This is a genomic window from Pseudoalteromonas sp. SR44-5 (assembly GCF_014163675.1).
Classification (GTDB): domain Bacteria; phylum Pseudomonadota; class Gammaproteobacteria; order Enterobacterales; family Alteromonadaceae; genus Pseudoalteromonas; species Pseudoalteromonas rhizosphaerae.
In genome coordinates, this window is the sequence record NZ_JACJDT010000006.1 from 1 (window position 1) to 57,671 (window position 57,671).

A 57,671-nucleotide genomic window follows, 5' to 3' on the forward strand; every position below is an offset into this window, starting at 1 on the left:
CGCTCGCTTTGCATCGGGAAGGTGCCGTGAGATTAAGGGTGGGTCTTCATCCCCATATAATTAAATTAACAAGCGCGGCATAAACCGCGCTTTGAATTTATTCTGTTAAAGAAGGCTCAGTATTTGCTTGAACATCGCGTGCAGGAGCTTCGTCACTTAACAAGTACTTATCCAGCCATTGCTCTTGCTCCCAAAGCACATGCAGTAAACTCTTGCGAGCACGGTAGCCGTGAGCTTCATAAGGTAACATCACTAAACGCGCTTCTTTCCCTAAGCCTTTGAGCGCAGCGTACATACGCTCGCTTTGCATCGGGAAGGTGCCAGAATTCGGGTCTTCTTGGCCGTGGATCATTAACATCGGCTCGTTAATTTTTTCAGCATGAAAAAACGGTGACATATTGGCGTATACATCCTGTGCTTGCCAAAAATCACGTTCTTCTCCTTGAAACCCAAACGGTGTCAAGGTCCTATTATAGGCACCACTGCGGGCAATACCAGTTTTGAATAAATCACTGTGGGCTAATAAGTTTGCTACCATAAAGGCGCCATATGAGTGGCCTGCAATGGCGATTTTATCTTTATCTGCAATGCCTTTTTCGACCAGCACATCTACCGCAGCTTTGGCACTTGCAACTAACTGCTTTCTAAATAAATCATTTGGCTCTTTACCATCAACACCGACGATTGGCATCTTCGGATCATCAAAAACAGCAATACCTTTTGCGAGGTAAGGCATTGGCCCCCAATAACCTATGTAGGTAAATTCGTACGGCGATTGACGTACTTGCGATGCAACTGCTTTATCTTTATATTCCAGTGGGTATGCCCACATTAATACAGGTAATGGACCTTGCGTTTTATCGTAACCTGGAGGTAAATATAGCGTACCAGAGAGTTCAACACCGTCATCACGTTGGTAACGCACAAGTTCTTTAGTCACCCCTTTAAACGCCGGGTATGGATGCTCAAAGGTAGTGAGCTGAGTCAGAGTGTCGGCATCTAAATCGCGAATAAAGAAGTTAGGTTGTTCGGCCTTAGATTCACGAATAGTAATTAATCGCTCACCTTCATCATCAAGCATGGCACGAACTCGCTCGTAATATGGCGCTTTTGATTGCCATAAACGCTTGGTTGTATTGGTCTTAATGTCGTACTGATCTAAAAATGGCACATTCCCTTGCTCTGACGCACCATCACCGCGCAAAAATATATAACGTCCACCAACCACTTTAATAACGTTTACACCAAGATCATTTCGCTCATAAATAGCGTCGCCCGGATCTTTATAAGCATCGTTATAGCTGCGCTGTGAAAACAATACGCGGTTATTATCCGCATCGCGTGGTTGGATCACATAGGTACGTAACTGGCGATCACTAAAACGCCACTCGGTTAAAAACGCAACGTTTTCATTCGCCCACTCAATACCTGAAAAACGTCGTTCTAGTTTAGCAAATAGTTTTGGTTCACGTTTAAAAGGTGAGCGTAAACTATATAGATGATCATGATACGGCACATCGGTTTTCATATCGCCGCCATCTTGCGCCTGCGCCCAAATGATCTCAGCACCTTGGTCATCACGCCACTGAAAATCACGACGACCCGTTCGCACACTGTCATAACCTTGTGGAATGTTGTCGGCCAGTGGCTGTTTAGACAATTGCGCTAACGTATAACCACGCATGCCAAGCACCTGCCACGTTGTCGCAAAGCGGCTATAGGGTACTTGATACGAAAATGGTTCGTCGATAGTGGCGACTAAAATATTGGTTGAATCAGGCGAGATCGAAAATGATTTAAATAATGCTGGTTTGCCAATCGATAACGCAACACCGCTCAGGGGAATATAAGTTAATTGACCTTGGCCGTAAAACTTAAACTGCAACTCATCAAACGGGCTGGTTAATAAATTTTGGTAAGTCCGTGCTGGCGCTTTTTGACCGCTACTTTGCTGAATAACCGGCACAACGCTATTTGCATCACTAACTAATTTTGGCTTGCCAAGGTTAACCGCTTGGTTAGCAACAATTGCCGTGCTATCTGGTAACCATTGATAAGGGGTAGCTGTTAGCACTGAATTAAGAGCCACTGTTGACAACTGACGTGCTTGTTTAGTTTCGGCGTTATACACCCACAATTGCGCCTGAGTTGGTTGCTCAACAATAAACGCTAAATATTCGCTATTACTTGACCATTTAGGTGAGCGGATCACCCCTTGAGGTAAATTATTAACGGTAATCACAGCCCCAGTCGCAATATGTTTAACTTGTAACGCACTAAATTTAGTGCGAGGACGTGAGCGTGAAAAGTTTGCCGGGTTTAACTTTATACCCGCCAATTTCAATTCTTCTTTTGCTAAATCATCTAATGTTTCAACACGTTTACGCTCAAACAGCGCTAACCATTGACCATCAGCCGATAGGTAGCTACTCGGTGCTAATTTAGCATCAACCAGCGCGGCTAAATCACTTGAAGGGGTTTGATAGCCTTGTGCAGCAAGTACCGAGCCTGAAACACTTACGCTCAGCACTAACGCTAATAACAGCCTGATGCCTTTCATGGTGTATCCTTGATTTTTTATTATTAATAGCTGTATCTAAACATGTTTTGCAACATTCATAAAGTTTTTGCGATTCTAGCTTCAATAACGCCGATAGATGACTTATTAGCTGAAACTACGTTAAACTGGCGCCTTCGTTCAAGCAATTGCTGACGCATACATTAAAATGAAAACAAAAACCGATAAAATAACTATTTTTGACGTTGCCAGAGAAGCTCAAGTTTCTAAGTCAACGGTGTCGTTAGTGCTTACAAACAGTGACAAAGTCAGTGATAAAAGCAAAGAAAAAGTATTGCATGCCATTGATAAGCTTGGCTATGTATATAATAGAGATGCGGCAGCACTGAGAAGTCGCCGCTCTAACTTAGTGGCGTTAGTTATTAATGACTTAACTAACCCTTACTCTGCGCAAATAGCGGTAGGACTTGAAAACCATATTCATGCCCTTGGTATGCTGCCGATGTTAGTGAACACCGCCGAAAATGTTGAGCGCCAAACACAAGTTGTTAAAACACTCAAAGAATATAATGTTGCCGCATTTATCATGTGTCCTGCCCCGGGAACTACCCAGCAGTGGGTTGATGAACTTATCAATAGTGGTTTCCCGGTCATTCACATTATGCGCGAAGTGGCTTTTTGTGCCGCCCCGACAATATTGCCGGACAATAAAAAAGGCACTCATCTAGCCACTAGCCATATTTTACAACAAGGTATTGAGGATATCGCTTTTATAGGTGGAACTGATGATATTTCTGATCATCATGAACGTTTAAGTGGTTTTCACAGTGCCTTAAAGCAGTTTAATATCCATCAACACAAACCAACGATCACCGCCGCCACGAACCGTCAAGGCGGGCGCGATGCCTTTGCTACGTTGTATGCGCAATACCCTGCGACTAAAGCGATTATTTGTTTTAATGATGTTATTGCATACGGTGTCATAGAAGCCATTCGCCAACATGGTTTGATACCCGGTAAGGATATAAAAGTAGTCGGTTTTGATGATTTAGCTGATTCATGTTTAATGTCTCCCTCGTTAAGCAGTGTCACCATCAATGCGGACGATATTGGTAAGCATACTTGCCAAGTACTGCAAGAATTACTTAATCAAGGCACTCCTGCGGTGCGTACCTTAGTCGATGTTCATCTGCAAGTAAGAGATTCAAGTCAATGAAAAAAGTCTTAGTAATTGGCTATGTATGGCCAGAACCAAATTCATCAGCGGCCGGCACTCATATGATGTCGCTATTAAAAGCGTTTAAAAATGAAAATTGGGCGGTTGAATTTGCCAGTCCCGCTCAGAAAACCGAGCATATGGTTAATCTGGATGACTACGGGATCAGCAGCGCAACTATTGCCCTTAATTGTGCAAGTTTTGATGAATATGTTATCAACTACGCCCCTGATATCGTCATGTTTGACCGTTTTATGATGGAAGAACAATTTGGCTGGCGAGTAGATAAACATTGCCCTAACGCAGTAAAAATCCTTGATACTGAAGATTTACAATGCTTACGCAATGCCCGCCATGAAGCGCATAAAGGCAACCGAGCATTTAACCATAGTGATTTACACTCTGACCTCGCCAAACGAGAAATAGCCGCTATTTTACGCTGTGATTTAAGTTTAATTATCTCAAGTTTTGAAATGCAATTACTTGCTGATGTATTTAAAGTCGACAGTAACTTATTGCATCATCTGCCTTTTATGGTCGATTTAAGCTCACTCCCTGAGCAAACTAAATCGTTTGAGCAACGCCAACACTTTATGACCATAGGTAATTTTCGCCACGCCCCAAACTGGGATGCCGTACTCTATTTACAACAAATCTGGCCGCTCATTCGTAAACAACTACCCCAGGCTGAGTTACATATTTATGGCTCTTACCCACCGCCAAAGGCCACCGCGCTTAATAACCCCAAAACTGGCTTTTTAATAAAAGGTTGGGCGCATGATGCCTATCAAGTAATGGAAAGTGCGCGTGTGTGCATCTCACCACTTCGTTTTGGTGCTGGCATTAAAGGAAAGCTGTTAGAGGCGATGATCATGCAAACACCCAGTGTTACAACGACAATTGGTAGTGAGGGTATGCACCATGATTTACCTTGGAGTGGTGTGGTTGAAAATGAGCCGCAGCAATTTGCCGATGCCGCTGTGGCTCTGTATCAAAATAAAAGTTTATTTACGCAGGCACAAACAGCCGGTAATACGATATTAAAAACGCACTACGACAAACAGCTTTTATCTAATAATTTAATCATTAAAATTCAATTGATTAAAGAGAAATTACAAGCTCACCGCGAAGCAAATTTTACAGGCCAAATGCTCAAACACCACACAATGCGTAGCACTCAATATATGGCGCAGTGGATTGAGGCTAAAAACAAATAAAAAAAACTAGACAGGCGGTGATTAGTGTTTAAAATTCCCGCCAAACTAGCTAGGCAAATTTAGATGTATTGTCTATATTTTTTAACTGAATAATTTAAATTTTGGCTCAATACAAATTTGAAAACCGCAACGTTCACAGAAAAGCGCAAATTTATCGTTAAACTGGGTAAGATGCTTCATAAGTATGGCACCCCAGCTTATCGACTCGAAGCTCACTTAATGGAAGTGGCTACTTACCTTGATCTTAAATCTTCATTTGTCATGTCACCCACTTCCGTTACTTTTGTAATTTGGACCGATGGCCATGAAGATGAATATACTCACGTTGCCCGTGTTGATCCTGGCGATCACGATTTAGGGTCGTTAGCCGATACCGATGATCTGGTTAATAAAATGCTCAATGGCGAACTCACGCTACAAGAAGTTGACGTTCAACTCGACGCCATTTTTATTATGCCAAATCCGTATAATCGCTTTACCACAGGGGTTGCCTTTGCCACCTCAGGCGGCGCATTTGCAATGCTGATGGGCACCAGCTGGAATGACGTATTTTGGTCAGCGCTACTTACCTCTGTCGTTTACTTATTTGTACTGTGGTCAGCGCGTTCAAAACGCGTGGGCCATATGTTAGAGCCATTAGTGGCGATAGTCTCGGCTATTTTGGCCTGCGCTGTAAGCGTGCATTTAGACGTCGGGATTAATATTCGTTTAGTGGTATTGTCTGCGATTATTGTGTTTATACCCGGGCTTGCATTAGCACTGGGCCTAGCAGAACTTGCAGCGCGGCATTTAGTTTCTGGTACAGCGCGTGTGATGGATGCTTTTATGCTGTTGTTTAAACTGTATTTTGGTGCCTTCATCGGCATTGCGATTGGTTTTGCACTATTCGGCCAAGCCGATTTCGTACAACCTGACCCTTTACCTAAATGGACGGCTTGGTTGGCAATCTTTTTACTCTGTAGCAGCTTAATCGTTATTTTTAGAACCAAACTAAAACATGCTACATGGTCTATCGCCTCTGGCTTTATCGCTTATGGCAGCAGTATTGGCTCTGCGATGTATTTAGATTACACCTTAGGAACATTTGTAGGTGCATTTGCGGTGGGTGTATTTAGTAACCTATTTAACCGCGTAGCAAACGCTCCTGCCTCAATTGTTGCCATGCAAGGCTTGATTGTATTAGTTCCAGGTAGCAAAACTTACATAGGTCTAAACTCATTAATTGAAGGGCAAGACTTTGTGTATGCGGAGCACATCGGCCAACAAACCTTCCTAATATTTATGTCATTGGTGGCTGGATTAATCTTTGCCAACGTTGCACTCCCACCGAAAAAGAGTTTATAAAGCAATTAAGTGCGGTAGTTACTATCGCGCTTAAACCTTATCACTTTAATCTCTTCATTAAACGCCTACTTGTGCGTATTAATCGCATATTTTAGCATTTAAGGTACACCTTGTTATAATCCTTCGATAATTAAAACATGCGAAGGAAAATTCATGATAAAAACTAGCCTAGCACTGGCTCTTGGACTCTCAAGCTCACTGGCATTTGCAGCCACATCGCTTACTGTAGAAGATATCCCTAAAATTCAGTCAGTTATTCAAACCAGCATTAGTCCAAATGGTGACAATGTTGCATTTACCCGCTCAGTGCCACGTGAATTATACGTCGACGAGAATGGTGCCAATTATAGCGAACTCTATGTCGTCGATGATGAAGGTGTCGAGCGTCCTTTCATTACCGGCTCTGTAAGTATCAAGAGTATTCAATGGTCAAACGATAGCAAAACGATCTACTTTTTAGCAAAACTTAAAGACGACAAGTTTACCGCGTTATATCAAATTCCAGTGGATGGTGGTCAAGCGCAAAAAGTACTATCGCTTAAAGACACATCAATTTCTAGCTATCAGTTAAGCCCGAATAACAAACAACTCGCTATTTTAGCTATGCCAGCGGCTGATAAATCTGAAAAAGAGCTGAAAAAATTAGGCTTTATGGCTGAGGTGTACGAGCTAGGCTTAAAAGATAAACAACTATTTATTGTCGATTTAGCCAAAACAGATAAACCTCTTACACCAACAGCGCTTAACGTTGCAAACTATGTAAGTGATGTAAACTGGGCCGCAAAAGGCGATAAGTTATTAGTAAAAACCCAGCCTACAGCGCTAATTGACGACAAATACACTAAATCACAATGGCACTTATTTGATATTGCGACTAATCAAGTGACGATGTCGTTTGCTACTGAAGGTAAATTAGACGGTGCTGAACTGTCTCATGATGGTCGTTACATCGCAATTCTAGGTGCCGAAGATAAGCATGATCCAGCCGCTGGTCGTTTATTTTTAGCTGACACAAAAACAGGTGAAGTAAGTGATTGGTTACCTAATTTCATGGGTCATATCGTTGATTTTGAATGGTCACATAAACGCAACACGCTTAATTTTATTGCCAATGTAGGTACGCAAAGTTTTGTCGCGGGCATTAAAACCGGCTCTAATAAATACAAAAAAATTATTAATGAAGGCCAATTTATTGCATCAAATCTGAGTATTTCTGATTCAGATAAAACCTTAGCGCTACGTGCAAACACTGCAAAGCACCCAAATGAAGTATTCATTATTCGTGGTTCTAAAGCACAACGTTTAACGGATTCAAACAACTGGTTGAATGACAAACGTTTTGCTAAGCAAGAAACTATTTCACTTAAGGCTCGCGACGGTGTTGAGATTGATGGCGTATTAGTCTACCCATTAGATTATGAAAAAGGCACGCGCTATCCATTGATCATGTCAGTGCACGGTGGCCCTGAAAGCCATGACAAAGACGGTTGGGTAACAAACTACTCGCGTCCAGGTCAAATGGGAGCAGCACGTGGTTATGCAGTATTTTACCCAAATTACCGTGGCTCTACAGGTAAAGGCGTTGATTATTCAAAGCTTGGTCAAAACGACTATGCAGGTAAAGAGTTTGACGATTTAATTGACTTTAAACAGCATCTTGTTGAAATGGGCTTAGTTGATACTAAACGTGTTGGTATTACGGGTGGCTCTTATGGTGGTTATGCATCAGCATGGGCCGCAACAAAATTGACTGAACACTTTGCTGCGAGCGTGATGTTTGTAGGTGTTACCAACCAACTATCTAAATTTGGAACTACTGATATTTCTAACGAAATGAATCTTGTGCATGCACGTTCATACCCATGGGATAAATGGCAGTGGTATTTAGAGCGCAGCCCTATTTACTGGGCAGGCCAGTCTAAAACACCATTACTGATCATGCATGGTAAAGATGATCCTCGCGTACACCCTGCACAATCAATGGAACTGTACCGTTATATGAAAGTACAAGGCAAAGATGTACGCCTTGTATACTATCCTGGCGAAGGTCATGGTAACCGTAAAGTAGCCGCGCAATATGATTACAGTTTACGTTTAATGCGTTGGATGGATAACTATTTAATTGACGGCAAAAAAGACATGCCAGCATTCGAGATTGACCATGCAGGCAAGTTAAAAGCGGTAAAAGACGCCAATAAATAATCCTATTATTTTGTGTTAAATACGCTTTTAGGCCAACATTCGTGTTGGCCTTTTTGCTTTTAAATAACAATGAATATGGATGTAATATAAAGACCTAACTCGGTAATTTTTACAAGAAAACACCTTAACAAGCTCAAATATAAAAAATTAAATCAATATATTACAACAACTTAAAAGTTGGCTTCTGTCTTGCAATATTCATTGTAATTAATGAGTAAAGCAAGGAAAACCCATGAATATTTTTGAAGCACTTCGTAATGATCACGACAAACAACGTTCGCTTGTCGATGCGCTGATAAAAACCCAGGGGGAGTCACCGAATAGACAGTCTCTTATGGATAATTTAAAACATGAGTTAGTAGAACATGCTAAATTTGAAGAGCGTTATTTCTATAATCCTTTGATGTTTGATGATTTAACCCATGAAAAAGCCCGTCATAGTATTGCAGAGCATCATGAACTTGATGAATTGATTGAGCAACTTGAAGAAACTGATATGAGCTCACCAGTGTGGCTTGTGACCGCTAAAAAATTACATCATCTTGTACATCATCATCTGGCTGAAGAAGAGCATGAAGTATTTCAACTAGCCGGTAAAGCGCTAACCGAAAGTCAAAAAGAAAGTCTAGCCGAAAAGTATAATAATGCGATGAGTTAACTGCTATATGTGCCCGCTTTAATTTATAAAGCTCTCTAAATAGCAACAACTCTATACCATTTGCATTTATTAGGCACCTCTAACACGGTCAATACTTGGCTAAGCAAACACTCTTAAATTAACTAAGCCCGGCATCAAACGCTGGGTTTTTTAATGCTCATGCTCCATCCCCACCTTTATTTAATATGAAAATCATTCATTGAATGTAAATATTTCGCAATTGAACATACAACTGATAATTGTTATCATACCTACCTTGGTTGCTTATTAGATTAATAATCTTTATTCTTGTCATGAAGGAAGTACAATGAAATCCCGCCCGCTTTATCTGGCCTCACTGATCAGTGCATTATTAACATCAACAACACTTATTGCTGATGATGACACAGCTGAAAATATGGAAGTGATGGTTGTCACCGCTTCTGGTTATGAGCAAAAATTAATAGATGCACCTGCAAGTGTCTCGGTTGTCTCTCGCGAAGATCTACAAAATAAGCCATTTACTAGCCTTGCTGATGCGCTTCGTGATATCGAAGGTATCGATGTTGGTGCCGGACAAGATAAAAACGGTAATATTAGTATTACCATGCGTGGTTTACCCGCAAGCTATACTCTAGTGCTTATTGATGGCCGCCGTCAAAGTGATGTAGGTAATATAGGCCCAAACAACTTTGGTAACAGCCAATTTATGTATATGCCGCCACTTGAGGCTATCGAGCGAATTGAAGTCGTTCGTGGCCCAATGTCCACTTTATATGGCGCTGATGCAATCGGTGGTGTAATCAATATTATCACTCGTAAAAATCTTGATAGCACCCATGGTAGCGTCACGGTAAGCAGTAATATCCAACAAGACGATCAATACGGTAACGATAATAAAGTCGATATATATTTGACCGGCCCAAGCGGCGTTGAGGGATTAACTTACGGGATCCGTGGTAGTTTTTATGACCGTCAAGAAAGTGAGCCAACTTACAGCGAAAGTTTACCACTTCCAGATGGCAGCATGTGGGTTGATGATGGTAGCTTTGGCGATAAAAAAATCGTTGCAGCACGTAACTGGAATGCCGGCGCAACAATAAACTACCTGATCAATAATCAGAATGAAATTACCTTTGAGTACGACATAGCCAAACAGCGTTACGATAACACCGAAGGTCAAACGGGTACGTTAGATAGCCCAGTCAGTTTATGGCGTGTTAGCAAAGGCATTGTACAGCCACGCGTTGGTTATACTCCATATCAACGTGTTGAACGTGAGCAATTTGTATTTGCACATGTTGGTCGATACGATGTTGGTACGCTTACCAGCAGCATTACCCAAAGCAGCAGTGAAAACTTTGGTCGCTCATTACCTCTTAATGTACAAGAGCGTTTAGGTGTGCAGGCCATTTGGGACCAAGCAGTACAGGATCAAGGCATCGACAAGCCAGAACTAACGGATGCAATTTACGCTCAACTTGATGAGACTTTTTTACCACGCCCAATGCGTACACTAAAACTTGATAACTTAATTATTGATACTAAGTTTGAATCAAATATAGATAACCACTATTTTGTAGTAGGCGCACAATATTTTGATGCCGAAATGGAAGATGGTGTATTTGGTATGTACGGGGATGGCTTCCGTGAAGGTACGACTCAAGATCATCGTCAAACAGCTGTATTTGCTGAAGATAACTGGGAAATTACCACAAATCTAACTGCAACTTTCGGCGCTCGTTATGATCATCATAATATCTTTGGCTCACAAGTTAGTCCTCGCGCTTATTTAGCCTACTCTCCTGCTGATGAATGGACTTTCAAAGGTGGTATCAGCACAGGATATAAAACCCCAGAGCCAAACCAACTATTCTCTGGTATTACAGGTTTTGGTGGCCAAGGTACTAAACCTTTTGTTGGCACGCCAGACTTACAACCTGAAACCAGTGTAAACTACGAAATGGCTGCTTACTTTAATGGCAGTGATAGTTTTAGTGGTAACGTAACGGTGTTTTACAATAATTTTAAAGACAAAATCATTAACCAAGATAACTTACCAAACTGTGAAGTGGCCATAGCTGATGAACCTTGTGTTGAAATTGGCGCAGGTTGGGCAGGCATCGGTAGCACCACCTTTACGCAAGCTGCTAACGTAGATAAATCAGCTACTCGTGGTGTTGAAATTGCTGCTAATTGGCAGATTATTGAACAGTTGTCACTACGTGGTAACTTTACTTACACCGATAGTGAAGTGAAAAGTGGCCGTGATGAAGGACTACCTTTAGTTAATACACCTAAAAATATGTATAACTTAACGCTTGCATGGCAACCATTGGATGATTTGAGTATTTCACTTATTTCTGAAATCCGCAGCGATCGTTACCGTGGTACGGCAAATGTGTCTGGTCCACAGGGCCCTGAAACACAAAAGCTCTACTACAAAGCCTATGATTTATATCATTTAGCAGCAAGTTATAAAATTAATGATAGCCTAGCATTAAATGCCCGTATTAATAATCTGTTAGATGACGACTTATCAAGCCGTACTTGCTTATTAGCAACCTCAGAGGAAGAGTACGAATGTACATCTGATTACAATACCACCCAAAAAGCACGCAGCTTGTGGGTATCAATGAGTTACAGTTTCTAGAATAAAAAGCTATAAAAATAAAGCCCAGCAATAATGCTGGGCTTTTTATTATTACGATTTAACCGTGCCTTTTATACTTCATCACCCAACACAGATCCGTGGCCGAAGCAGATTAAAGCGTATACTCAATAAGGGTTCCCGATGCATAAGCAAAGGAAGCCTTAACTTATAGAATTAAATTTTAGAGTTTATTCGCTTAGTATGTAAAGATATGTTCTGAAAGATTTAATTTAAATCATTGAGGGATCTTATGTATAGAATATGGCTATTAAGTTTATGCTTTGTCTTCGGTGTTGCAAATGCACAAACGCCGCAACCACTGAGTTATGACGCATTATTAAGCAACTATAATTACGATTTTGACGTTAACTATTTTAACCTTGACTCACAAGGGCTGTCGTTAAAAATGGCGTATATTTACTTACCAGCAAAGGCTGGTAAACCCGTTGTGACTTTAATGCACGGTAAAAACTTTAACGCTCATTACTGGACTGAAACTGCACTATTGCTACAAAAACTCGGTTATGGCGTGCTGATACCTGACCAAATTGGTTTTGGAAAATCATCTAAACCACGAGATTATCAATTCTCTTTTGCAGCCTTAGCTAGTCACACCCATGCTTTAATGAGCCAACTTAATATAAATAAATCAATTGTATTGGGTCATTCTATGGGCGGTATGCTGGCAAGTCGCTTTGCGCTTATGTATCCACAAACAACCCAACAATTAATTTTACTCAACCCTATTGGCCTTGAAAATTACCTGCAATATGTTGATTATAAAGACACTAACTTTTTTTATAAAAATGAGTTAGCTAAAACACCTGCCGGGGTAAAAGCATACCAGCAAAAAAATTACTACGACGGAAAATGGAATAACCAATTTGCCGCTCTGACGAATTTTATCACCGGGCAAATTCAAGGCCCAGATAAAGAGCTAGTAGCGTGGGTTAACGCAAAAACATACGACATGATTTTTACTCAACCCGTTATCACCGAGTTTAAAAACTTCACCATGCCTGTTTCACTAATTATAGGTACAAGAGACAGAACAGGGCCTGGCCGTAACTGGAAAAAACAAGGGGTAGATTATGAACTTGGCCGCTACGATCAATTAGGTAAATCAGCCGCGGTATTAATTCCTCACAGCCAACTATTTGAACTGGCTGATTTAGGTCATTTACCCCATATTGAAGATTTTAAGCGCTTTAAAGCTGTATTGTTAAAAGCCTTAGAAGCAGGCTCAAAGCCACTAGAGTAATATTTAGGCAGATCAGCGGTTAAAGTTATTAACAGCTGATTTGATTACTCAACGCTGACCTTTGAAAACCAATTAATAAACATAAATGCCTACTATTAGATACCTTTTAGCGATAACAGAAAAATATTGTTAATTAGCATGTGGATTCACTTTTAATATTTTGATGGCACTAAAAAATAACAACTCACTGATATAATTAGACTAAAACCCTATCTCCATTAATATATTGCTATTCTGAAGTTATTTAAAAATTAAATAACTTTTCAGTTTAAAACTAAAAAAGCAGGTAATGTAAACTTAAAGTTAAAAAAATAAGCAGTCTGTTGTTGACCAAATTACAACCTTAGCTTACTCTATGTAAGCGCTTACAACACACACACTGATAAATGTAAGCGCTTACAACTTCGTTCGTAGACACAATAACAACCACAACGAAGTACTTTTAAATTTTTGTCGATACTGGGGTTCAACTAATGAACATGACAACAACCAAAGTAAGCCGCCTTGTTGCGGCAATATCCATGACCATGCTATTTGGCTGTGGTGGAAGTGCTGAGACAAAATCTGACTTCACAAAAGTCGATCCACAAAAGCCGGTTTCTGATTGGCAAATGGTTTGGAGTGACGAATTTGATGGCGCAAGTATTGATTCTAACAAATGGAATTTTGAATTAAGTTGTGCCGGTGGTGGTAACAACGAAAAACAATGTTACACCGATAACGAGCAAAATGCGTTTATCAAAGATGGCATATTAAATTTAGTTGCTTTACCGGCCGACGAAGGTGCCGAAAAGCCTTATACATCGGCACGTTTAAACACCCGCTACAACGCTGATTTTACTTATGGTCGTTTTGAAATGCGTGCAAAGTTGCCTTCAGGGCAAGGTAGCTGGCCTGCATTTTGGATGATGCCAACCGATGAAGAATATGGTACTTGGCCGCGCTCTGGCGAAATTGATATTTTAGAAGCGGTAAATTTAAAAACAGTTGCTGAAGATGGCACCGTTGAAGCAAATATTCATGGCACACTTCACTATGGTCGTGAATGGCCTAACAACTCGAACTCTGGTAAAGCGTACACATTTGCAGAGGGGATGAACCCTGCTGACGATTTTCATACTTACGCTATTGAATGGCAAGAGGGCGAAATTCGTTGGTACGTTGATGGTTACTTATATGCCACACAACGTCGTTCTGAAGTTCGTTATAACTCAAAAGACGAAGCTGTTGGCCTAAAACATAAAGGTTGGTTTGCTGAATACTTTGAACAAGGTAATGGCGAGCTTACAACACATTGGGATAATGCCCCCTTTGATAAAGACTTTTACCTTATTTTAAATAATGCCGTTGGCGGTGATTGGCCGGAAAACGTAAATAACTTAGGCGTTGACGCTGCAGCATTTGCAGAGGGTCAAAGCTTTGAGATTGATTACGTACGCGTTTATCAATGTGCAGCTAATACTGACACAGGTAAAGGCTGTGAGACAGTGCGCCCAGGTTACGACAACTTAGAAGATGCACTTGTTGAAGGTAAAGCGCCTGTACCTACTCCACCAAGTGATGGTGTTGCAAAAAACCTTGATATTTTTAATGGTAGCTTAGACGCAAACTGGATCGCTTGGGATTGTTGTGGCGGAACCACACCAGAAACCATTACCGACGCTGACAAAGGCGACGTGGTTAAATTTAATATCAACGATAATAACGGTACAGTATTAGGTTTTTCAACCCGTGGCGGTCACTTCCCTGATGGCTTTGCAGGGTCATCGTCTCCATTTGATGCTTCTTTACTGCTTGATTTAAATGGTCGTGTATCATTTGATATGAAAGTAGTGACTCCTCCAACATCTTCAACTACTTGGTTATTAAAGGCTGAAGCCGGTGATGGCGGTCCTAATACCGGCGATGTCCCACTTAGCGATAGTAATGAAGGCGTAACACCGGTTACAGGCCAATGGCAAACCTATACATTCCCACTTTCTTTACTACAAGAAAGAGGCCTCGATATAAGTGCCATTGATGTATTAATGGTATTTCCTACATGGCAAACAGGTGGCGGTGCCGAGTACTTAATTACCAATGTAGCTATTGAAGGTGACTTACCAAAAGTCGATCTTTTCAGTGATGAACAAAACCTAGATTGGCCAATGTGGGATTGTTGTGGTGGTTCAAAACCGGTTGAAGTAATGGATGATGAAGAACACGGTTTAACGGCTGAGTTTACTATTGGCGCAACAGCAACAGTAATGGGCTTTAATAGCCGCACAGCTGCAGGCGGAAGCGGTGAAGCTTTCGATGCTACTTCGATATTAGAAAACGGTGTAATAGCGTTTGAGTTAAAGGTGATCTCAAAACCAAATAATCTTGATTCAGTTTGGAGTTTCAAAGTTGAGTCTGATAACGGTAGCTCTGCTGTCGAAATTCCATTAACTGACAGCGTCGAAGGTGTAGAACCTACTATTGGTGAATGGCAAACATATACCTTTACCCTTGCTGATTTAGCGGGTGCAGGTTTAGATGTTAGTGCATTAGATGTGGTGATGATTTATCCAACTTGGGACACAGGTGAAGGCGCTGTTTATCGTGTAGATAACGCATTCATTGGCATTCCATAACTAAGAATCACTTTATGGTAGGTGCGTATAAGCACCTACTTACCGTAAAAAATTTAGTAAAAAGCAGAGCAATTATGAACACAAATAAGTTTAAAAAAAGCCAAATAGCGGCTTCTGTGTCACTTATCATCGCTGCAAGCACATTTAACTTCGCTAACGCTGCGCAAGAAAGTACTGCCGAACCTGAAATCGAAGTAATACAAATTAAAGGTATACGTGGTTCACTGATCCGCTCTATGGACATGAAACGCGATGCATCTGGAGTAGTCGATGCAATTTCTGCCGAAGAAATGGGTAAATTCCCAGATACCAACTTAGCTGAATCACTACAACGCATTACGGGTGTATCGGTGAGCCGTGCAAACGGCGAAGGTAGCCAAATTACAGTCCGTGGTTTTGGCCCTTCATTTAATTTGGTAACACTTAACGGTCGCCAAATGCCTGGAACGGGTAACTCTCGTTCGTATAATCTTGAAAACATCGCCTCAGAAGGTGTAAGTGCCTTAGAAGTATTTAAAACTGCCCGTGCTGATGTGCCTAGCGGTGGTTTAGGTGCGACAGTTAATATTTCAACATCGCGCCCTCTGCAAAGACCTGGGCAGCACTTTTCAGCAACAGCAAAAGCAATTCATGACTCATCAAATGAAGTTGGTAGCGATGTAACACCTGAAATATCAGCTATTTACAGCAATACCTTTAATGATGAAATGTTTGGTATTGGCTTTTCATTCTCGCATCAACAGCGCGACTTTCAAAAACAAAGCGCTAATATTCAAGGTTGGCAAGCTAATGTAGATTTACCGACTCTTTCAGAAGATAAATTTATTGATGCTCGCCCAGTTGATGCAGACGGTAATCGCGTAGGTAATCACTTTTTTGCAAAAGACATGAACTACGCTATTGAAGATTTACAACGTGAGCGTACCAATGGGCAAGTAACACTGCAATTTGCACCCACTGATAATTTTGTGGCCACCCTTGATTACACAGCAAGTGAGGCTACAACAGGGTCAAAAACTCTCGGCTGGGGTATTTGGAACGACTTTGGCAGTAATATTAACGGTTACGAGCTAGATGAAAATGGCACCGCTATTTATGCCGATATTAGCGGTAACGATGCGTCATTTACCTCGAGTAAAAACACCACTGAAGTAAAAGCTCGTTCTATCGGTTTAAATTTAGATTGGCAAATTAATGATACATGGCAAATTGAGCTTGACTACCATGATTCTAAAAACGAAACCGACAATGGCGCAGACAAAGGTCTAGGTAGTGATGGGCAAGTTATTTTAGGTTCTGATCAGCTTGTTAATAAAATTTATGATTACCGCACTGGCGAAGTTCCGCATACGCAAGTTAATTGGAAAAACGGCACGAATGTATTAAGCCCAGGTGAGATTGATTCAAACTTTAGTCAGTTTATTCATTCACCGGGGGAATCAAATATTGAACAACTTCAACTACATGCAAGTTGGATAAATGAAAGTTTTGACATTGGTTTAATTGAAGTTAAGTTTGGTGGTTCGCGCACAGAGCAAAACACCGGTGGTTATGAGGCATGGAGTGGCTTAGTTGGTGGCCCTGGTTTTAATCCTTCTTACACTGAAATTTTCCCAGATGGTATGTTTACACTTCATGATACCTCAGGATTATTAGATCAATTTGCCGGTGGCGGTAGCAATTTACAACCAAACTATTACTACAGCTATGATTTTGACGAAGCCGTAGCAAGACAAATGGCATACTTAACCGCTGATGTAACAGGCGGCGATGCTTATGCACCTAATGCCTATCTTGATGGCATTGACAGTCAAAGCTCGGTTGAGGAAATTACCAACAGTATTTATGTTCAATCACGTTGGGAGTTTGACGTTAGTAATTACTACGTTAAAGTAAACGCAGGTCTTCGCTACGAAGAAACCGATGTAACCAGCTCTGTTCGTCAGCGTGTTGAACAACAAGTTAATTGGATCAGCGCTTCAGAGTGGATCACTCAATATTCAGCAGGTGGCGATGATAACTTCTTAGTGCAAGAAGGCAGTTATGATATTTTACTGCCATCAATTGACTTAAGTGTTGACCTAACTGATGACGTGGTTGCTCGCGTATCATGGGGCAAAACAATGTCGCGTGCACCTTTAGGCGATTTAGCTGGCGGTCGTTCACTAACAGGCAGTCCAAAACCGGGATCACGCGTAGGTAGTCAAGGTAACACGGGGCTATTACCGTTTGAATCAACAAATCTTGATTTATCTTTGGAGTATTACTACGCAGAAGGCAGTTATGCATCTGTAGGTTACTTTAAAAAGGACGTTGATAACTTTATTCAAACCACCATTACCCCAACCACCATTGAAGGCTTATATGATATTTTAAATGGCCCGCGCTATTTACAAGCTGTGAGTGATATTGAGGCACGTGGTGAGCAAGCAACAACCGATGCCATTTTTGCACAAATGCTTGCTAATGGTGATGGTAATGCCAATGGTCAAATTGAACCAAATAGTAACGATCCACTTATTACTTGGAACATTAGCCAACCACAAAATACCGATAGCAAATCAGTCGATGGTTTTGAAGTGGCAGTACAACACTTAATTGGCGAAACAGGCTTTGGTGTCGGTGTTAATGCTACATTTGTCGACGGCGATGTTGAATTTGATACAGACAGCTTAGACCAACAAGCTCCGTTAACGGGCTTAAGTGATTCAGCTAACTTCCAAGCGTTTTACGAAAAAGATGGCTTATCAGTAAAACTGACTTACGCATGGCGCGATTCATACCTTATTGGTGTAGGCCAAGCACAAGGTTCTGCTGATGCACCACCACAATATGCGAAAACATATGGCCAGTGGGATATGAGCGTAAATTATGACGTTAACGAGAATGTGACGGTATTCTTTGAAGGTATAAATCTCAATAATGAAACCGAGCAAGGCTATGGCCGTTACGAAGAGCAGTTCTTATTTGCTCGCCAGTATGGTCCACGCTACGCAGTTGGTGCACGCTATACCTTTTAATAAACCTAAGTAATTAAACAGTCCAGCCGCTCACTGAGCGGCTTTTTTTATAGCTGTTTAATTTTTTCTAATAGCTTATCGGTTGTCCAATCAATAGCGTTATAGGCAATATCGGGCTTATAGTAATCGCCCTTTGCTCTTGCTCTATCAACATACACTTTATTAGGGATAATAACTTTACCTAACCCTGAGGGTAACTCGGCGAGTCGAACATCCATATACAATGAATCAGCACTGCTTGGCGCGCCAAATAACTGAGTGTTTGAAAACTGCTTAAATACATCAATGGCATCAAGACACGCACTTGCACACTGTGGCGGCACAATAACAAAAACCTGTGTTTTAAAGTCACTTACTGGCACTGTAATTTCGCTTTGGTTTGATTTACTTTGCGGCTCTTCGATGTAAAATAGCTTATTGTTTTCAAGTGACTGCGCCATACCTGCAGCTATTTCTTTAAATTCTTTTTGTGCTTTAGGTTGATCTTTCAACACTTCAATTAATGATTTAACATGGTTAGTATTATCTTTTGACGCTCACCACCAAACCCGGCTATTTTGTGAGTAGTTATCCATTTTTTGTTCAACAACTTGCTCACCCCACAACGCTTTTGCAAGCTTTAAGCTCCAATACGACGAGCCACCTTGGTTGTGACGAAGATCTAAAACCACCGTTTTTGCACTGAGTAACTTAGAACGTTGATCAGTCACTTTTTTATACAGGTTATTGTAATCATGAGTTTGCTTATCGTTATTTGCAAAACTGGGCATAGCAATCCACGCTATGTTTTGCGTAGGCCAAGTTAAATCGGTTGTAAGCTCATCCCCATTATAGGCATGTGTTAAATGCTTACTTACACTCTTTGGCCGAACAGACCAATCAAGGGTTTTACTGTAAGTTTGCCCATTGGCTTTTATTACTCTGCTATTGAGCGGCGCAGCTTTCGCTGAAGATAACTGTTATTTAACAGCTATTGTAAACAATGTATCAACCCCTTTATTACAAGGTGTTGCATCAGACATAAGACTAGTAAAAGGGGTTAACCAATTTGAATTAGTATGTACACTAAGTAAAAGTGGTGTATTCACTTTTACTCGCCCTGCACTTAAGAGCTTTTCGTGGCAACAAGATGGCGCATTAAAAGCTCCCTTAAAAACGAATCATGCAGTACAAAATTATTAGCTAATGCTAGGTGAGTTTGATAAGTATGAGCTAGCAAACATGGCTAACTCAGCTATATTAATCCTTTTTAAATAACACCTGTGGATTAACCATTGTTTTCATTTCTAATACATTACCGTTTGGATCTTCAATAAAAAACGTCTCTTGTTCAAATTCATTGCCAACAAAACGACGGTATGGCTTATCTAAATATTCAAGACCTGCGTCTGCAATACGCTTTTTTAATGCTTGAAATTGATCTTCTGATAAGTGAATGCCAAAGTGAGGGACTGCCACCGCGCCCATATCAACATCATGACGTACCGTTGGTAAGCGCTCAACACTTTGATGAAGCGTTAACTCGTTACCCCAAAAATCAATGTCTACCCATCGCCCTGCTTCACTATTGCCCGTTTTACAGCCAAGTACGTCACAATAAAATGTTTTCGCTTTTTCGAGATCACCGGCAGGAATTGCTAGGTGCAAACAGTTGGACATAAATTACCTTTATTAATAACTTTTAACATATGAAATATGCTGCATTATACATAAACTGCAATTTATATAACATTAACAGCATTACTTTTAGTAATTAATTGCATACCACCAAATCTAAAACTAATACTTTATGATGTGTGTGCTATGCCTAAATCCATCTCCTTGAAGTTCATCGCTTTTGTAAACGCGTACAACATTGGCATTATCTATTGTTGTGTCTGCGGCTTTAACTGGCCTCATTGGTTCATTCCATATCCTGCAGATTATAAAAAACATTCTTATGCATCTATTTATACACGTAGTTTTGCCAGTATGTGTTTCACCGTTTTAATTAGCAACTACTGGAAAATTGCTATTATTTCTGCAACTGGCGCTGCGCTCACAACCGCTAAATAAAAGCATTCTAATAAAGAGTAATCCGTTCGCTCTTTGTCGTTTAATAACTAATATAAATATAAAACTATTAATGACCCTAAACCGCCTACGCTATAATAATTTCATATCTAGCCTTGTTATTTTTTACGTATATCTGTTAATATCCTCCGCGAACTTTATTTGCCCTAAATAAAGAATAATCATATACGGATTTATGAACATGAAAAAACTAATCGCAGTAGCAGCTCTATCTTTACTTCCTTTCTCAAATGCAATGGCTGACCAAGATATTGGTTGTGGTCTTGGTTCAATGTTATTTGCTGGTCAGCAAGGTAAAGGCGTGAAAATTTTAGGCGCTACAACTAACGGTACATCAGGTAACCAAACTTTTGGTATCACTTTTGGTACTCTAGGTTGTGATGGTACTGGTACAGTAACCTCTTCAGAAAAAATTGCTTTATTCATCGACGGTAACATGGAGCAACTTGCTCGTGATATGTCAAAAGGTGAAGGCGAAACTTTAGCTACTCTAGCTGAAGCTTGGGGCGTTGCAGATCAAGATAAAGCAGCGTTTAATGCGCTAGCTCAAGCACAGTATTCTTCAGTATTCACTTCTGAAAATGTGACTTCACAAACAGTTTTAGAAAACCTAAACACTGTAATTGCAAGTGATGCAAAACTTGCTTCTTATACTCTTTCTTAATCAGCTAAATTAGCCGGTTTTTATACGTATAAATAAAGCCGCTGGGGTTTATCTCTAGCGGCTTTTATTAGTGATTATGAAAAAAATATTATTTGTTTTACTAATTGCACTGTTCAGTGCTTACTCAAACGCTAAAAGTATTGAAATTAATACATTAGCAACAGATCCATACTGGCTTAAACTGGGTCACTATCGTCCGACGACGCTAGGTGGTTGGAAAAGTGAAGTAGACAGTGTTAAGTTTTTTTTATCCCCTAAAGGAAAGGTAAGCCCAAGGGATGAGCTCAACACCACTATTAACGCATTTAATGGCGATAATAGCCTCCCTCAACAAACACAACAAACTCGGTGCCAATTTCCTGCACGTTACACGTGGCTTAAAACAAAAATAAAAAATAACTGGCCAGAACTTAATTGCCCAGATCTACAAACTTGGCAAAAAATTATAAACCCTAAGGGCGTTACTTTAGTCTTTCCAACTGCATTTATGAATAGTCCATCATCAATGTTTGGCCATACCTTGTTACGTATTGATGCAAAGGATCAAACTCGGCATAAAGAATTACTCGCATTTGCCGTTAATTTTGCAGCAGAGCCAGATGGTTCTGATAATGCTGCAATGTATGCATTAAAAGGCTTAATTGGTAGCTATCCGGGCAAATTTTCACTGATGCCGTATTATAAAAAAGTACGCGAGTATAATGATTTAGAATCTCGTGATATTTGGGAATACAAACTTAATTTATCCGAGGAGCAAGTTAAGCTTATTTTATTACATCTATGGGAGCTACAATTAGCCACTTTTGATTACTTTTTTATAGATGAAAACTGCTCTTATCAGCTGCTCGCATTATTACAACTGGCAAAAAACGATCTCAATTTAACATCCTCATTTGACTTACAAGCCATTCCATCTGATACCGTTGCGGTACTTAGAAATAATAACTTGTTACAAACACCTAATTATCGTCCTGCGTTTGGTACTAAACTGTATCATTATTCTACTCAAATGACTGACGAGCAACTTAGTGATGCAAGAGCGCTTATGCAAGGTGGATCACTCAATACCCGAAACTACTCCGAATCACAATTGGTCGCTATATTAGAAATGGCCTATGAGTGGTTAAATTTTGAGTTTTACGATAAAAATTTAAACCGTGAAGAAATTGCCCCACGACTTGCTAAGTTACTCCTCATGCGTAGCAAATATAAAATAGCTTCGCCATTTACCAAACCAAATCGACCTGCAGCCTCTCCAGAGCAAGGTCATGGTTCTTCTAAAATAACGCTAGCAAGAACCCATTATAATCAACAAAGTGATTTAACAAGTTTTGCATATCGCCTCGCATACCATGACTTACTAGACACCTCTGCTGGGTTTATTCCTGGTGCTCAAATTAGCTTTTTTGATATTGAAGGCGCTATAAAAGATAACGGTAACACTCAGCTAGAACATTTTTATCTATTAGATGCAATGTCACTTGCACCCGATAACCGGATTTTTGATAGCTGGTCATGGAACCTTAAAATGGGCTTTGATCGACAGCCAAATAATGACTTTCAACAAGGCCGCTGGTTTACTAAAGGTGGCTATGGAAAATCAATCGGCAACCCAAACACCCTTCATGGCTATTTATTAGCACAAGTTGAGTTTAACAATGGCGATATAACGGATAAGTTAACAACGGGGTTTGGCACAGAAGCTGGTGTTATTTGGCAAATCAATAATAGTCATAAGCTTGCCCTTACAACAAATATAATGTGGCTTGTCGATGCAGACGTAGATAATCACGCTGATCTAACATTAAAATGGAATTACGCTTTGTCACGAAATTTATCTATACGCACAGAGCTAAAAAACCAGCGATGGTATACAAGCAGTACGTCGGCTAAACTAGCCATTCAATATTACTTTTAATCACTGGGTTTTACGGAGCTTGTTGGGTAACCAAACAGCACGTTTAACTTGGCTTTTAACCCTTTAGCTTGGTAGGTACTTTTAAATAAATACTGCCACTGATGAAAGGTGATTTTGATTGGGTTATTACTGTTTAGTTGGCCAATAATGCCGTATTTACAGGGCTTGTTTTCATCCTCTTCTACATAAGTGCCAAATAATTTATCCCAAATAATTAAAACGCCAGCGAAGTTTTTATCTAAGTAGCCATTATTTATAGCGTGGTGCACCCGATGATGCGATGGGGTATTAAATAATGCTTCAAACCAACCGAGCTTTTTTACCACTTGCGTGTGTACAAAAAATTGATAAGCCAAATTAAGTGCCACCACCGCAAAAACAATTACAGGCTCAAAGCCTATTAATATCATCGGCAACCAAAATAGCCACATTCCCGCCAGCGGATACATTAAACTTTGCCTAAATGCCGTGGTAAAGTTCATTTTAGTAGAACTATGATGCACTACATGAGCGGCCCATAACCAATGAATATGGTGTGATGCACGATGAAACCAATAGTATAAAAAGTCTTGCAGTAAAAAAGCGCCTAATACAGTAAATAGCGTCAATTCAATATCAAATAGCCGAAACTGATACAACCAATAAAAAAACGGCATTAATAATAATAACGCAATGGCATCAGCTCCTTGATGTAATAAAGCAAGTAACGCGTTGGCTAAGCTGTCTTTTATATCGTAGTAACGTCTAAATTTTATAAACTCAACCCCTACAAACAGCAAAAAAATAGGGCTCAGTGCCAATAAAATAATTTCAATGCTCATGGCGTTTGCTCCTTAAAATAGCGGGCTATTTTTTTAAGTGCTTGGCTAACATCTTTTTTTATAAAAAAAGCCAGTATAAAATTGGGTAACCACAAAGGCGCAATGCAACGAATATGGTAGCTGATCTCGGTGAGTGATGGCTGAGCATTATTGGCTTTTAAGTAAATATCACCACGGTGCTGTGCAACGAGTTTATCCCCTAAAATACGGTAACTAATGTGGCTATTATCGGCCGTTATTATTTGCTCTTTAAATGTTGTACCTTGCATTTTTATTTGTCTAATAGTGCCTTTTCCGCCACTTATTTCACCCGAGTCTTGCGGTGTTAACACTTTAAACTGCGCATTAAAAAAGCGCCCCAAATCAGCATGCGCTAATAATAAGGTGCGTAATTGTTCAGGCGTTGCTGCCACACTATGTTTAACGTTTACCTCAATCATTGTGTGCCCCATATTATTTTTATAGATCTCTAGCATATAAAAATATTGCATGGCAAACTTGCGATTAGATGACTATTTTTTAGCTTTAGGCGACAAATGAAAACCTTAGCCGATCATTACTTTTCTAGCTGTTTGGATTATCTTCAAAGCAAAGGATTAGATAGCCAAGAGATACTAACTGCCATTGAGTTTGATGAATATACAAATAAGCAAACACAACAATTAGCACCACGTATTAGCTTAAAAAGCTATAATGCGCTGCTTAGTTATGCACAGCAAATGCTAAACGACTCCTTATTTGGGTTTGAGTTAGGAAAACAAATACGTACCGCTGATTTTGGTGTACTTGGGTATTTAATTGAATCGAGTACTAATCTAGCCAGTGCCATTACTGCATTACTGAGCTACGACAGTTTAGTGGCCAACATAGGGCGTGCTGAGTTTGAACAGCAACAAACACTTTGCAAGGTAACTTGGTTAGCCGACCCACAGTGCAGCCCACAGGCCGTATTACGAAATATGACCGCGTGGGTAAGTGTTATACGCCAACTACTTAATCCTCAGCTTTCGCCTAGTTGCGTTTATTTTACAGCACGTTTTTCAGACAGTGAGCTACAACAATTAGCGCGATGGTTTAATTGCCCAGTAAAAGCTGGCGCTAACTTTAATCAAGTAGAGTTTCCAAGTAGTTACTTAACCCTGCCTTTTAAAACCGATAACTCCCAGATTAACGCTGTGCTTAAGCAAATGTCAGAGCAACGGCTATCCCAGTTTAAAAGTCAGCAATTATTAACAGAAAAAATTAATCATATTTTAATGGCTAAACATGATTTACAAGAGTGTACGTTAATTCGCACCGCAAGCGTGTTAAATATGACCCAAAGAACATTACAACGTCGTTTAAAAAAAGAGCATAAAACCTTTGCAGCCCTACTCGAAGCAGAACGAAAACGACGTTTACCACTTTATATTAATCAATACCCTTTAAGCACAATTGCATTTATGTTGGGTTTTAACGATCAGAGCTCATTCAATCGTGCTTTTAAACGCTGGTATAACATCAGCCCACGCGACTATATAAAAAAGCACTCACTGACTTAGTAAATCAGCATCATTTAAAAAATGGCGTAACGATAAAAACAAAGGTGTTGGCAAATCATTCACATCGCACCAACGCCACTGTAAACATTTGTTAGGCTCTTTATTTACAGGCTCGCCACCTTCATACTTTGCCTGCACATATAAAGTAATATAATGCTTGTTCTCGGCGCTAAAAATATCGTTGGTAAAATCGAGTTTACGAATATTAGTAACAGTAAGCCCTGTCTCTTCTGCTACTTCGCGCACTGCACATTGCTCAACCGTTTCACCAAATTCTAAATGCCCCCCAGGGGTTGCCCAGGTATTTGCACCATGTGCGCCTATTCGCTCACCGAGTAAAATTTTATTATCATGCATTACTATCACTGCAACGCCTACTCTGACAACTTGACTCATTATTACCACATTAAATAGTTCATCATTTTTATATGTTACCTCATTTAAACCATCAAACTAGTCGTTAGTTCGTTATAAACCATAGCGTTAGCTAAAAACCACACAACCCGTTCATTATTTAACCGACCATAGTCGAATATCACTCCTGATAAAAAGCGCTTAGTTTTAAGATCTGTTGATCTTTCAAGCTTTAATTTGCAAAGGTCAACAGACCCTAAATAAAGTTATATTAAATTTTGCTCAGGAGCCTTTATGTCAGGTGAATACAAACAACATTACAACGAGTTTAAACAAAACCCGGCAGCGTTTTGGTTATCGCAAAGTAAACGCCTCCCTTGGTACCAGGCTCCCGAAACAGCTTACACACAAGATGAAAACGGTTTATATCACTGGTATGCCGACGGCCAACTTAATAGCTGCTTTTTAGCGGTAGATCAGCATGTTATTGCCGGCCATGGCGATGAAACAGCGTTAATTTATGACTCACCCGTAACCAATACCGCGCGCAGCTACAGCTACTTTGAACTGCAACAAGAAGTCGCTAAATTCGCAGGGTTAATGCAGTCCTTAGGCGTAACAAAAGGCGACCGCGTGGTTATTTATATGCCCATGATCCCCGAGGCCGTAATTGGTATGTTAGCCTGCGCTCGCATCGGCGCTATTCATTCGGTCGTTTTTGGCGGGTTTGCAGCGCATGAATTAGCGGTACGTATTGATGACGCCAAGCCTAAGTTAGTACTCAGTGCTTCTTGCGGTGTGGAAGTGAATACCGTAATTGAATACAAAGAGTTACTTGATAATGCCCTCGAATCAGCCTCTTATAAAGTAGAACATTGTATTATTTATCAGCGTGAGCAAGTAACTGCACCACTTATGCCTGAGCGTGATATTGACTGGGCTGTTGCAATGCAAACAGCTACTGGTGTTGATCCCGTTGCGGTAAATGGCGATCACCCGCTTTATATTTTATACACGTCAGGCACAACGGGTACTCCCAAGGGGGTTGTTCGTGAAAATGGCGGCCATGCCGTGGCCATGCATTACAGCATGGAAACCGTATACGGAATGAAACCTGGTGACGTGTTTTGGGCCGCTTCAGATATTGGTTGGGTTGTAGGCCATTCGTACATAGTGTATGCCCCGCTTATGTACCGCTGCGCCACTATTTTATTTGAAGGTAAACCGGTTAGAACCCCAGATGCCAGTGCATTTTGGCGAGTGGTTGAACAGTATAAAGTAACGGCTTTATTTAGCGCACCGACAGCCTTTAGAGCGATAAAAAAAGAAGACCCCAATGCCGATGGGTTTAAACAATACGATACTTCAAGTCTGAAACGCTTGTTTTTAGCAGGCGAGCGCTTAGATCCCCCCACCTACGATTGGCTCAAAGAAAAAACAGGCCTACCTGTACTTGATCATTGGTGGCAAACCGAAACTGGTTGGGCGATAGCCTGTAATCCTGTCGGCATTGAGCACCTACCTACAAAAGCAGGCAGTTCAACGGTTGCGACTCCTGGGTTTGACGTACGTATTTTAGATATGAATGGCGACCAATGCGCCCCCAATGAACAAGGTGCAGTCGTTATTAAACTGCCTTTACCGCCAGGATGTTTACCTACTATTTGGCAAAATACCGAGCGCTTTAAAGCCGGTTATTTAAGTGAATATGATGGCTATTATCTTTCTGGCGACGGCGGTTATATTGATGATGATGGCTACCTATTTATTATGGGCCGCACCGATGATGTGATTAATGTCGCGGGACATCGTTTATCAACCGGTGAAATGGAAGAAATTGTAGCCGCTCACCCAGCAGTTGCTGAGTGTGCCGTATTTGGTGTTAATGATGCGCTCAAGGGTCAAAACCCCATGGCCATGGTGGTGTTAAAAAATGATTTTCATGGCTCGCATAAAGAAGTAGAGCAGCAATTGGTGCAAACCGTGCGTAATCAAATCGGCGCTATTGCGTGTCTTAAAAATATTATGTGTGTAGAGCGCTTACCAAAAACACGCTCAGGTAAAATTTTACGCAAAAACTTACGTCAACTTATTGATGGTGAAGAACTGCAAATTCCATCAACCATTGACGATCCGAGTATTTTTGAGGAATTAACTCTGCAACTTGCTGAAAGTAAAATATAAATATTATTTTTAAAACGTCTATTTAAGCGCGGCTTAAATAGACTTTTCTCGCCCCATCTGCTTAACTAGATTTCATTAAATAGATGAAACTCACGCAAATAAATCTCTTGGGAATATAAATGACTGAAATACGATCGCAGCTGCGAGAATTTTTACTGCAATGGTTTAGTCTTTATTTTCCTGGGAGTGCGCATTTATGGTACAACATATTAGTACTGTGCTGGGTTGGCTTATTTGCGCTCATATTGCACCTCATCTTAAGGTCAGTTTCAAAACGACTACTTAAAGGCCGCTTTAGTGATAAAGTTGTTCAAACCGATACCCACACGCCTGCCGACTTAGCGCTTAAATTAACACGTAATATTTCCTTTGTTTTACAAGGTGCTGTGGTTGTTATACAAGCAAGGCTCTGGGTTCCCGAAGGAACGGCTTTTTTACATATCATTGAGATGTTTACTGATCAGTGGATCATTTTATTTGCACTGCTCTCGCTGTTCTCTTTGCTCAATATTTTTCAAGCAATATCTGACAGGCAACCCATTGCAGCTCACTTTCCATTACGTGGTTTTTTACAAACAATTAAACTGATCGCCAGCGTATTAACCGGTATTTTAGCGATTTCATTATTAATGAATAAATCCCCGTTAATATTACTCAGTGGTTTAGGTGCGCTATCGGCTGTACTGCTCCTGGTGTTTAAAGACGCTATTTTAGGGCTGGTGGCCGGTATTCAGCTTTCAGCAAACAATATGCTTGCGGTTGGTGATTGGTTAGAAATGCCCAAATACGGCGCAGATGGCGATGTGATTGATATAGCCTTGACCACAGTTAAAGTAAGAAATTGGGATAAAACCATTACCACTATCCCAACCTATGCGCTAATTTCTGACTCATTTAAAAACTGGCGCGGTATGTCAGAATCCGGTGGCAGACGCATAAAACGGAGTATCCATATAGAAATGAGCAGTGTGCGCTTTTTAGATGAGCAAGAGATCACCGCGCTGAAAAAAGCAGATTTATTAAGTCACTACCTCGAAATTACCCTACCGGTTATCAACGAGCAAAATACCACAAAAAAAGTAGATATGAGCTGTACGTTAAATGGTCGTCGGCTCACTAATGTTGGCACATTTCGTCATTATTTAGTCGCGCTATTAAAACATCACCCACATATTCATCAGGGAATGACACTGATGGTAAGGCAGCTAGAGCCAACTAAAAATGGCTTACCCATTGAGATTTATGCATTTACCAATACAACTAATTGGGGTGAGTATGAAAGTATTCAGTCAGATATATTTGACCATATATTAGCGATATTACCCGCCTTTTCGTTACGTGCCCATGAGGCACCAACAGGGAACGATATTCGTCAACTAATTAAATAATCACTAAATCCGTTTTAATTGCGCTATTAACCACTGGTGAATATCGCTGTTATTTGAACGTGGATGCCACGCTGCAATCACCTTAAATGGCGGTGGTAATAATTCAACTTCAAGCTGTTTCACTTTGGCGTTTGGCAGTAAACGCGATGGGTAAAAAGCAATTAAGTCAGTACTGCAAAGCAAATCGGGTACAAATGAAAAGCCAGGCACTGACATAACTATATTGCGCGCATAGCCCTTATCAGCAAACCATTGGTCGTGAGAGCCTCTTAAGTTAGCACGTGACGCTGAAACCACTAATTGAGGGTGTGCCGCCACTTCAGCAAGGCTCAACGTCGATGAAGAAAACACTGTGTTTTTCCCCGCAATACAAATATGTTGTTCTTCAAATAATGTGTCATAGATTAAGTTTGCAGGGATAAATTCAGGAAAACTAATTAATAAATCCAGCTCTCCTGCACTTATTAATTGATTAACATTATCAGAGGCAAAGTCACGAATAATCAGCTTTAATCCTGGCGCTTCGCGTCTTGTTATTTCTAATAATTGTGGCAAAAGAGCTGCTATAGCGTAATCAGTCGCACTTATTGTAAATACGCCCTTGTAGCTACTTGGGATAAATTGTTTAGGTATTAATAACGCTTCTACCTGAGTTAATATTTGATTAACGGGCTTCTCTAGTGCAATTGCCTTAGGTGTTGCAACCATTGTATTGCCTTGTCGAATAAAAAGCCGATCGTCAAATAAGTCACGCAATTTTCGCAGCTGCTCACTAATAGCCTGCTGGGTTAAGCCCATTTTGCGGGCCACATCCGACACATTTTTTAGTTTAAGTAATGCACTCAATATTCGTAATTGTTTTATATCAAGCCGAGATATACCATTCATAATTGTATCTTAAACAAAAAAGCATTGTTTCAAATTGTACCTTTTAATCCCTATGCTCACCAGCATTGTAATTGGCACTAAACAGCATTATTAATTTAAAAGGTATTAAAATGAGTCAACCAAGTAAAAATATCGACAGTCTATTTTCATCAATCAATTTAGGCCCATACACACTTAAAAACCGTATTGTAATGCCGCCACTTACACGTTCACGTAGCACGGTTCCTGGCAATATCCCCAACGAGGTGATGGCCACATATTATGCACAGCGTGCTAGTGCTGGTTTTATGGTTACCGAAGGCACTCAAATTGAACCAAGAGGACAAGGGTATGCCTGGACACCGGGCATTCATTCTAATCAACAAATAGCTGGTTGGAAAAAAGTAACTGATGCAGTACATGCAGAAGGTGGAATTATTTTTGCCCAGCTTTGGCACGTTGGCCGCGTTTCACATACCAGCTTACAGCCTAATGAAGCCAAACCTATTGCTCCCTCAGCTCTAACAGCTGATAGCGTTAAAGTCTTTATTGAAACAGGACCGGCTCAAGGCGCTTTAGCCGATCCAAGTGAACCACAAGCTTTGACAACCGATGAAGTAAAAGAGCTTGTTGGCATGTATGCACAAGCTGCCCGTAATGCGCTAGAAGCGGGGTTTGATGGTGTAGAACTGCATTGTGCTAATGGGTATTTAGTAAATCAGTTTATTTCTGAGCACACCAATAAACGAGATGATGAATACGGCGGATCTCTTACTAATCGCCTGCGCTTTTTAAAAGAAATTGTCGCGGCAGTAAGTGACGTAGTAGGCCCTGAGCGCTTAGGGGTTAGATTTGCGCCCTTATTTAGCAGTACTGATGAAACCCGTGTTTATTTAGGGTTAGTAGAATCAGACCCACATCATACCTACATTGAAGCGATTAAAGTACTTGAACAAGCCGGTATTGCTTACCTTTCAATTGCAGAAGCTGATTGGGACAATGCTCCTGATTTACCAGAGCTATTTTATCAAGCAGCTAGAGCTGAATTTTCTGGGCGTATTATTTACGCTGGTAAGTACACTGTTGAAAAAGCGGTGGCGATGTTAGCTAAAGGCTACGGTGATTTATTTGCTTTTGGTCGCCCTTTTATTGCAAACCCTGATTTACCAGCGCGCATAAAAAATCAATGGCCATTAAATGAAGCCGATGCAGCCACTATGTATGGCGGCACTGAGCAAGGTTACAGTGACTATCCTTGCTATAAAAATGATTGATAAAAATAACGGAGTAAGAGGCAGCTTAAGTTAAAAATAAATGACCCAAACATGCAGCCTATGTTTGGGTCATTACAGGGTATTACTGCTTTTTATCTATCACCATTTTTAGTTCATTTAATGCAGCAACCGAAAAACCCCGATCATAAAAGTAAATAATCTTACCGCTACCATCAATTAATACGATGCGGCTATTATTCGGATTTTCATTACCAGTGAACGCTTGTACTGCATCACCGTCTTTATAAATAGTGATCACCCCGCCCCACAGTTCTTTAGGAATGCCTTTTCTCATACCGCTATCAATAAAAGTACTAAACATACGCGGCACCATGCCTTGAATTGTGGGTAACTCATAAGCGGTGACGTTTATGCCACTCATATCCAAGCCAATAAGCCAGCGATCAATATCAAATTGACTATCTTGTTTATACCCAATTAACAGTAATGTCTGTGCGTTGTTAAAGTCTGTAGGGATAGTAAATTGCTGTTGCTCCAAGCTTTCACCACTGATAGTTGGAAACTGTTTACCGACTAAGTTCTGATTTGGGTATTGACTCGAACACCCACTTAAAAAAATAAAAAACATTAAACCAACAACTGATCGCAACATCTCTGTTCTCACTATTAATTAATAAACGATTAGGAAAAATTCTTTTGAATACAAATTTTTGATACGAATAAACACGCTATTAAGATCTAAATAACAACCAAAGAAGTCCATTCATACTGTTTTTTATCATTGCTTAATTTACCATTGATTATTAGCACCTTTAAATAGAAGCTCAACGGTTATATTTGTGTACAATAGTATTTTTTATACTCAAACATTATTAGCACATATCAATTTGTTCTATAGCATATCAAAAGTGTATTTTCGTTACCCGATACAAAACGCTAAAGTGCCGCGCTTATTCACAGCTTTAAAGAGGATGCTATGTCGCTTGCTGTTTTATTAATGCTGGCATTATTTGTCGGTTTGCTGTTTGCGATTTATCTTTTTTCGCAAAAAAGTAAAACCTTATCTCGCACTGTTTTATTTGGCTTAGTTGTTGGTAGTGCTTTTGGTTTAGCCTTACAATTTTTATTTTCCCACTCCCCAGAGTCTATTAATGACGTTTTAAGTTGGGTAAGTGTTGTTGGTAAAGGCTATGTTGGGCTATTAAAAATGATCATCATGCCATTGGTATTGGTGTTTATGATTGCCGCCGTGGTGAAACTAGAAAACCAAGGCTCTTTGGGCAAAATATCGTTCATTAGTATTGCTGTTTTACTCTTTACTACGGCAATTGCAGCCTTAATTGGTATTGCCGTAACCTATGGCTTTAATTTAAGTATTGAAGGCTTAGTTTCGGGAACCCGTGAGGCAGCAAAAATGAGCACGCTAGAGGGTAAAGCAGCCAATGTAGCTGATTTAAGTGTGCCACAAATGCTATTGAGCTTTATTCCAGAAAATCCATTTGCTGATTTAAGTAACCAACGCTCAACCTCTATAATTGCCGTCGTTATTTTTGGTGTCCTTGTAGGGATTGCCGCACGCAAGGTGATGCTTGAACGTAGCGAACTAGCAGATCCAATTCGCAACGGTGTTAACGCCTTACAAGCCATAGTAATGAACTTAGTAAGAATGGTGATAGCGCTAACGCCTTATGGCGTCGCAGGGTTAATGGCAAGCGTTGTGGCAAACTCAAGTAGCAATGATATTGTTAATTTACTGGCGTTTATTGTGGCTTCCTATGTCGCTATATTATTAATGTTTATTGCTCATGGTTTATTACTTAGCCTAGTTGGTGTGAACCCTAAGAGTTACTTTGAAAAAATTTGGCCAGTACTGACCTTTGCATTTAGCTCGCGTAGTTCAGCAGCCTCTATTCCTATGAATGTGGATGTACAAATTAACCAGCTAAAAGTGCCGCCTGCTATAGCTAACTTATCGGCTTCTTTTGGCGCCACTATTGGCCAAAATGGCTGTGCCGGTATTTACCCAGCCATGCTGGCAATGATGGTAGCACCCAGCGTAGGAATTGATCCGCTGACATTCGAATTTATTTTACCGTTAATTGGCATTGTTGTTATAAGCTCTTTTGGTATTGCCGGAGTAGGTGGTGGCGCAACGTTTGCTGCATTGGTTGTATTACCGACCATGGGATTACCGGTTGAGATAGTCGCGTTACTGATCTCAATTGAGCCATTAATAGACATGGCACGCACCGCATTAAACGTATCAGGGTCAATGACCTCAGGTGTTATAACGAGTAAATTAATTAAAGTGCACTAGATTTTTTGTAGTCGCCCAGCTTTGGCTGGGCTTTTTTATCTGTATTACTCCCTCCGCCTTAAGTAAAAACAATCCATTTATCTAATCAATAAAACAAAATCAATCATATTTATAGATTGTAGTAATCGCTTTATTTCGCACACACATTTCAGCCCGTTGCTATATTCTTTTCATTGCTTTGTTATTCAGGCTTGATTAAGCCTCACTTGAGCAAACAAATTTACAACTCAATAATTTTTAAAACGATTGAGATCTCTGTTTAAAGTAGTAATACGCTTTGTATAACGAAATTCGTTAACTTTAAGGAAGCTGACAATGAAAAACCGTTCATTCAATAAAAAAGCGCTTGTTGGATTTATAAGTATGGCACTTATATCTGGCACCGCTGTTAGCCAAGAAAAACCACAAATGTCAAAGCCACAAGGTGCTGTTGGCATGGGTGAAGCTAAAATGGGCGCAACCAGAACAAACCAGTTTTGGTGGCCAGATCAACTTAACCTTTCACCTCTGCGTGATCATGATGAACGCTCAAACCCTTACGGTGCCGACTTTAATTATGCCAAGGCATTTAATAGCCTAGATTTAGACACAGTAAAAAGTGATATTGATGCCCTACTAACACAATCTCAAGATTGGTGGCCGGCGGATTTTGGTAACTATGGGCCATTTTTTATCCGTATGACATGGCACAGCGCAGGTACTTACCGTACGCTTGATGGCCGCGGTGGTGCTGGTGGCGGTCAACAACGTTTTGAACCTCTCAACAGCTGGCCAGACAACGTAAGCCTAGATAAAGCCCGTCGTCTACTTTGGCCTATTAAACAAAAATACGGAGAAGCACTTTCATGGTCAGATTTAATCGTATTAGCCGGTAACGTTGCTCTAGAAAACATGGGGTTTGAAACCTATGGTTTTGCCGGCGGCCGGACTGATGACTGGGAACCAGACATGGTTTACTGGGGCCCTGAAGTAGAAATGCTTGCCAGCGACCGTGAAGATGCCAGCGGCAAATTAGAACGCCCATTGGGTGCAACTCACATGGGTTTAATTTACGTAAATCCTGAAGGCCCTAAAGGGGTTCCTGATCCAATCGGTTCAGCTAAAAATATTCGTGTGGCGTTTTCTCGCATGGCCATGAACGACGAGGAAACTCTTGCACTTATCGCAGGTGGCCACACCTTTGGTAAAATGCATGGTGCGCACAAACCTAAAGACTGTGTTGGCGCAGAGCCCGCAGCAGCAGGCATTGAAGAACAAGGATTAGGCTGGAAAAACAAATGTGGTAAAGGCCACTCTGAAGATACCGTATCAAGTGGTTTAGAAGGCGCATGGACACAAGCTCCTACTCGCTGGTCATCACTGTACCTTAGCAATCTACTTAACTTTGAGTGGAAACAAACTCGCAGCCCAGCGGGTGCGATCCAATGGATCCCAACCGACGAATCTATGCACAAAACCGTACCTGATGCTCATGTGAAAGGTAAGTTTAATTCACCAGTCATGACGACTGCAGATTTAGCACTTAAATTCGATCCTGAATACCGCAAAATTGCTGAACGCTTTTTAAACGACCCTAAAGAGTATCAACTGGCATTTGCTAAAGCATGGTACAAATTGACTCACCGAGATATGGGGCCACCACGTAACTTCTTAGGTAAAGAAGTTCCTAAAGGAGACTTAATTTGGCAAGATCCTATTTCAGCAGAGACTCAATCAAACATTGATGCTGGCGCAGTAAAAGAGCTTAAAGCCAGTATTTTAGATTCAGGTCTTAGCGTATCAGAGCTAGTACGTGTTGCATGGGCATCTGCAGCAAGCTACCGTCATTCCGATATGCGCGGTGGTGCTAATGGTGCACGCCTTGCACTTGCACCACAAAAAGACTGGGCTGTGAATAATCCAGCTGAAACAGCAAAAGTAATCAAAACCTTAAAAGCGATTCAAACCGACTTTAATGATAGTTTCTTTAGCAAAAGCCAAGTGTCACTGGCCGACCTGATTGTGTTAGCTGGTAATGCAGCGATTGAAAAAGCAGCGAAAGATGCAGGCTACACAGTAGACGTACCGTTTAATGCTGGCCGTGGCGATGCTACGCAAGCTCAAACTGACGTTAATGCATTTAGTTTATTAGAGCTGCCTGCCGATGGCTTTAGAAACTACTTTGATGCTGAACAAAGCTACAAATCGCCAACTGAAATGCTAATAGATAAAGCAGATCAACTTGATCTAACAGTGCCTGAAATGACGGTATTAGTAGGCGGATTACGTTCGCTTGATGCAAACTATAAAGGCACTGACTACGGCGTATTTACTGACAAGCCAGGCACTCTAAATAACGATTTCTTTGTTAATTTATTGGATATGTCTACGGTTTGGAAAAAGTCATCAGATGCGGGGATTTATCAAGGCTTTGATCGTCAATCAGGTGAGCAAAAGTACACAGCCACTTCAGTTGACCTTATCTTTGGTTCAAATTCAGAGCTGCGTGCAGTTGCAGAAGTATATGCCTTTGATACATCAAAGCAAAAGTTTGTAGAAGACTTTGTTGCGGCATGGACTAAAGTAACGAACTTAGACCGTTAATTACCATTAAGTAATACAACCATAGCGCTGCAATTAATTGCAGCGCTTTTTATGTTGGTTAATCATACTCTTTTATATATTACTGCATTGCTTTGCAGCTAAACATACTGCCCAAACCTTGCTGAGTGTAAGTGCCTATAAAGATAGTCAATAAGCTTCGTCATCACTAAAAACCGTCACTGAAAGCTCTTCATCTATATTTTCAAAAACCAAAAAATTAATAGGCTTACAACAGACTTGGCAGTCCTCAATATATTGTTGATCAACATCTGCCGGATCGAGCAGCACGTCAATATTCTCACCACAATAAGGACATGCTATCGTTTTTTCAGTTAATTGATTCATTGCTATAACCTCACATATTACTTGCTATACCCATTATCATTAGACATATAGTATCAAGGTGCATTTCTTTGTGCAGGCTCTTTGTTGAATTTCTTTGCTGGAGCAATCAGCATACTATATTCACTCATAGTACTGCCGATAACATACTTACACTCAAAGTGTTTTAACAAACAACTTAATTTATTGCTATATTAAACTCATTAAATTTAAGGGTGTTGGGTAAAACGAAAAAGCAACAGGCATAAATATCTTTGCCTAAGATAGTGCATATCTAGCCTCACAAAATTTAGGACATTAAAAGATATTTGCATAAATATATTCAAATTCATCATCTTTTTCATAAAATACGACATCACAAAGGGATCCTTTTGCTCCGCCTCGCTTTTTGCAAACTCAATATTTTTGCGCATATAAGAGCTCAAAATATCTAAATGACTTCAAGGAATTGGGATTTAATTTTTAGCAGCTTAGATTGCACTCCAGCCTCCATAAAAACCTAACGAGCCTGAAGAGTAATTCGTTTTTAATTTATTTTTTATTGATGTATTAACCACAGTCGAATTCCTATTTTGATTCAATCGGTTACTTCTATTTCACGAAAAATATAAAAAGAGGACTTGGTGTTGTTTTAATTGTCATTTTGGAAGGTATTACAGGTGTTTGAGGATATAAAGCGCAGTGCTTTAGAAAAGTAAAAAAGCGCTGCAACAATACAGCGCTTTCATTACTCATAAAAATTATTTGTTTAAGCTTAACCGCTTTATTTAAAAGAAGCCGAGCGGATCTTCGCTGTAGCTTACTAATAAATTTTTAGTTTGTTGGTAATGGTCAAGCGCAAGCTTGTGGGTTTCGCGGCCGATGCCTGATTTTTTAAAACCACCAAACGCAGCGTGTGCAGGATACATATGGTAACAGTTGGTCCATACACGGCCTGCTTCTATTTTGCGGCCAAAGTGATAAGCACGGTTCATGTTGCGGCTCCATACCCCTGCGCCTAGACCAAATTCAGAGCTATTAGCCAGTTCGAGTGCTTCGGCTTCGTCTTTAAAGGTCGACATTGAAATCACCGGGCCAAAAATTTCTTCTTGGAATACCCGCATATCGTTAGTGCCTTTTAACAGCGTTGGCTGAATGTAATAACCGCCATTTAGCTCATCTGTTAGTTGCTCTACATTGCCGCCAGTAAGTACTTGTGCGCCTTCTTTTTTGCCAATTTCAATATAGCTGAGAATCTTATCAAACTGTGCTTTAGACGCTTGTGCGCCTACCATGGTTTCACTATCAAGCGGGTTACCGCGTTTAATTTTTAATGTGCGCTCTAAAATACGCTCAATAAACTGCTCGTAAATATCTTCTTGAATAAATAGTCGCGATGGGCAAGTACACACTTCACCTTGGTTAAAGTACGCAAGTACTGCGCCTTCAATGGCTTTACTTAGGAAGGAATCGTCTTTTTCCATTACATCGTTAAAGAAAATATTCGGTGATTTACCACCGAGCTCAACCGTTGATGGAATAATGTTATCTGCGGCACATTTTAAAATGTGTGAGCCAACAGGAGTTGAGCCGGTAAAAGCAATTTTAGCTATACGCGTGCTGGTTGCCAGCGCTTCGCCCGCTTCTTTACCGTAGCCATTTACTACATTAAGCACGCCTGCAGGCAATAAATCACCAATAATTTCCATCAACACTAAAATAGATACTGGTGTTTGTTCAGCCGGTTTGAGTATCACACAGTTACCTGCGGCAAGCGCTGGTGCGAGTTTCCATGCGGCCATTAGAATTGGGAAGTTCCACGGAATGATTTGTCCAACAACGCCCAGTGGCTCATGAAAATGATACGCGACTGTGGTTTCGTCTATCTCGCCAATACTGCCCTCTTGGGCGCGAATACAACCGGCAAAATAACGAAAATGATCTGCCGCCAGTGGGATATCTGCCGCCAATGTTTCGCGAATGGCTTTACCGTTATCCCACGTTTCGGCAACTGCAAGAAGCTCAAGGTTTTGCTCTATCCGATCAGCTATTTTTAATAATATATTACTACGAGCCGTTACTGAAGTTGTACCCCAAGCAGCTTTTGCAGCGTGGGCTTTATCAAGGGCAAGTTCAATATCCGCTTTATCAGAGCGTGGTACTTTACAAAATACTTTACCATTAACGGGGCTAATATTATCAAAGTACTGACCATTTACAGGCTCGACCCACTGTCCGCCAATGTAATTACCGTACTGGGATTTAAAGTTAATAAGTGCGCCGTCGCTGCCAGGATTTGCATAGATCATTGTGTGTGTCCTTTATTCAAAATGTTGCTTTTTAAATTTAATCAAATTGACTAAGTTTGACGGGAGATTGTTGTTTATTTATCCGTCACCTGTTGACATTAGCTTATAAGAAGCATAAAAACTTGATTAGCTGTCCAAAAAACATGTCTGTGCGTCCAAACTCTGTTGGTCGTGTTTAAAGGAAATAAAATGAATACCACGTTATTGACTGAAAAACTGACTAAAAAGCGCCAAGCGGTTGATGTACTGATCGAAAATAAAATTACTTTTGCCTCAGACAACGCCGAGCTGAGCATTTACGACACCTACCAAGACGCACAAAAAGTAGCACTGCATTCCAGCGAACTGCTGTTTTGCGGCATGATCAGCGGTAAAAAAGTGATGCACGTTGCTGACAGTAACTACCATGAAGAATTTTTACCCCAGCAATCATTTGTATTAGCACCCGAACAAGGGGTTTTAATCGACTTCCCAGAAGCATCAATGAAGCAACCTACCACCTGTTTGGCTATCGAAATTAGCCGCGATAAAATCAGCCAAGTAGCTGACGCGCTAAATATGCAGCAGCAAATAAGCAGCGATGATTTTTTTCATTACATTCCAAAGCTGGTGCATACCCAACACAATCAACAAACCCAACAATTACTTGAACGGATGATTGGGTTATTTAGCGAAAACGAGCAAGATCGTCATTATTTAATTGATCTATCAGTAAATGAGTTAATCACTCGATTATTACAACAACAAAGCCGCGATTTAATGCTCGCCAATTGCCAACAAACTATTGCATGCCCATTAACCGATGCCCTACATTTTATTAAAGAACATCTTAATCAAACTTTAGATATCGATACTTTATGTAAAATAGCCTGCATGAGCCGTAGTAAATTTTACCAGCAATTCAAACTCGCCTTTGGGCAAACTCCGGCCATGTGGCAACAACAGCTAAGATTAAAGAAATCTCGCCAACTTCTACAATCAGGACAACAAATAAGCCAAGTTTGCTACGATCTTGGCTTTACCAATCCCAGTCATTTTAGCCGTTTGTTTAAGCAAAAATTTGGTGTTTCACCTAAACAATGCAAGCATTAATATTCATCTATTAAGAATTTTTAACTAAATTAAAAGTTTTTATTGACTCGAACGCAATTGCAGATTATTTTCCCGCTGATGTTTTTATCGGCATAACAATAGCGGCATGCATCCCCTGCACCGTCTGGCGCCAAGCCAACGCATTTTACTGTGTCGCAATTGTGCTAAACCCACCGCGAAACCTAACAGTGACTTCTGCGTGCAAAAGCAGTGACTTGGAATATCAGCCGTTGGGCTAACATTCTTTGTTTTTGTTAAGCAGTTTGAGCCAATTACTCAAATGCTTTTTATTTTGTGAATACTTAAATGCTCGAACCTTCTGCGTTAAGTCTTGTGCCGCCAGTTGTAGTGGTGGTTTTGGCGATCGTGCTACGTCGTCCTATTTTATCTTTGCTGATCGGTGCCCTTGTTGGCCTTGCTATGCTAAATCCTGTTGAAATGCTTAGCAACTTTGCTGCGGCATCGTTAAAAGTAATGGTAGATGAAACAATCGGCTGGCTTATTCTAGTGTGTGGTGGCTTTGGTGCGTTAATCGCATTGCTCGTGCGCACCGGTGGTGCAGCAGCATTTGGTAGTTTTGCGCTGCGCTTTTGTAAAGGCCCACGCTCATCGTTGATCATGACCTTTTTGCTCGGTATCGTGATTTTTATCGACGATTACCTCAATGCGCTTACCGTGGGTGAAACCATGAAACGCATTACCGATAAATTTAAAATCAGCCGTGAAATGCTTGCCTACGTGGTCGACTCTACCGCAGCGCCAATCTGTGTATTAGTGCCGCTGTCTACCTGGGCGGTGTTTTTTGGCGGCTTGTTGGTTGATAACAACATAGCCGTCGAAGGCCAAGGTATTGCTGTGTATATTCAAGCAATACCCTATATGCTGTATGCATGGTTTGCCGTGTTACTTGTGCCATTAGTGGTACTTGGTGTTATCCCTTTATTTGGGCCGATGAAAAAAGCCCAATTACAGGCGATGCAAGAACAACCGCAAGTAGATCCTGCACAGTACAACGAAGTGCAAACTGCCGATGAATACGCAGTAAAAGCCGTTGAAGAAAGCTTTGAAAGCGCAGACAGCCACGGCAAACTGTACAACTTTTTACTGCCTATATTATTGCTCGTTGCGTTCACTGTGTATTTTGACATTGATGTATACAAAGGGTTATTAGCGACATTCGCCGTGACGCTGCCATTTTATATGCTGCAAAAGCTAATGCCATTTGCCGAAATGATTGAAAAAATGCTCGATGGTTTTAAAAGCATGTTGCCAGCAATAGGAACTGTGATCGCCGCATTTATTTTTAAAGATGTGTGCGACCAACTACTATTACCACAGTTTGTAATTGATTCCTTAAGCCCATTCATGACCGCAGGCTATTTACCTGCAGTGGTGTTTTTAGCAATGGCAATTTTGGCGTTTGCTACAGGCTCAAGCTGGGGTATTTTTGCGGTAACAATTCCTATTGTGATGCCTCTGGCAGTCGCGGTTGATGCAAATATACCGCTGGTGATTGGTGCGCTGTTATCTGCCTCATCATTTGGTAGCCAAGCATGTTTTTACTCAGATTCAACTGTCCTTGCAGCACAAGGTTCAGGCTGTAACTTAATGAGTCACGCAATTACTCAATTGCCCTATACACTCATCGCAGCAGCCTGTGCATTTGTCGGGTTTCTAGTGATAGCATAACGACAAAGGTTAAAAATGGTCTAGCTTTTCAGCGCGGGAAATAAATACCCGCGCTAATTTTTTATCAAGGAAAGAATCGGATATAATAACGAAGCTAGAAATTTTGTAAAAGGAGTAATATTTTGCTCTACACTTGCCATTTCTAAAGCTTCCATATATGCCACACAAAAGGACGTATAGCAAGCGTTACATCGCCTTGCTGTTCATCTGGGCTTGAAGGAATATACCAACCTCGCATTACCTCTTTAATGAAGCCATGCTTAGTCAAGCGCTCTCTATCGGTGCGCTCAAGCATTTTCGATTGCACAGCAATAATGCCACTATCTTGCAATAGCTTTAATCGCTCTAGAGAATGTGTAAGCTTTACTGACACTTGATTCATGTTAACACAGCTAGTTTTTGCTGAAGTTGAAAATTAGCTTTTAGTGTAGTTAATTACTAGCTTTTAATGCAGCTGTGATAGCTTAGGAGAATTAGGTGCAGGAAAAAGTTAGCGAGGTGAAGGTTAAAAACAAACCCATTTAACTATACAGCCACTTTAATTGAGCAAACAAAACTGTACAACTAAATTTACTTTTTAGGCTCAAAACATTTCTATTGCTACTTGGTACTTGGTACTTTAATTTCAGCTATTAAATGGGTCATTATCCCTATTAAAGTCAAATTATTCGAAAAAAAATAACTGACTGATACTATTTAACTTTTTACTAAGTGGCCGGATTTTTAAGCTAACAACTATTTTGGCGTGAAATGCCTGCAAAACGTAAGATCTTTTAGATTGTTTGCCTGTGATTGTACTTTCTAAGCGTTTTTCACGCTGGTATGCATGAGTTGTAAAATAGGAACGCCCTCTTTATACTGAACGCATATATCCTTAGCCATCTAAAAAAGCCATAATCATTATGCTCAAGACTATTTATCCATCCAAAAGCTTGTTTATCCAGCTCTTATTTATTTTTATAATAGTAGCATCCATAATGCTTTCACATGAAGAAAAATCAAGCATAAAAACGGGGTACAGCCTTGAAACTCTCACTACCAAAATAGTTATCAACCATGGTTGGCCTCTAACTTATAAAAAAAGCCAAAGAGGGTGGCCTTCCATTATCTATTACACCAACTTGTCAATCATATTGTTAATTGCTTTTTTGGTCGGTTTGGTAATTCCTTTGGTGATTAATCTCGGCACTTTCTATTGTGAAAAAAGAAAAAAATAGAAAAATAAAGTTAAGAATACCATTAATTAGAGTGATATGGGATTAGGGGGCGGCTTTAACAATGTCTTTATTGGCTTGGCATACTCCTAGATAAATAAGCAGAGATAAAATCTGAAAGTTACTTATCTCTTTACTTATCTTTGCCTTCTACTTTCTACCTATTATGTCGTCGATGACACAACGTTTAGTAAAGTGTCTGTTAACGTAGGCTTTGCGCCAACTGCATTAAATGAAAGTTCATTTTAAGGCGACCTAACTATCTAATAGCTACGTTGCTTTCAATCAAAATAATAAGCCAACTATTACTCAATAATTACTCCTGTAATATTCCACTACGGGCCCTATGTCATAGTCAATCACGCACCTTGTTACTGAAAATTTATACACGCTAACAAATTGATCACTAACTTTATGCATTTGGTATTATTCGCTTTTTCGTATAATAAGTTAATAACGAATGAAGTAATAACAAACCTATAAGCTCACACACCGCTACTTCAGCAGTAGAGGTAGAACTAGTATAATAGAAAATAGAGGTTATTTTATAAACTCTTGTTGATAAGAAGTAACCAAACACACTAGGAAATATCAATAGTAATACCGAGCAGAGAATGATGAATCGTATGATCAAATGCTGATTTTTTAAAATATTATCTTCCCATGCTCGCACTACAACATACAGGTACGGAGCAAATATGAATGGGATATACAAAAAAAGATTTAAGCTCTCGTCGCTACGAGTGAGTATTCCGAAAATCAATAGAATACTAATAATTAGAAATAAAAGACTACAAATGACCGACAGTGTTTTAACAAAGAATTGTTTCATGAGTGCTTATTGTCGCCTAGATTATTAAATAAAGTTAAGATGAGATAGGTTAAGTTATTCTATCTATCAAATCAATAGATTAAAGAATCGCCCGCAAGCGCCCCCCCCGTTTAAAGGAGTCCTAACTAAGCACTGTGCTTTTCTTTATTATCTAATTCGACTAACTGATTTTTGAACACTCCCCTCCCGGTCTGCAATCAAGCACCCGAGGTTTTCGCTACGCTCTGTTAAATTGTGGCAGACACAAAGTTTAAGAAATTAAACCCAGTACAATTAGTGAATAGCGATTCTTGCTTACAGTCTGAACTTTTTTGTATAAATAGCACTTATTGGAAGCAATGAAAATAGGCTCTAAAAACATGCCTAAGTGGTTGAAAATATATTTTCAAGCTGATAGTAAGTGGTCGAATCAGCCACTTACTAAATCACTAAAGCTTTAAAGCTAATCTTTTAGGGTAACTAAATGGTTGGCATTCAACGCATTTTATTTCATGCGCATCAGTATGTGCGGGATTTATTATAAAATTATATTCATCTGAACAAACAGAGGAAGGCACTTGCAGTACAGCTTCACCCATACTCGTTAACCAGTCGCTACCCACTATTTGGGTTTTTAATATATAAGGGTGATCATCCCAGTCACTTGGTAGATCAGATACAACCAAGCGTTTAATTTTCAGTTTATCAGGTATTAATATCGATGTGACTGATAGCTGTTTGTTAAGTATATCCGTAGAGTCGTTCACTAACCTCTCAAGCATTGCAAGTGAACGGCTACTTGCTGTGTAAACAACAGGTTTACCAACCATGTGCCACCTACCTTCGGCATAAAGCCCACCTAGGCCTGATAGCGCGTTATTTGAATTGTTATGTTCAGTTGGGGCAATTCTATAACAAATCATCAAGCAGTGAATCCATACTCTAGCCCATTAATAATTCGCTTAATTAACTCACGGCCGCGAATGGTATGCAAAAATTCTTTTGGCGCTTTGCCATCGAACTGCGTATGAGCGGTGTTCAACCACTCATTCCAACGTTTTACATCACCAAAGTATGAAATACCTATAGACGACAAACGTGCAACTTCCAATGCATTTTGACTTAAGTTAATACCTAAACGTTTGCGCTCTTTTACATGTCGCTCCAATGTCCGCGTAGTAGTACCAATAGTCTTAGCTATTAGTTTTTGTTCCCATCCAAGCGATTTACTAAGAAGGAAAATGGACGAAGCTTTCAAGCCTGTAGTAGCAACAGTAATTTCTTCTAATGCATTAGAGTTGTTAGTGATTAACCCACCACTCACTACTTTTATAAAATCAAACTTTAAAGTTTCCATAAACACCTCCAGCGACAATTGTCGTTAATTATAATACCAAGTGTCAAAACTAGCAAGGTGACATAGCGCTATTCACTGATAGCTGAACGAGATGGCCGCTGGGGTTCTTGCATCTCATGCGCACCATGCAATTTGTCTAATTCTGTATCAGTCTAATGTAAAGTACTCTCTTGAGTAAATTCAAACACACTAACAACTTTGGCCTTTAACCTTGCTAACTTTACCCTCGCGAGCATTACTCTTTTTCCAATTAACCACGACTATTACTTGTATCTGCTCCCCTAAAAAGCGGATAATTGCAGCTAAATGAAAATACACTGACTAAGTCTGGCGCAAACACCTGCAAGCCTTACTTATTAGTGCGCATGAAGGTGGACCAACTCAATGGAAATTAAAGTTAATTTTCTCGATAATCTTAGATTAGAAGCTAAGTTTGACGATTTCTCAGTCATTGCGGATCAACCAATCCGTTACAAAGGCGATGGCTCTGCGCCAAGTCCATTTGACTACTTTTTAGCATCTTCGGCTTTATGTGCTGCGTACTTTATTAAAGTGTATTGTAATGCCCGTGATATCTCGACTGACGGTATTCGTGTTGCGCAAAACAACATTGTTGACCCTGAAGATCGTTATAACCAAATCTTCCAAATCCAGGTTGAACTCCCTGAAAGTATTTCAGAAAAAGACCGCACCGGCATTTTACGCTCTATTGATCGTTGTACCGTAAAGCGTGTTATTCAAACCATACCTGAATTTAAAATTGATGCCATAGAAAGCTTAGATAACGACGCGCAAGCCATGTTAATGGCAAAATCAGAAGGCAGCGAAAACACCTTTATTTTAGGTAAAGATTTACCGCTTGAGCAAACCATTGCTGATATGACTGCGATTTTGGCTGACTTAGGCATGAAGATTGAAATTTCATCATGGCGTAATATTGTACCAAACGTCTGGTCATTGCATATTCGTGATGCTGCATCACCGATGTGTTTTACCAATGGTAAAGGCGCCAGCAAAGAAAGCGCATTATGTTCAGCCCTTGGCGAGTTTATTGAACGTTTAAACTGTAACTTTTTTTACAATGACCAGTTCCTTGGTGAGGAAATTGCCAACAGCGAATTTGTTCATTACCCGAACGAAAAATGGTTTCAGCTCACTGATGATGACTCACTGCCAGAAGGTATTTTAGACGACTATACCCTGAGCATTTACAACCCTGAAGATGAGCTGTGTGGCTCGCACCTTATCGACACTAACTCTGGTAATGTTGAGCGAGGTATTTGCTCGATTCCATATGTGCGTCACTCTGACGGCGAAACTGTGTACTTTCCATCAAACTTGATTGAAAACTTGTTTTTAAGTAACGGCATGAGTGCGGGTAATAACTTTGCCGAAGCCAAAGTACAATGTTTATCTGAGATTTTTGAACGTGCTGTTAAACGCCAAATCATCGAGCAAGAACTGGTATTGCCAGACGTACCAGAAGCTATACTTGCTAAATATCCTAGTATTGTTGCCGGTATTAAAGGCTTAGAAGAGCAAGGCTTTCCGGTTGTTGTAAAAGACGCATCTCTAGGCGGGCAATTCCCTGTCATGTGCGTAACGTTAATGAACCCGAAAACCGGTGGCGTATTTGCTTCATTTGGTGCACACCCAAGTTTTGAAGTGGCCCTTGAACGTAGCTTAACAGAGCTATTACAAGGTCGCAGCTTTGAAGGTTTAAACGACGTACCTAAACCAACATTCAACAGCATGGCAGTATCTGAACCTGAAAACTTTGTTGAACACTTTATTGATTCAACCGGTAAGATCTCATGGCGCTTTTTCAGTGCTAAACACGATTATGACTTTGTGGAATGGGATTTTTCAGGTACTAACGAAGAAGAAACAGCTAGCTTATTTGGTATTTTAAAAGCCTTAGGTAAAGAAGCTTATATTGCTGAATTTTCAGACCTTGGCATCGCATGCCGTATTTTAGTGCCTGATTATTCAGAGGTTTACCCTGTAGAAGACTTAATTTGGGATAACACCAATAAAGCCCTTAAATACCGTGAAGATATTTTAAATCTGCACAGTTTAGATGAAGACCAACTTGCCGACTTAGTTGAGCGCTTAGAAGACAGCCAGCTTGATAATTACATCGATATCATCACCTTAATTGGCGTTGAGTTTGACGAAAACACCGTGTGGGGTCAGTTAACTATTCTTGAGCTTAAGCTGCTAATTTATTTAGCATTAGGCGATTTAGAAGCGACCATGGAACTGGTTGAAACCTTCTTACAGTTTAACGATAACACTGTTGAACGCGGGTTATTCTACCAAGCAATGCACGCGACTTTAGAAGTTGCGCTAAATGATGATTTAGAAATTGAAGACTACATTTACAGCTTCACCCGCATGTTTGGCCAAGAAGTAATGGATGCAGTAGTCGGCTCTATCAATGGTGATGTGATGTTCTACGGTTTAACTCCAACCAATATGCAACTTGAAGGGTTAGATCGTCATCAGCGTTTGATCGACAGCTATAAAAAACTGCATGGGGCTCGCGCTGCAAGAGCCAAATAACTATTGTCAGCGCGAGATTTGCGTAGGCGGGAGTTTATATCGCGCTGTTGCTCTTTCTGCCGGACAATAACTTCTTAAATTTAAGCACCTAGCAATGGCGGGTGCTTTATTTTTTTATAGCGCAAAGCCAACGATATACAATGGGCTAGCTCTTTAACTGGCACGGTTTGATTAAGCTTAAACACCAAAGCACGGTTACCTTCATAGCTAAACGTATCACCATAAAGCTCTTTGAAGGTTTCAATAAGTTTAGTTTTACAGTTAAAGTAAATACAAAATTGCTCAGCTGATTTTGGTTTGTGATCAAAACGAATGGTAGTGCCTATTTTTGAAATATAACTCGGCTCTCCCCACTTGAGTGTTTCTTCAAGTTCAGTGATGCCATCCTGCACAGCTACCTGCAAAATCAGACTTCTGATCTCATGTAATACAACCGCGATATTTTCAGGGTACGTCGTAAATTTTTGTTTAACACTCTGATGCATTTTACGCTCCTTAAAGAGTCGTAAAATTAGGCTATTTCGTTAACTCAAGTATTTTTACTTTGTTTATCTGTGCTGAGTAAATTTTGCCCTGCCACTTCGGCTTTTTAGCTAACCATGCCGGCTTTTCTGAATGTTTCCAGATACCCGCAATCAATTAACGGCTGGCTCATACCGATAATGGCCGGTGATCTTATAACGAAACAGTACATCCTCAAGTTGCGGCCCTGCGCCTATGTTATGCACTATTAATGGGGTTTTGTTATCTGCAGTGTATGTATCTACCACGATACCGATATGCGGCAAATTGCCCGGCAGCATCCACGTGACAATATCGCCCGCTTTATAGGTCTGAGCATTATTAGTTATGGGCAGCACTGTACCGTGGCGTTTAAAAAAAACCTGTAAATTAGGCACGCGACGATGATCAATATTACTATCGGGTTTAGTTAGCCCCCATATTCTTGTTGATGGATAGACTGAAAAATTATCGCGCATATCTTCATGAACTAACTTTTGTAAATCGATACCCAGTGCTCGGTAGCTGCGAATAATTACATCTGTGCATACGCCAATATTGGCAGGTACATCGCCATTTGGATAGGCAATGCGGTGATAAGCGCCGTCATAGCGCACGCTTTGTGTTGTTCTATCATTTGCAGCGTTTACAAAATCATCAGCAAATGAGTTGGCTAAGCTATAAAAAGGGCTTAGCAGTAGCAATATGCACACTATCTTATTCATCAAAATCCTAGCGGTTTGAGCTGTTCCTTTTTTATATAGTTACACTGTACGTACATTTTGTAAATTATTTAAAAGATAATGATTCATAAAAAAAGCCCAAGCAAATCGCTTGGGCTTTAATCTTTTTCAACGCTTCAATGTGCTAAATTACTTTTGCAATTTAATGCCATTAAAGTGCGCTTGTAAGTCTGTTACCAATGTTTGTTTTGGTAAATCTGCAAACGGTTTGTCGGCAAATTTGCTACCACGAAGCTGTACGTTTAAACGCGCAGCTTGTGGGTTTAACATAGTTTGCTGGTAGTAGTCTTTGATATCAGCAAGCGTGACTTTTTCAACTTCAGCGATTAACTTATCCTTTGAATCAAAATCAAAGTTTTCACGATACCAATCGCCAATCAGTTGGCCCATTTCATCGCTAAGATTTTTAGGCTGCTGTTTAAGCGACACTAATACGGCATTTTTAAGCTGCTCGAAGGTTTCTTCACTCATGTTATCAAGCTCTACTGCATATTGCATTTTGAACTCTTCAAAACGCGCTTGCATGGTTTTTACATCTTTTACTGGGGTTTGAATAAACAAGCCAATCGCTGAGTAATCTTCAATTGGCCGTGCTAAGCCACCAACCGCATATGCTAATTGCTCTTCAGTACGTAACTTGTCAAACGCGACGGTACTAAAGTGACCTTGTAAGACTTGCGCTTGCGCTTTTTGCTTATAGCCTGCAATCGGGTGTACGGTCATATCAATGATAGCTACATCAGCCACATCAATATCTTTTTGCAATACAATCGTTTCGCCTGGTTGCGGTAACCACGCTTTACTGCGCGCAAATTCAGTGCTTTTATGCGCCGCTGGTAAAACTGCCGTTAACTCTTTAGCTATCGCTTCAACATCTGATTGGTTATAGTTACCATAAGTGAACACGCGCATTTCGTTATTAGCAAAGGTATGCTGTTTAAGCTGCTCAAAATCTGCAATGGTTAATGCTTTTGCCGTATTGATCAGTGCATCGGTGTCAAAGCTGCCTGTTCGTATTAATTTAGAGTACTCACCAAATGCTTGATAATAAGGGAATTGTTTTTGGGCGTTTAATAAATCACGTTGGTAACGATCAAGCGCTTGAGCAAAACCTTGCTCAGTTACTTGCACATCAATATTTGTCAGTGCTTGCGCGAGTAAAACATTTTGTTTATCGGTAAAACCACTCATTGAAAGGATAAGTCCGTTACTTGCTTCAAGGCCAACACTCATACCTGCCACGGCAGCTTCGGTACTTAGCTTGCTTTGTTGTAAGTTAAATAAGTCAGACCATACTGAATAAAGTACTTTAGCTTTGATATCCGTCAAAGCATCTGGGGTATTTAAGTAAACTTCGACCAAACCTTTCGGTTGCTCGGCAAAGTTTTGACTCGCTTGACGCCATACTTTTACGCCATTTTTATCATATACCAGCTTAGGGTGTTTTTGCTCTGCAAATTGTGCTGTTTTAATCGCAAAACTCTCAGGTAATAAACGATTTACCGTAGGTAATGCTAAGGCAAACTGACTAGGCTTACTCCAGCTGGCAATTTCAGCATCACTGATATCTTCAATGCGGTATTTACCATCGTAAAAATGCAATTGTGAATCGGTTTCTTCTTGCTGTGAGGTATACCAAATACGTAGAGTATCAGCATTGAGTTGCGCAAGTACGTTGTTGATCGCAGCTGCATCAAACTTAGCATAATAAAAAGGCGCATTAATAACGTGGTTTAGTGGATAATCTTGCATGCTACCAGTTAAATTACTGACATAGCCAAATTCATCGCCTTTTTCTAAAAATTGAAATTCATTATTAAGTGAAGTGCGAATTTCATTAAAGTATTTACTATCTACACCTTCTTTTTTGATCAAATCAATATATTGCATTATTGTTGCAACGATCGTTTCACGGTTTTTCATGCCTTCGTCTGTTAATTGCACATTAACCGTCAGCGCACCGTAATTACCATATTGGGTTGGTGCTGCCCCGGCTGAAAGTTGTGAAACCCAGCCTTTATCACGCAAAATTTGCGCCGGGCTACCTTGCATTTCATTGCTTAATAAGTATGCTACAAAACGGTTAGGTTTAACGGCAAACTCATTGCTGTTATCGGTAATAGTAAAATCAAGTTGTAACTCTTTTACGTCTTCATTCGGCGCGTAGTGAACGCGTTTTCCACCTACGTTATCAAAATCTAGCTTTGTGGTAACAGTTGGTTTGTCGATCTTTTTATCTTCAATATCAGCGAAGTATTTTTGTGCTTTCGCTTCCATTTCCGCAAGTGGTAGATTTGAAATCATTGCTACTTTCATAATGTTAGAAGAGTAGTATTTATTATAAAAATCAACGGTTTCTTTATGTAGAGAGCTACCGTCTTTATCACCTAATGTTTCAAGATTACCGATTAAAAAACGATTAGCTGGATGATCGCCCATCATTTGTCGGGCAAGCTTAAACTGACCAAAAAAATCCATCTCGCGACGCATTGACCATTCGGCGTTTACTGCGTTTTTTTCTTTATCGGTGTATTCTGGGTAAAGCTTAGGGGATTTAAAAAAGTCAGCAAAACGATCCAATGCTTCATCGTAAGCATCGTTATTTACTTCAAACATGTAATTAGTAATATCTAACCATGTATAAGCATTGTGGGCGCCGCCGTTTTTAGTCATAAAATCAGAGTAACCCTTGGTATCTGGGTAACGATCTGTGCCTAAAAATAGCATGTGCTCTAAATAATGCGCCATTCCCTGCTGGCTGATTGGATCATGTAATAAACCAACACCCACACTCAATGAAGCGGCTGATTTTTCAGCAGTTGGATCCGACACTAAAATTACTTCAATCTCATTCGCAAGTTTAAGGGTTTTATATTGACGAGTATCGTTGGGACTTATTACCAGCGTATCTGAAAGTAATGACGTTTGCTGCTGTACCGCTGTGGTGGTAGTGCCGCAGCCACTTAATACTGCTAAAGCAATAGCGCTTAAAGTAATTATTTTTTTCATATTGAGAATGTGATCCATACTTATTTGTTGTTTGAATGATCGGTAAAATTCAAAACCCTTGCAATCATTTTTCTAAATACTTTGTAACACATTGTGAATTATAAAGACAAACTGCTAGGCTTAAAGCTAGGTTATTTATCAAATGAGACTCTTAATGGAAAAATATGTATTACTCGCGATGTTTTCTCAGGTACTACTCACTTTTACGGTAATGGTAGTCATGGGCCGCCGCCGTTTTAGTGCGGCGCGTAACAAAACGATTACTATGCAAGATTTTGCCACTATGCAATTAAATAATGCGGGTGATGATGTACATATTGCCGGTAGAAACTTTATTAATCAGTTTGAAATACCAGTGCTATTTTTTGTAGCCTGTTTAGCTGCTTTACAGCTCAATGCAGCGGGTTATGTATTTATTACTTTAGCCTGGGGTTTTGTGATTTCGCGCGTCATTCACAGTATTATTCATTTAGGCAGCAATAGCGTAAAACCTCGCTATTATAGCTTTTTGCTTGGCTGTTTACTGGTTTTAACTATGTGGGTGTTATTAGTAATGCGGGTATTTGCACTCTAAAGCGTTACGTTTGCTATCGGGACACATAACCCGATAGCAAGTATATACCTTTAAGCTGCGCGGCGGCGTTTAAAGCCAAGCAATAATAATGGTAGTAACCAGCTCATACTACCACTTGAGCTATCCCCATCATCAGGCTGAGTTGGAGTTGGATCGTCAATTAGCGTATTTTCTTTTGGAGATAAATTTACTGACGAATTTGGATCATTATCCAGTACCACAACACTATTGATCGACACTAAATTAGCAATAGTCAGCGTAGTATCTGCACTTGCACATTGGTCTTTAGTTAGATTAACTACCGGTATTTCACCGCAATGCACTAAAGCAGAGATCTTATCAAGCACTGCATAACTATCTGCTGTAATCTGACCAAATACGGTAAAACCGCCATTTTGCTTATCTAAATTTGCACTATTATCTTTGAGATTAAAAAACCATTGACTGGTGGCGCTATTTTTATCACCGCCGACTTTTGCCATGGCAATCGTGCCTTTTACATTCGATAGTTCTGGCTCATTCACAACAGCTGGTGACGTTGTGATCGCTTTAAAATCATCGGTAAAAGTAAAGCCTCCGCCTTGAATAATAAAGTCCTTGATTGAACGGTGGATCACGGTTTGGTTGTACGCATCACTTTGTATATAACTTAAAAAGTTCTCAACTGTTTTCGGAGTCTGTAGATCAAACAAATCGACTTTAATAGCGCCTTGTGAAGTTTGCATTTCAACTACAGTGGCATGGCTTGCAAATGAGGTTGCGGTTAACAAACCGCACAGTAATAGTTTTTTCATTATTATATCTATCCTGAAGAATGTTGTGGTTATGTGAATTTAATGCAAATAATAAAGAACTCTTGTGGAGATTACGATAGCAAAACGTACCTTTAAACAAATCAAACCGAATTGATTACATTTAAATTACATGTGGTTACAATGTGTTGTTATTCACTCACGTTATAAATAAATTTTGTTTAAAACGAAATCGTCTTAATAGCCGAGTTTATTTTGTTAGTATTATTTATAACAATAAAACACACACAACAGGATTAACAACTATGTCGTATGAAGAGCAACACATCTGTGATTTTGGTTTACACCAAGGAGAGGCGTACACTAAGTTACCGGCAAGCTTTTTAAACTGGATGGTGGGTAATAACCATGAAAAATCAGCATTAGCAGAACAAGAGTTACAGCGACGTCAATTAGCGGCAACTGGAAAGTTAAATTTCCAAGATGACATTAAAATAGAATAATTACGTTATTTTGCAATAAAACTAGTTTAAACTATGCGCTTAATAAATAGCACAACACTGACAACACGGGTCATATTATGCGCATATTACTTTCATTTTTCCTATTACTAAGCATTACTGCATGTAGTAATCATCAAACCTCCGTTCAACAAGCTGACACAGCAGATATTCACTATCTCACCATTTTACATACCAATGATAATCATGGCCGTTTTTGGCATAACGAAAAAGGTGAATACGGTATGGCTGCACGTAAAACCTTAATAGACCAGTTACGTGCTAATGCGCAGCAACAAGGTCACGCAGTGCTACTTCTATCTGGTGGTGATATAAATACAGGCATTCCAGAATCAGACCTGCAATTTGCAGAGCCTGATTTTAAAGGAATGTCATTAATTGGTTACGATGCGATGGCGATTGGTAATCATGAATTTGATAATCCACTGAGTGTTTTAAAACAACAGCAGCAGTGGGCAAATTTCCCGCTTCTTTCGGCTAATATAATTGATAAAAAAACCGGTAAAAATGCCTTCGAATCCTATAAGATTTTTAACAAGCAAGGGCTGAAAATAGCCGTTATTGGTTTGACAACCACAGATACCGCTAAAATCGGCAACCCGCAGTATATCGGCGGCCTTGAATTTCAAGAGCCCGTTGCAGTAACCCAAGCTTTAGCCGAGAAAATCAAAGCACAGTATCAACCGGATATCACGATTGCAGTAACTCATATGGGTCATTATGTTGATGCGAATTATGGTATAAATGCACCTGGCGATGTTACTCTTGCCCGCTCTTTACCAGCTCATACCCTTGATATGATCATCGGCGGTCACTCACAAGAACCTGTGTGCATGGCAAGCGAAAATAAAAATGACGATAACTTTAAACCCGGTATGACATGTAAACCAGACCAACAAAATGGTACGTGGATAATGCAAGCTCATGAATGGGGTAAATATGTCGGCAAAGCCGAGTTTAAACAAGAAAACGGCGTATTAACCTTATTAGATTATAAATTATTGCCAGTTAACTTATACGTTGATAAAACGCAAGCTGATGGTTCAATTAAGCCTGAGCTTGCCAACGAATACATCAAACCAGACGCTGCCTTAAAAACATTTTTAGCTGATTACCAAGCCAAAGGTGCAAAACAAATTGAAGGTGAAATTGGTTATGTTGATGCAAAGCTTGAGGGCGATCGCAATAAAGTTCGTTATCAACAAACCAACTTAGCGCGCGTTATTGTGCAAGCACAAATGAATGTTGTTGGCGCTGATTTTGGTATCATCAGTGGCGGTGGCGTACGTGATAGTATTGCTGCAGGTGCAGTTAGTTATAAAGATATTTTAAAAGTACACCCTTTTAAAAATCGCATCGCGTATGTTGATTGGCAAGGCCAAGAGCTTTGGGATTACCTTGAGACTGTAACTAGTTTCCCACCGGATTCTGGTGCTTATTTGCAATACCACAAATTAAGCTTCGAGCGTAACGATAATGCGCTGACTAAAGTGATGATCAACGGCAAAGTTCTGGATAAAAACAAAACCTATCGCATGAGCATTAATAGCTACAATGCATCTGGCGGTGACGGCTACCCGATACTGATAAATCATAAAGGATTTGTCAGCACTGACGAAACAGATGCACAGGCATTGAAACGCTTCTTTATTGAAAATAGTCCAGTCAAAGCCATTGAATTTGCTCCTAAATAATCAGAGCTTACCTCACACAGTTTAAGTATTAGCAGTGTGAGGTTTTTATTCTGAACTAACTTACTAACCAGGTTAAGGTTATTTGCCTATCACCTCTATATCATCTGCTTTGATATTCGATAAACCATAACTATGTAACCGTGACCGAGAGCCTTCACCATGTGCCTTAGGAGGGTAATATTTCTCCTTCAGCTGTGAGTGTTCAATAAGTACCTCATCCAATGCAGCCCTAATTTCACTCAAGGTTTTTTCTAGACTGTTAGTAAAATTAGGCCGTTTACGAATAGTATGGCCAAGTTGTGTTAATCGGTAAAAATACTTATTAGCAAGTTCAATTAACTCATCCGGCACATCTTTGTTTTGATTAAGTATCACGTCCGGATTCTCAACGCAAAACTCGATTAAAGCCAAGTAAAAACACAGTGGTTTGTTAGCTAAGCCAGCTTTTATCTCAGCGTTATCATTAATAGCCAAAACTTTGGCTTGCAAATCAATCACTAGTTTCACTTGCACATTAATCAGTGGAAGTTGCTCTACTTGTTCTTTTAATGCTAAGTGTTTCAGCGATGTTCGGTTAATAAGTTCAGCCCACTTAGAAAATAAAAAAGCCAATAATAACAATACCATAAAGGTATAAATATCGCTTATATGCCACCAACGCGTCTCAATTAAAAATGTAATCGCAACTTTTTGATCACTTGTTTCAAGATACTCTATCCGACTTTCGCGGCCATTATTTGTTAATGCCAGTGAGACATCATTGATGGTATTAACTTGAATTGGCTGTTGTATCAATTGCATATTCAAACGTTGTAGATAACCAACAATAGCATCATGATTACCCGAGTGTTTCAAAAAACGATTTGATAAGTCTAACCGAGGTAAATCTAGTGCAATTCGGTTTTCAATATCAGCCATTATTAAATCGTTATGTTGCGCCTGCTGCAGATAACTAGAGAGTTTAAACGTCAATAGCGCCGCACTAAAAATAAGCAGTGTCACGCCAAACAAGCGCTTATTATTCATCACGTTGCTCTCCTAAGAATTCAGCTTTACCCGCTGAACAATGCCAATATGGTTCAACATGATTAAAATAAGTCGACACTTGCTGCTTAGATAATTGGATTAATTGAGATTGGATAGCGCACAGCAAATCAGTGTTCTCATGCTGCATTTTAAAGTACCAACGTGTGCCTATTACATTATCGCTGATTGGAGTTATATAATTTTTAGAAAAATGCGCCTGATCTGCTTCCTTCCAAAAAGAGGCTATTAAATCAACCTGTCCATTGGCTAATAACTCCCTAAGCTCATTATGTGAACTGGCGTAAGTAATTTTTAAATTTTCAAGGTTGATCCCTAAATCTTTAAACTTTTGTTTAGGTAGTATATGCCCAGATCGGCTTGTAGGATAATCAAGTAAGCCAATCCGTTTCCCCAAAAAGTATTGCTTGTTAATTTTTGGCTTTTCTTTAGCTGAAATAAAAAACGCAGTATAACTTGGAAAGCCAACCACAGGCTGGTAGTTATAGGTCGATTCAGCTTTGAAGGCTGACATAATGTTGTTTTTTGCTAAAATTAAATCAGCAATACCTTTACCAATGAACTCAATGCTATCGGCAGTACGGTAACCCCATAAAGCGATCACTTCGCCATATTGTTTTGCTACAACGGGATCGTCACACAGGTTTTGTGTTAAAGAACGAGCAACCTTTTGCGACGAGGCATAGACAATTAATTGCAATTGGTTTTCTGTTGCCCTCGTCTGACAGCGACTAGATGTTTCAATTAAAGGCTTCAAGGTCCCCGTTGATGTAACCACACTCAGCTGGCCACTGAGCCAAACCAACAAAAAAAACAGTAACAAAACAGTAACAAAGAAGCTGTGTTG

Annotated in this window: 42 protein-coding genes and 2 pseudogenes (1 of these 44 running past the window's edge); 25 read left to right on the forward strand and 19 right to left on the reverse strand. The window is 40.1% G+C overall.

Annotated elements, in window-relative coordinates:
• Positions 1–97: 97 nt before the first annotated feature.
• Positions 98–2,560, reverse strand: a complete 2,463-nt coding sequence (locus H5154_RS04740) for a prolyl oligopeptidase family serine peptidase (RefSeq protein WP_182717549.1) — start codon at positions 2,558–2,560, stop codon at positions 98–100.
• A gap of 166 nt (positions 2,561–2,726) precedes the next feature.
• Between H5154_RS04740 and H5154_RS04745 the strand changes: the two genes are divergently transcribed.
• The 9 genes from H5154_RS04745 to H5154_RS04785 all read left to right on the forward strand — a co-directional run bounded on the left by H5154_RS04745 (position 2,727) and on the right by H5154_RS04785 (position 18,683).
• Complete coding sequence (locus H5154_RS04745; RefSeq protein ID WP_182717550.1) at positions 2,727–3,734, forward strand: LacI family DNA-binding transcriptional regulator; 1,008 nt, start codon at positions 2,727–2,729, stop codon at positions 3,732–3,734.
• A complete protein-coding gene (locus tag H5154_RS04750) occupies positions 3,731–4,951 on the forward strand; it encodes a glycosyltransferase (RefSeq protein WP_182717551.1) in 1,221 nt (406 codons plus the stop codon). Before H5154_RS04745 ends, H5154_RS04750 begins: the two co-directional genes overlap by 4 nt.
• Before the next feature lie 117 nt (positions 4,952–5,068).
• Positions 5,069–6,295 (forward strand): threonine/serine exporter ThrE family protein, encoded by a 1,227-nt coding sequence (locus tag H5154_RS04755; RefSeq protein ID WP_149980016.1) that lies wholly within the window; start codon positions 5,069–5,071, stop codon positions 6,293–6,295.
• A 153-nt stretch (positions 6,296–6,448) separates the two neighbouring features.
• The gene (locus H5154_RS04760; protein WP_182717552.1) at positions 6,449–8,497 is read left to right on the forward strand and encodes a S9 family peptidase; all 2,049 of its coding nucleotides are present in this window, start codon (positions 6,449–6,451) and stop codon (positions 8,495–8,497) included.
• 232 nt (positions 8,498–8,729) lie between these two features.
• Positions 8,730–9,155 (forward strand): hemerythrin domain-containing protein, encoded by a 426-nt coding sequence (locus H5154_RS04765; protein ID WP_182717553.1) that lies wholly within the window; start codon positions 8,730–8,732, stop codon positions 9,153–9,155.
• A gap of 307 nt (positions 9,156–9,462) precedes the next feature.
• Complete coding sequence (locus H5154_RS04770) at positions 9,463–11,787, forward strand: TonB-dependent receptor domain-containing protein (RefSeq protein ID WP_182717554.1); 2,325 nt, start codon at positions 9,463–9,465, stop codon at positions 11,785–11,787.
• 250 nt (positions 11,788–12,037) lie between these two features.
• Positions 12,038–13,048, forward strand: a complete 1,011-nt coding sequence (locus tag H5154_RS04775) for an alpha/beta fold hydrolase (RefSeq protein ID WP_182717555.1) — start codon at positions 12,038–12,040, stop codon at positions 13,046–13,048.
• A 473-nt stretch (positions 13,049–13,521) separates the two neighbouring features.
• On the forward strand, positions 13,522–15,663 hold the full coding sequence (locus H5154_RS04780; RefSeq protein ID WP_182717556.1) for a glycoside hydrolase family 16 protein: 2,142 nt from the start codon (positions 13,522–13,524) through the stop codon (positions 15,661–15,663).
• A gap of 74 nt (positions 15,664–15,737) precedes the next feature.
• Complete coding sequence (locus H5154_RS04785) at positions 15,738–18,683, forward strand: TonB-dependent receptor (protein WP_182717557.1); 2,946 nt, start codon at positions 15,738–15,740, stop codon at positions 18,681–18,683.
• A gap of 47 nt (positions 18,684–18,730) precedes the next feature.
• Here H5154_RS04785 and H5154_RS04790 read toward each other — a convergent pair.
• A pseudogene (locus tag H5154_RS04790) lies at positions 18,731–19,600 on the reverse strand (S41 family peptidase); the annotation flags it as partial.
• Here H5154_RS04790 and H5154_RS04795 point away from each other — a divergent pair.
• On the forward strand, positions 19,590–19,865 hold the full coding sequence (locus tag H5154_RS04795) for a hypothetical protein (protein WP_259398454.1): 276 nt from the start codon (positions 19,590–19,592) through the stop codon (positions 19,863–19,865). The pseudogene H5154_RS04790 and the gene H5154_RS04795 overlap by 11 nt on opposite strands.
• Positions 19,866–19,922: 57 nt before the next feature.
• On the opposite strand, the gene H5154_RS04800 is transcribed toward H5154_RS04795, so the two are convergent.
• Positions 19,923–20,342 (reverse strand): VOC family protein, encoded by a 420-nt coding sequence (locus H5154_RS04800; protein WP_149980009.1) that lies wholly within the window; start codon positions 20,340–20,342, stop codon positions 19,923–19,925.
• A 196-nt stretch (positions 20,343–20,538) separates the two neighbouring features.
• On the opposite strand from H5154_RS04800, the pseudogene H5154_RS24155 reads away from it, so the two are divergent.
• The 3 genes and pseudogenes from H5154_RS24155 to H5154_RS04810 form a co-directional block, all read left to right on the forward strand.
• Positions 20,539–20,729: pseudogene (locus H5154_RS24155) on the forward strand (hypothetical protein); the annotation flags it as partial.
• A 208-nt stretch (positions 20,730–20,937) separates the two neighbouring features.
• Positions 20,938–21,420, forward strand: a complete 483-nt coding sequence (locus H5154_RS04805) for a DUF3015 domain-containing protein (protein WP_149980008.1) — start codon at positions 20,938–20,940, stop codon at positions 21,418–21,420.
• 76 nt (positions 21,421–21,496) lie between these two features.
• Positions 21,497–23,338: a DUF4105 domain-containing protein gene (locus tag H5154_RS04810; protein WP_182717558.1), complete on the forward strand. Its 1,842-nt coding sequence runs from the start codon at positions 21,497–21,499 to the stop codon at positions 23,336–23,338.
• On the opposite strand, the gene H5154_RS04815 is transcribed toward H5154_RS04810, so the two are convergent.
• Positions 23,335–24,159: a sterol desaturase family protein gene (locus H5154_RS04815; RefSeq protein ID WP_182717559.1), complete on the reverse strand. Its 825-nt coding sequence runs from the start codon at positions 24,157–24,159 to the stop codon at positions 23,335–23,337. The two genes, H5154_RS04810 and H5154_RS04815, sit on opposite strands and share 4 nt — an antisense overlap.
• Positions 24,156–24,599 (reverse strand): SRPBCC family protein, encoded by a 444-nt coding sequence (locus H5154_RS04820; protein WP_182717648.1) that lies wholly within the window; start codon positions 24,597–24,599, stop codon positions 24,156–24,158. Before H5154_RS04820 ends, H5154_RS04815 begins: the two co-directional genes overlap by 4 nt.
• Before the next feature lie 96 nt (positions 24,600–24,695).
• On the opposite strand from H5154_RS04820, the gene H5154_RS04825 reads away from it, so the two are divergent.
• Positions 24,696–25,700, forward strand: a complete 1,005-nt coding sequence (locus H5154_RS04825; protein WP_182717560.1) for an AraC family transcriptional regulator — start codon at positions 24,696–24,698, stop codon at positions 25,698–25,700.
• On the opposite strand, the gene H5154_RS04830 is transcribed toward H5154_RS04825, so the two are convergent.
• Positions 25,689–26,096, reverse strand: coding sequence for an NUDIX hydrolase (locus H5154_RS04830; RefSeq protein ID WP_182717561.1), 408 nt, complete (start codon positions 26,094–26,096; stop codon positions 25,689–25,691). The two genes, H5154_RS04825 and H5154_RS04830, sit on opposite strands and share 12 nt — an antisense overlap.
• A 252-nt stretch (positions 26,097–26,348) precedes the next feature.
• Between H5154_RS04830 and H5154_RS04835 the strand changes: the two genes are divergently transcribed.
• A complete protein-coding gene (locus H5154_RS04835) occupies positions 26,349–28,238 on the forward strand; it encodes an AMP-binding protein (RefSeq protein ID WP_182717562.1) in 1,890 nt (629 codons plus the stop codon).
• A 119-nt stretch (positions 28,239–28,357) separates the two neighbouring features.
• Entirely contained in the window at positions 28,358–29,626 is a 1,269-nt protein-coding gene (locus H5154_RS04840) for a mechanosensitive ion channel family protein (RefSeq protein ID WP_182717563.1), read from the forward strand.
• Positions 29,627–29,629: 3 nt separating this feature from the next.
• Here the strand turns inward: H5154_RS04840 and H5154_RS04845 are convergent, their stop codons facing one another.
• Positions 29,630–30,514 (reverse strand): LysR family transcriptional regulator, encoded by an 885-nt coding sequence (locus tag H5154_RS04845; RefSeq protein ID WP_182717564.1) that lies wholly within the window; start codon positions 30,512–30,514, stop codon positions 29,630–29,632.
• Between the two features lie 110 nt (positions 30,515–30,624).
• Between H5154_RS04845 and H5154_RS04850 the strand changes: the two genes are divergently transcribed.
• Positions 30,625–31,767, forward strand: a complete 1,143-nt coding sequence (locus tag H5154_RS04850) for an alkene reductase (RefSeq protein WP_182717565.1) — start codon at positions 30,625–30,627, stop codon at positions 31,765–31,767.
• Positions 31,768–31,849: 82 nt separating this feature from the next.
• Here the strand turns inward: H5154_RS04850 and H5154_RS04855 are convergent, their stop codons facing one another.
• Positions 31,850–32,380, reverse strand: coding sequence for a hypothetical protein (locus H5154_RS04855; protein ID WP_145234322.1), 531 nt, complete (start codon positions 32,378–32,380; stop codon positions 31,850–31,852).
• Between the two features lie 324 nt (positions 32,381–32,704).
• Here H5154_RS04855 and H5154_RS04860 point away from each other — a divergent pair, with 324 nt between their 5' ends.
• Complete coding sequence (locus tag H5154_RS04860) at positions 32,705–34,045, forward strand: L-cystine transporter (protein WP_149979997.1); 1,341 nt, start codon at positions 32,705–32,707, stop codon at positions 34,043–34,045.
• A 315-nt stretch (positions 34,046–34,360) separates the two neighbouring features.
• On the forward strand, positions 34,361–36,628 hold the full coding sequence (katG, locus tag H5154_RS04865; protein ID WP_182717566.1) for a catalase/peroxidase HPI: 2,268 nt from the start codon (positions 34,361–34,363) through the stop codon (positions 36,626–36,628).
• A 147-nt stretch (positions 36,629–36,775) separates the two neighbouring features.
• Here katG and H5154_RS04870 read toward each other — a convergent pair whose 3' ends face one another.
• Complete coding sequence (locus tag H5154_RS04870) at positions 36,776–36,973, reverse strand: CPXCG motif-containing cysteine-rich protein (protein WP_145234329.1); 198 nt, start codon at positions 36,971–36,973, stop codon at positions 36,776–36,778.
• A gap of 764 nt (positions 36,974–37,737) precedes the next feature.
• A complete protein-coding gene (locus H5154_RS04875; protein WP_182717567.1) occupies positions 37,738–39,258 on the reverse strand; it encodes an aldehyde dehydrogenase family protein in 1,521 nt (506 codons plus the stop codon).
• Positions 39,259–39,447: 189 nt separating this feature from the next.
• On the opposite strand from H5154_RS04875, the gene H5154_RS04880 reads away from it, so the two are divergent.
• Together H5154_RS04880 and H5154_RS04885 are read left to right on the forward strand one after the other, a co-directional pair.
• Positions 39,448–40,350 (forward strand): AraC family transcriptional regulator, encoded by a 903-nt coding sequence (locus tag H5154_RS04880; RefSeq protein ID WP_182717568.1) that lies wholly within the window; start codon positions 39,448–39,450, stop codon positions 40,348–40,350.
• 306 nt (positions 40,351–40,656) lie between these two features.
• The gene (locus tag H5154_RS04885; protein WP_182717569.1) at positions 40,657–42,039 is read left to right on the forward strand and encodes a Na+/H+ antiporter NhaC family protein; all 1,383 of its coding nucleotides are present in this window, start codon (positions 40,657–40,659) and stop codon (positions 42,037–42,039) included.
• Positions 42,040–42,181: 142 nt separating this feature from the next.
• Here the strand turns inward: H5154_RS04885 and H5154_RS04890 are convergent, their stop codons facing one another.
• The 3 genes from H5154_RS04890 to H5154_RS04900 all read right to left on the reverse strand — a co-directional run bounded on the left by H5154_RS04890 (position 42,182) and on the right by H5154_RS04900 (position 45,421).
• A complete protein-coding gene (locus H5154_RS04890) occupies positions 42,182–42,421 on the reverse strand; it encodes a hypothetical protein (RefSeq protein WP_182717570.1) in 240 nt (79 codons plus the stop codon).
• A gap of 2,092 nt (positions 42,422–44,513) precedes the next feature.
• Positions 44,514–44,987 (reverse strand): RES family NAD+ phosphorylase, encoded by a 474-nt coding sequence (locus H5154_RS04895; RefSeq protein WP_182717571.1) that lies wholly within the window; start codon positions 44,985–44,987, stop codon positions 44,514–44,516.
• The gene (locus H5154_RS04900) at positions 44,987–45,421 is read right to left on the reverse strand and encodes an antitoxin Xre/MbcA/ParS toxin-binding domain-containing protein (RefSeq protein ID WP_182717572.1); all 435 of its coding nucleotides are present in this window, start codon (positions 45,419–45,421) and stop codon (positions 44,987–44,989) included. The genes H5154_RS04895 and H5154_RS04900 overlap by 1 nt, the downstream gene beginning before the upstream one ends.
• A 384-nt stretch (positions 45,422–45,805) precedes the next feature.
• Between H5154_RS04900 and H5154_RS04905 the strand changes: the two genes are divergently transcribed.
• A complete protein-coding gene (locus tag H5154_RS04905; protein WP_182717573.1) occupies positions 45,806–47,986 on the forward strand; it encodes an OsmC domain/YcaO domain-containing protein in 2,181 nt (726 codons plus the stop codon).
• Positions 47,987–48,066: 80 nt separating this feature from the next.
• On the opposite strand, the gene H5154_RS04910 is transcribed toward H5154_RS04905, so the two are convergent.
• From H5154_RS04910 to H5154_RS04920, 3 genes are all read right to left on the reverse strand, one after another.
• Positions 48,067–48,471 (reverse strand): DUF1801 domain-containing protein, encoded by a 405-nt coding sequence (locus H5154_RS04910; protein WP_182717574.1) that lies wholly within the window; start codon positions 48,469–48,471, stop codon positions 48,067–48,069.
• A gap of 150 nt (positions 48,472–48,621) precedes the next feature.
• A complete protein-coding gene (locus H5154_RS04915; protein WP_182717575.1) occupies positions 48,622–49,212 on the reverse strand; it encodes a DUF1287 domain-containing protein in 591 nt (196 codons plus the stop codon).
• 147 nt (positions 49,213–49,359) lie between these two features.
• Positions 49,360–52,239, reverse strand: a complete 2,880-nt coding sequence (locus tag H5154_RS04920) for an insulinase family protein (RefSeq protein WP_182717576.1) — start codon at positions 52,237–52,239, stop codon at positions 49,360–49,362.
• Between the two features lie 154 nt (positions 52,240–52,393).
• Here H5154_RS04920 and H5154_RS04925 point away from each other — a divergent pair, with 154 nt between their 5' ends.
• Positions 52,394–52,813 (forward strand): MAPEG family protein, encoded by a 420-nt coding sequence (locus H5154_RS04925; RefSeq protein ID WP_149979989.1) that lies wholly within the window; start codon positions 52,394–52,396, stop codon positions 52,811–52,813.
• A gap of 50 nt (positions 52,814–52,863) precedes the next feature.
• Here the strand turns inward: H5154_RS04925 and H5154_RS04930 are convergent, their stop codons facing one another.
• A complete protein-coding gene (locus H5154_RS04930) occupies positions 52,864–53,607 on the reverse strand; it encodes a peptidylprolyl isomerase (RefSeq protein WP_182717577.1) in 744 nt (247 codons plus the stop codon).
• Positions 53,608–53,870: 263 nt separating this feature from the next.
• On the opposite strand from H5154_RS04930, the gene H5154_RS04935 reads away from it, so the two are divergent.
• Together H5154_RS04935 and ushA are read left to right on the forward strand one after the other, a co-directional pair.
• A complete protein-coding gene (locus tag H5154_RS04935; protein WP_145234351.1) occupies positions 53,871–54,068 on the forward strand; it encodes a hypothetical protein in 198 nt (65 codons plus the stop codon).
• A 77-nt stretch (positions 54,069–54,145) separates the two neighbouring features.
• Positions 54,146–55,780 carry a bifunctional UDP-sugar hydrolase/5'-nucleotidase UshA gene (gene ushA, locus H5154_RS04940; protein ID WP_182717578.1) on the forward strand — a complete coding sequence of 545 codons (1,635 nt, stop codon included), beginning with the start codon at positions 54,146–54,148 and terminating at the stop codon, positions 55,778–55,780.
• 78 nt (positions 55,781–55,858) lie between these two features.
• Here the strand turns inward: ushA and H5154_RS04945 are convergent, their stop codons facing one another.
• A complete protein-coding gene (locus H5154_RS04945; protein ID WP_182717579.1) occupies positions 55,859–56,806 on the reverse strand; it encodes a hypothetical protein in 948 nt (315 codons plus the stop codon).
• Positions 56,799–57,671, reverse strand: partial view of a PhnD/SsuA/transferrin family substrate-binding protein gene (locus H5154_RS04950; protein WP_182717580.1) — the 3' portion only. Its footprint extends 24 nt past the window's final position; 873 of the gene's 897 nt are visible here — the last part of the coding sequence; the start codon falls outside the window, past its right edge — the gene reads right to left on this strand; it ends in the stop codon at positions 56,799–56,801. The genes H5154_RS04945 and H5154_RS04950 overlap by 8 nt, the downstream gene beginning before the upstream one ends.

Excerpts from the sequence above, each read along its gene's own strand:
- H5154_RS04780 (WP_182717556.1), top strand. The coding sequence starts at position 13,522 with ATGAACATGACAACAACCAAAGTAAGCCGCCTTGTTGCGGCAATATCC.
- H5154_RS04900 (WP_182717572.1), bottom strand. The coding sequence starts at position 45,421 with ATGGAAACTTTAAAGTTTGATTTTATAAAAGTAGTGAGTGGTGGGTTA.
- H5154_RS04855 (WP_145234322.1), bottom strand. The coding sequence starts at position 32,380 with ATGTTGCGATCAGTTGTTGGTTTAATGTTTTTTATTTTTTTAAGTGGG.
- H5154_RS04765 (WP_182717553.1), top strand. The coding sequence starts at position 8,730 with ATGAATATTTTTGAAGCACTTCGTAATGATCACGACAAACAACGTTCG.
- H5154_RS04850 (WP_182717565.1), top strand. The coding sequence starts at position 30,625 with ATGAGTCAACCAAGTAAAAATATCGACAGTCTATTTTCATCAATCAAT.
- H5154_RS04800 (WP_149980009.1), bottom strand. The coding sequence starts at position 20,342 with ATGTCCAACTGTTTGCACCTAGCAATTCCTGCCGGTGATCTCGAAAAA.
- H5154_RS04910 (WP_182717574.1), bottom strand. The coding sequence starts at position 48,471 with ATGCATCAGAGTGTTAAACAAAAATTTACGACGTACCCTGAAAATATC.
- H5154_RS04945 (WP_182717579.1), bottom strand. The coding sequence starts at position 56,806 with ATGAATAATAAGCGCTTGTTTGGCGTGACACTGCTTATTTTTAGTGCG.
- H5154_RS04870 (WP_145234329.1), bottom strand. The coding sequence starts at position 36,973 with ATGAATCAATTAACTGAAAAAACGATAGCATGTCCTTATTGTGGTGAG.
- H5154_RS04805 (WP_149980008.1), top strand. The coding sequence starts at position 20,938 with ATGAAAAAACTAATCGCAGTAGCAGCTCTATCTTTACTTCCTTTCTCA.
- H5154_RS04935 (WP_145234351.1), top strand. The coding sequence starts at position 53,871 with ATGTCGTATGAAGAGCAACACATCTGTGATTTTGGTTTACACCAAGGA.
- H5154_RS04775 (WP_182717555.1), top strand. The coding sequence starts at position 12,038 with ATGTATAGAATATGGCTATTAAGTTTATGCTTTGTCTTCGGTGTTGCA.
- H5154_RS04890 (WP_182717570.1), bottom strand. The coding sequence starts at position 42,421 with ATGAATCAAGTGTCAGTAAAGCTTACACATTCTCTAGAGCGATTAAAG.
- H5154_RS04875 (WP_182717567.1), bottom strand. The coding sequence starts at position 39,258 with ATGATCTATGCAAATCCTGGCAGCGACGGCGCACTTATTAACTTTAAA.
- H5154_RS04745 (WP_182717550.1), top strand. The coding sequence starts at position 2,727 with ATGAAAACAAAAACCGATAAAATAACTATTTTTGACGTTGCCAGAGAA.
- H5154_RS04840 (WP_182717563.1), top strand. The coding sequence starts at position 28,358 with ATGACTGAAATACGATCGCAGCTGCGAGAATTTTTACTGCAATGGTTT.
- H5154_RS04830 (WP_182717561.1), bottom strand. The coding sequence starts at position 26,096 with ATGAGTCAAGTTGTCAGAGTAGGCGTTGCAGTGATAGTAATGCATGAT.
- H5154_RS04835 (WP_182717562.1), top strand. The coding sequence starts at position 26,349 with ATGTCAGGTGAATACAAACAACATTACAACGAGTTTAAACAAAACCCG.
- H5154_RS04915 (WP_182717575.1), bottom strand. The coding sequence starts at position 49,212 with ATGAATAAGATAGTGTGCATATTGCTACTGCTAAGCCCTTTTTATAGC.
- katG (WP_182717566.1), top strand. The coding sequence starts at position 34,361 with ATGAAAAACCGTTCATTCAATAAAAAAGCGCTTGTTGGATTTATAAGT.
- H5154_RS04770 (WP_182717554.1), top strand. The coding sequence starts at position 9,463 with ATGAAATCCCGCCCGCTTTATCTGGCCTCACTGATCAGTGCATTATTA.
- H5154_RS04930 (WP_182717577.1), bottom strand. The coding sequence starts at position 53,607 with ATGAAAAAACTATTACTGTGCGGTTTGTTAACCGCAACCTCATTTGCA.
- H5154_RS04880 (WP_182717568.1), top strand. The coding sequence starts at position 39,448 with ATGAATACCACGTTATTGACTGAAAAACTGACTAAAAAGCGCCAAGCG.
- ushA (WP_182717578.1), top strand. The coding sequence starts at position 54,146 with ATGCGCATATTACTTTCATTTTTCCTATTACTAAGCATTACTGCATGT.
- H5154_RS04895 (WP_182717571.1), bottom strand. The coding sequence starts at position 44,987 with ATGATTTGTTATAGAATTGCCCCAACTGAACATAACAATTCAAATAAC.
- H5154_RS04785 (WP_182717557.1), top strand. The coding sequence starts at position 15,738 with ATGAACACAAATAAGTTTAAAAAAAGCCAAATAGCGGCTTCTGTGTCA.
- H5154_RS04905 (WP_182717573.1), top strand. The coding sequence starts at position 45,806 with ATGGAAATTAAAGTTAATTTTCTCGATAATCTTAGATTAGAAGCTAAG.
- H5154_RS04750 (WP_182717551.1), top strand. The coding sequence starts at position 3,731 with ATGAAAAAAGTCTTAGTAATTGGCTATGTATGGCCAGAACCAAATTCA.
- H5154_RS04740 (WP_182717549.1), bottom strand. The coding sequence starts at position 2,560 with ATGAAAGGCATCAGGCTGTTATTAGCGTTAGTGCTGAGCGTAAGTGTT.
- H5154_RS04845 (WP_182717564.1), bottom strand. The coding sequence starts at position 30,514 with ATGAATGGTATATCTCGGCTTGATATAAAACAATTACGAATATTGAGT.
- H5154_RS04815 (WP_182717559.1), bottom strand. The coding sequence starts at position 24,159 with ATGAGCATTGAAATTATTTTATTGGCACTGAGCCCTATTTTTTTGCTG.
- H5154_RS04825 (WP_182717560.1), top strand. The coding sequence starts at position 24,696 with ATGAAAACCTTAGCCGATCATTACTTTTCTAGCTGTTTGGATTATCTT.
- H5154_RS04820 (WP_182717648.1), bottom strand. The coding sequence starts at position 24,599 with ATGATTGAGGTAAACGTTAAACATAGTGTGGCAGCAACGCCTGAACAA.
- H5154_RS04810 (WP_182717558.1), top strand. The coding sequence starts at position 21,497 with ATGAAAAAAATATTATTTGTTTTACTAATTGCACTGTTCAGTGCTTAC.
- H5154_RS04925 (WP_149979989.1), top strand. The coding sequence starts at position 52,394 with ATGGAAAAATATGTATTACTCGCGATGTTTTCTCAGGTACTACTCACT.
- H5154_RS04760 (WP_182717552.1), top strand. The coding sequence starts at position 6,449 with ATGATAAAAACTAGCCTAGCACTGGCTCTTGGACTCTCAAGCTCACTG.
- H5154_RS04920 (WP_182717576.1), bottom strand. The coding sequence starts at position 52,239 with ATGAAAAAAATAATTACTTTAAGCGCTATTGCTTTAGCAGTATTAAGT.
- H5154_RS04885 (WP_182717569.1), top strand. The coding sequence starts at position 40,657 with ATGCTCGAACCTTCTGCGTTAAGTCTTGTGCCGCCAGTTGTAGTGGTG.
- H5154_RS04860 (WP_149979997.1), top strand. The coding sequence starts at position 32,705 with ATGTCGCTTGCTGTTTTATTAATGCTGGCATTATTTGTCGGTTTGCTG.